The sequence below is a fragment of the Methanosarcina sp. DH1 genome (assembly GCF_020804205.1).
GTDB classification, from domain to species: domain Archaea; phylum Halobacteriota; class Methanosarcinia; order Methanosarcinales; family Methanosarcinaceae; genus Methanosarcina; species Methanosarcina vacuolata.
The window spans coordinates 101,494-159,164 of the sequence record NZ_WJBJ01000018.1; the positions used below are offsets into that span (position 1 = coordinate 101,494).

Annotated in this window: 47 protein-coding genes and 1 pseudogene; 28 read left to right on the forward strand and 20 right to left on the reverse strand. The window is 40.6% G+C overall.

From position 1 onward, the window contains the following. Nucleotides 1–185, reverse strand: a pseudogene (locus FXW07_RS08735) (ISNCY family transposase); the annotation flags it as partial. A gap of 383 nt (nucleotides 186–568) precedes the next feature. On the opposite strand from FXW07_RS08735, the gene FXW07_RS08740 reads away from it, so the two are divergent. The 3 genes from FXW07_RS08740 (at nucleotide 569) to FXW07_RS08750 (ending at nucleotide 5,854) form a co-directional block, all read left to right on the forward strand. After that, nucleotides 569–910, forward strand: a complete 342-nt coding sequence (locus FXW07_RS08740) for a hypothetical protein (protein ID WP_048154929.1) — start codon at nucleotides 569–571, stop codon at nucleotides 908–910. Between the two features lie 372 nt (nucleotides 911–1,282). Continuing rightward, on the forward strand, nucleotides 1,283–3,985 hold the full coding sequence (locus FXW07_RS08745) for a phosphoenolpyruvate synthase (protein ID WP_229395103.1): 2,703 nt from the start codon (nucleotides 1,283–1,285) through the stop codon (nucleotides 3,983–3,985). A 1,557-nt stretch (nucleotides 3,986–5,542) separates the two neighbouring features. After that, nucleotides 5,543–5,854 carry a hypothetical protein gene (locus FXW07_RS08750; protein ID WP_229395104.1) on the forward strand — a complete coding sequence of 104 codons (312 nt, stop codon included), beginning with the start codon at nucleotides 5,543–5,545 and terminating at the stop codon, nucleotides 5,852–5,854. A 494-nt stretch (nucleotides 5,855–6,348) separates the two neighbouring features. Here the strand turns inward: FXW07_RS08750 and FXW07_RS08755 are convergent, their stop codons facing one another. Both FXW07_RS08755 and FXW07_RS08760 read right to left on the reverse strand, forming a co-directional pair. Next, nucleotides 6,349–6,894: a hypothetical protein gene (locus FXW07_RS08755; protein ID WP_229395105.1), complete on the reverse strand. Its 546-nt coding sequence runs from the start codon at nucleotides 6,892–6,894 to the stop codon at nucleotides 6,349–6,351. After that, on the reverse strand, nucleotides 6,873–7,196 hold the full coding sequence (locus tag FXW07_RS08760) for a hypothetical protein (protein WP_229395106.1): 324 nt from the start codon (nucleotides 7,194–7,196) through the stop codon (nucleotides 6,873–6,875). Before FXW07_RS08760 ends, FXW07_RS08755 begins: the two co-directional genes overlap by 22 nt. 849 nt (nucleotides 7,197–8,045) lie before the next feature. Here FXW07_RS08760 and FXW07_RS08765 point away from each other — a divergent pair. Next, nucleotides 8,046–9,884, forward strand: coding sequence for a cation:proton antiporter (locus FXW07_RS08765; RefSeq protein WP_229395107.1), 1,839 nt, complete (start codon nucleotides 8,046–8,048; stop codon nucleotides 9,882–9,884). Nucleotides 9,885–10,106: 222 nt separating this feature from the next. Here the strand turns inward: FXW07_RS08765 and cofC are convergent, their stop codons facing one another. The 7 genes from cofC to FXW07_RS08800 form a co-directional block, all read right to left on the reverse strand. Continuing rightward, the gene (cofC, locus tag FXW07_RS08770) at nucleotides 10,107–10,733 is read right to left on the reverse strand and encodes a 2-phospho-L-lactate guanylyltransferase (RefSeq protein WP_229395108.1); all 627 of its coding nucleotides are present in this window, start codon (nucleotides 10,731–10,733) and stop codon (nucleotides 10,107–10,109) included. Between the two features lie 438 nt (nucleotides 10,734–11,171). Further along, nucleotides 11,172–12,299, reverse strand: coding sequence for a 5-amino-6-(D-ribitylamino)uracil--L-tyrosine 4-hydroxyphenyl transferase CofH (cofH, locus tag FXW07_RS08775; RefSeq protein WP_229395109.1), 1,128 nt, complete (start codon nucleotides 12,297–12,299; stop codon nucleotides 11,172–11,174). A 90-nt stretch (nucleotides 12,300–12,389) separates the two neighbouring features. Then, entirely contained in the window at nucleotides 12,390–13,520 is a 1,131-nt protein-coding gene (gene cofH, locus FXW07_RS08780; protein WP_229395110.1) for a 7,8-didemethyl-8-hydroxy-5-deazariboflavin synthase subunit CofH, read from the reverse strand. A gap of 3 nt (nucleotides 13,521–13,523) precedes the next feature. After that, on the reverse strand, nucleotides 13,524–14,525 hold the full coding sequence (gene cofG / locus FXW07_RS08785) for a 7,8-didemethyl-8-hydroxy-5-deazariboflavin synthase CofG (RefSeq protein ID WP_229395111.1): 1,002 nt from the start codon (nucleotides 14,523–14,525) through the stop codon (nucleotides 13,524–13,526). A 58-nt stretch (nucleotides 14,526–14,583) separates the two neighbouring features. Beyond that, nucleotides 14,584–15,861, reverse strand: coding sequence for an NAD(P)/FAD-dependent oxidoreductase (locus FXW07_RS08790; RefSeq protein WP_229395112.1), 1,278 nt, complete (start codon nucleotides 15,859–15,861; stop codon nucleotides 14,584–14,586). After that, on the reverse strand, nucleotides 15,858–16,019 hold the full coding sequence (locus FXW07_RS08795) for a 4Fe-4S binding protein (protein WP_048120029.1): 162 nt from the start codon (nucleotides 16,017–16,019) through the stop codon (nucleotides 15,858–15,860). Before FXW07_RS08795 ends, FXW07_RS08790 begins: the two co-directional genes overlap by 4 nt. 743 nt (nucleotides 16,020–16,762) lie before the next feature. Continuing rightward, nucleotides 16,763–16,912: a hypothetical protein gene (locus tag FXW07_RS08800; protein WP_229395113.1), complete on the reverse strand. Its 150-nt coding sequence runs from the start codon at nucleotides 16,910–16,912 to the stop codon at nucleotides 16,763–16,765. Between the two features lie 164 nt (nucleotides 16,913–17,076). Between FXW07_RS08800 and fpoA the strand changes: the two genes are divergently transcribed. The 14 genes from fpoA to FXW07_RS08865 all read left to right on the forward strand — a co-directional run bounded on the left by fpoA (nucleotide 17,077) and on the right by FXW07_RS08865 (nucleotide 28,671). Then, complete coding sequence (gene fpoA / locus FXW07_RS08805; protein WP_048123805.1) at nucleotides 17,077–17,451, forward strand: F420H2 dehydrogenase subunit FpoA; 375 nt, start codon at nucleotides 17,077–17,079, stop codon at nucleotides 17,449–17,451. Beyond that, entirely contained in the window at nucleotides 17,439–17,993 is a 555-nt protein-coding gene (gene fpoB, locus FXW07_RS08810) for an NADH-quinone oxidoreductase subunit B (RefSeq protein ID WP_229395114.1), read from the forward strand. Before fpoA ends, fpoB begins: the two co-directional genes overlap by 13 nt. A 47-nt stretch (nucleotides 17,994–18,040) precedes the next feature. Continuing rightward, on the forward strand, nucleotides 18,041–18,517 hold the full coding sequence (gene fpoC / locus FXW07_RS08815; RefSeq protein WP_229395115.1) for a F420H2 dehydrogenase subunit FpoC: 477 nt from the start codon (nucleotides 18,041–18,043) through the stop codon (nucleotides 18,515–18,517). Nucleotides 18,518–18,526: 9 nt separating this feature from the next. After that, complete coding sequence (gene fpoD / locus FXW07_RS08820; protein WP_229395116.1) at nucleotides 18,527–19,651, forward strand: F420H2 dehydrogenase subunit FpoD; 1,125 nt, start codon at nucleotides 18,527–18,529, stop codon at nucleotides 19,649–19,651. 5 nt (nucleotides 19,652–19,656) lie between these two features. Continuing rightward, the gene (gene fpoH / locus FXW07_RS08825) at nucleotides 19,657–20,697 is read left to right on the forward strand and encodes a F420H2 dehydrogenase subunit FpoH (protein ID WP_048120038.1); all 1,041 of its coding nucleotides are present in this window, start codon (nucleotides 19,657–19,659) and stop codon (nucleotides 20,695–20,697) included. A gap of 4 nt (nucleotides 20,698–20,701) precedes the next feature. Continuing rightward, nucleotides 20,702–21,112, forward strand: a complete 411-nt coding sequence (gene fpoI / locus FXW07_RS08830) for a F420H2 dehydrogenase subunit FpoI (RefSeq protein WP_229395117.1) — start codon at nucleotides 20,702–20,704, stop codon at nucleotides 21,110–21,112. Beyond that, nucleotides 21,109–21,399, forward strand: a complete 291-nt coding sequence (locus FXW07_RS19290; RefSeq protein WP_011308318.1) for an NADH-quinone oxidoreductase subunit J — start codon at nucleotides 21,109–21,111, stop codon at nucleotides 21,397–21,399. Before fpoI ends, FXW07_RS19290 begins: the two co-directional genes overlap by 4 nt. After that, nucleotides 21,389–21,640 carry a F420H2 dehydrogenase subunit FpoJ gene (gene fpoJ / locus FXW07_RS19295; protein ID WP_346655639.1) on the forward strand — a complete coding sequence of 84 codons (252 nt, stop codon included), beginning with the start codon at nucleotides 21,389–21,391 and terminating at the stop codon, nucleotides 21,638–21,640. Before FXW07_RS19290 ends, fpoJ begins: the two co-directional genes overlap by 11 nt. A 37-nt stretch (nucleotides 21,641–21,677) precedes the next feature. Continuing rightward, nucleotides 21,678–21,980: a F420H2 dehydrogenase subunit FpoK gene (gene fpoK / locus FXW07_RS08840; protein WP_048120046.1), complete on the forward strand. Its 303-nt coding sequence runs from the start codon at nucleotides 21,678–21,680 to the stop codon at nucleotides 21,978–21,980. Beyond that, complete coding sequence (gene fpoL, locus FXW07_RS08845) at nucleotides 21,974–23,992, forward strand: F420H2 dehydrogenase subunit FpoL (RefSeq protein WP_229395118.1); 2,019 nt, start codon at nucleotides 21,974–21,976, stop codon at nucleotides 23,990–23,992. Before fpoK ends, fpoL begins: the two co-directional genes overlap by 7 nt. After that, nucleotides 23,992–25,479, forward strand: a complete 1,488-nt coding sequence (gene fpoM / locus FXW07_RS08850) for a NuoM family protein (protein ID WP_229395119.1) — start codon at nucleotides 23,992–23,994, stop codon at nucleotides 25,477–25,479. Before fpoL ends, fpoM begins: the two co-directional genes overlap by 1 nt. Nucleotides 25,480–25,482: 3 nt before the next feature. Further along, nucleotides 25,483–26,937: an NADH-quinone oxidoreductase subunit N gene (gene fpoN, locus FXW07_RS08855; RefSeq protein WP_229395120.1), complete on the forward strand. Its 1,455-nt coding sequence runs from the start codon at nucleotides 25,483–25,485 to the stop codon at nucleotides 26,935–26,937. A gap of 13 nt (nucleotides 26,938–26,950) precedes the next feature. Then, nucleotides 26,951–27,325, forward strand: coding sequence for a F420H2 dehydrogenase subunit FpoO (locus tag FXW07_RS08860; RefSeq protein WP_229395121.1), 375 nt, complete (start codon nucleotides 26,951–26,953; stop codon nucleotides 27,323–27,325). Between the two features lie 749 nt (nucleotides 27,326–28,074). Next, entirely contained in the window at nucleotides 28,075–28,671 is a 597-nt protein-coding gene (locus FXW07_RS08865) for a hypothetical protein (protein WP_048120056.1), read from the forward strand. A 505-nt stretch (nucleotides 28,672–29,176) separates the two neighbouring features. Here the strand turns inward: FXW07_RS08865 and FXW07_RS08870 are convergent. Continuing rightward, nucleotides 29,177–29,383, reverse strand: a complete 207-nt coding sequence (locus FXW07_RS08870; RefSeq protein WP_229395122.1) for a nucleotidyltransferase domain-containing protein — start codon at nucleotides 29,381–29,383, stop codon at nucleotides 29,177–29,179. 57 nt (nucleotides 29,384–29,440) lie between these two features. Between FXW07_RS08870 and fpoO the strand changes: the two genes are divergently transcribed. Next, on the forward strand, nucleotides 29,441–29,818 hold the full coding sequence (gene fpoO, locus FXW07_RS08875; protein WP_229395123.1) for a F420H2 dehydrogenase subunit FpoO: 378 nt from the start codon (nucleotides 29,441–29,443) through the stop codon (nucleotides 29,816–29,818). Nucleotides 29,819–30,206: 388 nt separating this feature from the next. Next, a complete protein-coding gene (locus FXW07_RS08880) occupies nucleotides 30,207–32,918 on the forward strand; it encodes a glycoside hydrolase family 16 protein (RefSeq protein WP_229395124.1) in 2,712 nt (903 codons plus the stop codon). A gap of 790 nt (nucleotides 32,919–33,708) precedes the next feature. Here FXW07_RS08880 and FXW07_RS08885 read toward each other — a convergent pair. The 5 genes from FXW07_RS08885 to FXW07_RS08905 all read right to left on the reverse strand — a co-directional run bounded on the left by FXW07_RS08885 (nucleotide 33,709) and on the right by FXW07_RS08905 (nucleotide 42,240). Then, nucleotides 33,709–34,806 carry a glycosyltransferase family 2 protein gene (locus FXW07_RS08885; RefSeq protein ID WP_229395125.1) on the reverse strand — a complete coding sequence of 366 codons (1,098 nt, stop codon included), beginning with the start codon at nucleotides 34,804–34,806 and terminating at the stop codon, nucleotides 33,709–33,711. Nucleotides 34,807–36,247: 1,441 nt separating this feature from the next. Then, the gene (locus tag FXW07_RS08890) at nucleotides 36,248–36,922 is read right to left on the reverse strand and encodes a glycoside hydrolase family 16 protein (RefSeq protein WP_229395126.1); all 675 of its coding nucleotides are present in this window, start codon (nucleotides 36,920–36,922) and stop codon (nucleotides 36,248–36,250) included. Nucleotides 36,923–37,676: 754 nt separating this feature from the next. Beyond that, nucleotides 37,677–38,276 (reverse strand): pyridoxal 5'-phosphate synthase glutaminase subunit PdxT, encoded by a 600-nt coding sequence (gene pdxT / locus FXW07_RS08895; protein WP_229395127.1) that lies wholly within the window; start codon nucleotides 38,274–38,276, stop codon nucleotides 37,677–37,679. 456 nt (nucleotides 38,277–38,732) lie between these two features. Then, a complete protein-coding gene (pdxS, locus tag FXW07_RS08900; protein WP_229395128.1) occupies nucleotides 38,733–39,629 on the reverse strand; it encodes a pyridoxal 5'-phosphate synthase lyase subunit PdxS in 897 nt (298 codons plus the stop codon). Between the two features lie 2,182 nt (nucleotides 39,630–41,811). Then, a complete protein-coding gene (locus tag FXW07_RS08905; RefSeq protein ID WP_048120071.1) occupies nucleotides 41,812–42,240 on the reverse strand; it encodes a PKD domain-containing protein in 429 nt (142 codons plus the stop codon). Nucleotides 42,241–42,991: 751 nt separating this feature from the next. On the opposite strand from FXW07_RS08905, the gene FXW07_RS08910 reads away from it, so the two are divergent. Both FXW07_RS08910 and FXW07_RS08915 read left to right on the forward strand, forming a co-directional pair. Beyond that, nucleotides 42,992–43,621 (forward strand): DJ-1/PfpI family protein, encoded by a 630-nt coding sequence (locus FXW07_RS08910; RefSeq protein ID WP_229395129.1) that lies wholly within the window; start codon nucleotides 42,992–42,994, stop codon nucleotides 43,619–43,621. A gap of 15 nt (nucleotides 43,622–43,636) precedes the next feature. Next, nucleotides 43,637–44,086, forward strand: a complete 450-nt coding sequence (locus tag FXW07_RS08915) for a GNAT family N-acetyltransferase (RefSeq protein ID WP_048155004.1) — start codon at nucleotides 43,637–43,639, stop codon at nucleotides 44,084–44,086. 348 nt (nucleotides 44,087–44,434) lie between these two features. On the opposite strand, the gene FXW07_RS08920 is transcribed toward FXW07_RS08915, so the two are convergent. Beyond that, nucleotides 44,435–45,253 (reverse strand): nitroreductase family protein, encoded by an 819-nt coding sequence (locus FXW07_RS08920; RefSeq protein WP_229395130.1) that lies wholly within the window; start codon nucleotides 45,251–45,253, stop codon nucleotides 44,435–44,437. 431 nt (nucleotides 45,254–45,684) lie between these two features. Between FXW07_RS08920 and FXW07_RS08925 the strand changes: the two genes are divergently transcribed. Both FXW07_RS08925 and FXW07_RS08930 read left to right on the forward strand, forming a co-directional pair. Further along, on the forward strand, nucleotides 45,685–45,990 hold the full coding sequence (locus tag FXW07_RS08925; RefSeq protein ID WP_229395131.1) for an IS1 family transposase: 306 nt from the start codon (nucleotides 45,685–45,687) through the stop codon (nucleotides 45,988–45,990). Between the two features lie 301 nt (nucleotides 45,991–46,291). Then, nucleotides 46,292–48,061 carry an alkaline phosphatase gene (locus FXW07_RS08930; protein ID WP_229395132.1) on the forward strand — a complete coding sequence of 590 codons (1,770 nt, stop codon included), beginning with the start codon at nucleotides 46,292–46,294 and terminating at the stop codon, nucleotides 48,059–48,061. Nucleotides 48,062–48,084: 23 nt separating this feature from the next. Here FXW07_RS08930 and FXW07_RS08935 read toward each other — a convergent pair whose 3' ends face one another. After that, nucleotides 48,085–48,384, reverse strand: a complete 300-nt coding sequence (locus FXW07_RS08935) for a hypothetical protein (protein WP_229395133.1) — start codon at nucleotides 48,382–48,384, stop codon at nucleotides 48,085–48,087. A gap of 501 nt (nucleotides 48,385–48,885) precedes the next feature. Here FXW07_RS08935 and FXW07_RS08940 point away from each other — a divergent pair. From FXW07_RS08940 to FXW07_RS08950, 3 genes are all read left to right on the forward strand, one after another. Beyond that, the gene (locus FXW07_RS08940) at nucleotides 48,886–49,266 is read left to right on the forward strand and encodes a MarR family transcriptional regulator (RefSeq protein ID WP_052727923.1); all 381 of its coding nucleotides are present in this window, start codon (nucleotides 48,886–48,888) and stop codon (nucleotides 49,264–49,266) included. Nucleotides 49,267–49,338: 72 nt separating this feature from the next. Then, nucleotides 49,339–51,078, forward strand: coding sequence for an ABC transporter ATP-binding protein (locus tag FXW07_RS08945; RefSeq protein WP_229395134.1), 1,740 nt, complete (start codon nucleotides 49,339–49,341; stop codon nucleotides 51,076–51,078). Further along, complete coding sequence (locus FXW07_RS08950; protein ID WP_229395135.1) at nucleotides 51,065–52,912, forward strand: ABC transporter ATP-binding protein; 1,848 nt, start codon at nucleotides 51,065–51,067, stop codon at nucleotides 52,910–52,912. The genes FXW07_RS08945 and FXW07_RS08950 overlap by 14 nt, the downstream gene beginning before the upstream one ends. Nucleotides 52,913–53,037: 125 nt before the next feature. Here the strand turns inward: FXW07_RS08950 and FXW07_RS08955 are convergent, their stop codons facing one another. Continuing rightward, the gene (locus FXW07_RS08955; RefSeq protein WP_229395136.1) at nucleotides 53,038–53,547 is read right to left on the reverse strand and encodes a flavin reductase; all 510 of its coding nucleotides are present in this window, start codon (nucleotides 53,545–53,547) and stop codon (nucleotides 53,038–53,040) included. A gap of 300 nt (nucleotides 53,548–53,847) precedes the next feature. Then, entirely contained in the window at nucleotides 53,848–56,226 is a 2,379-nt protein-coding gene (locus FXW07_RS08960; protein ID WP_229395137.1) for a PocR ligand-binding domain-containing protein, read from the reverse strand. 810 nt (nucleotides 56,227–57,036) lie between these two features. Between FXW07_RS08960 and FXW07_RS08965 the strand changes: the two genes are divergently transcribed. Further along, the gene (locus FXW07_RS08965; RefSeq protein WP_048155026.1) at nucleotides 57,037–57,249 is read left to right on the forward strand and encodes a hypothetical protein; all 213 of its coding nucleotides are present in this window, start codon (nucleotides 57,037–57,039) and stop codon (nucleotides 57,247–57,249) included. Nucleotides 57,250–57,671 lie beyond the last annotated feature (422 nt).

A 57,671-nucleotide genomic window follows, 5' to 3' on the forward strand; every position in this document is an offset into this window, starting at 1 on the left:
GAAGAAACACTGTACTTAAAGTGCCAACTTTTGTGGGTGTAAAAAGTACGTTCGACGTGCTTTGCAATATCGTCAATGCAAAGAAAGTACAGGAATTGGCAAATTGAAGTACTTTCTCTGCTCAAATAATTATCGAAGGAGTCCTCGAAGAGGACTCCTTTGTATAACATACTGTTTTTTGACATGAGAAAGACATAGAAGGTATTGTTTTAAGTTGCCACTACCAAACAGAGATAAGTGCTATCAGAGTTAGTGGAAAAAAGAATAAGTTTTTAAGTCAAAATTCTAATTTGAGAGCCTCTCTTTTCGAAAAGTAAATGCTATATGAAATATGTAGCGTACTTTATAGTAAAACTCTCGGTCTTCTATTTAGCTGAATTTTCAATATTTTAGGAGGAGGTTTCACCTCAAAGGATCTAACTGTTTATATTATGTAAAATGTTAGATCTGGATTTGCAGTAAACTTCCAAACCCCCAGAATTGGATTACTGGTATTGAAAATTCAGGACTTACAGATACAACCCCTTGAGATTGAGAGTTAAAGTTCGAGAATATCTGAGGTACTATAATGAAAAAAATGAGTTTTTTAGTGATCGGCTTGCTACTTATGTCAATAGTAGCCATGTCAGGATGTGCTGATAACAAGACATCTGACAATACTGCCCCTGCAGAAGAGAATGCAGACAATATGTCAGCTAATACTACCATGCCTCCAGGAGAAGACGCAGGCCAGATGCCAGCTGACAACGCTACCATGCCCCCTGAAGGTGCTCCAGGTAACATGTCCGGCAATGGATCCATGCCTCAAGGTGCTCCAGGTAACATGTCCGGTAACGGTTCCATGCCTCAAGGCGCCCCAGGTAACATGTCAATGCCTCCTCAGGCAGGAAATGCAAGCAATATGTCATAATTTAAACCAGTTGGAACATAGCTTTCAAACTGGTCAAACAAGGCTGAGGGTAATTGGTTAGATAACAACTTTACTACCTTTGCCTTAACCTTTTTTATTACTTTTAAACTCATACCTTCAATTCATCCTGCTCGACTTCAACTCAGCAAGGATATTTTCCTACAACCGCATTGATGTAATCTGTTTCTTGCGGTATATTGATTTGATCTCTTTTGCGGTGTCAACGTTACATCTTTTGACGCAAAATGGAGTAGTGGGAGAATACTCATTTTGCAGGATTGAGCAATAACTCAAGGATAAGACCCGCATAGTCCTATATTATAAAAGCGTATAATATAAAAATCAAGATTTCATTTTTCGAGGTGTATTAGCATGAACGTTTATGTAATGCACTTTAATGAAGTCGACAGGACAAATTTGCCTGAAGTCGGGGGGAAAGGTGCTAATCTGGGAGAAATGGTCAAAACAGGATTTCCTGTTCCGCCGGGTTTTTGCATTACAACGTCGGCTTACTGTGATTTTATTGCAGCAAGCAATGAGATGGACAAATTTTTTGATTTGCTTGACCAGTTGAAACTGGATCAACCGGACGAAATTGGCAGGCTGGGAAAACTGATAAGGGACCATTTACTAACCATCCCCATATCCCAAACAATTAAATTCTCTATCCTTGATGCATGGAAAATAGTGGGTGAAGAAAAGGCTTATGCCGTTCGGTCCAGCGCCACAACCGAAGATTTGCCGACTGCCTCTTTTGCCGGCCAGCAGGAGACCTATTTGAACGTAAAAGGGATGAATCAACTCCTTCAGGCTGTGAGGAAATGTTGGAGTTCTCTATTTACCGACAGGGCAATTATCTACCGAATTAAAAATGGATTTGGCCACCGTTCGGTCTATTTATCCATAGTGGTGCAGCAAATGATATTTCCGGAGGTTTCCGGGCTTATGTTTACCGTGGACCCTGTCACCGGGCACAGGAATACTATTTCCATTGATGCCAGCTTCGGGTTGGGTGAAGCTCTTGTCTCAGGAATTGTTTCAGCCGACTCTTATCAGGTCCGTGAGAACCAGATTGTCAAAAAGCAAATCGCGGAAAAGAAGAAAGCTGTTTATCCGGTCACAGAAGGAGGAACAGTAACCAGAGAACTTGCTCCTGAATTCCAGAACAAGCAGGCTCTATCTGATGATAAAATTCTGGAACTGGCCCAACTTGGGCAAAGGATAGAAAAACACTACTGCTCAGAGCAGGACATCGAGTGGTGTCTGGCAGGGAATAAGTTCTATATCTTACAGAGCCGTCCTATCACTACTCTTTATCCGATTCCTAAAGTACATGACAATAAACTTCACGTATTTTTATCTATTGCTCACCTGCAAATGATGACAGATGCCATGAAACCTATGGGGATTTCTGTTTTTTGGGAGATATTTCCCTTTGGAAAAAACTCCGTACCCTTTCCCAATTCAGTGATCGTGGAAGCGGGTGGAAGGCTCTTTTATGACGTTACCCCTCTTTTGTACAGTAAGGCTCTTCGGCGGTATTTTATCTGGAGAATTGCTATTGTAGACGAACTGATGAGAGATGCCCTGACAAAAATAGTATCAAGCGAGATATTTCAACAAGAAGCAAAAGCAAACAAAGATACAACGAGGCAGGTTTTTAAATTATTCAAACCGATTCTTCCGCTCTATTTAAAGGGTATCCCGATTATTGTTAACAATTTATTTTTCCTCGATCCCTCCGGCATCATTGAGCGAGCCACAGCTCCACCGGAAGAGATAATCAATAAGCATAGGCACAGCATTATGCAGGCCTCAGGGATAGAGCGAATTAAAAGAGTTCAGGAAAGTATGGGCAAGTTGCTACAGGAACTGATTGGCAGCATGATGTACGTACCGTTACCATTCATTGTCCTGCCCATTGCCAGCCGGTTGACCAGACTATGGCTGGATGAAAACCTTGATGTTGATACGCTGAATAAATCCCTGCCTGGTAACGTGACAGGTGAGATGGGGTTAATGATTGGGGATCTGGCCGATACCGCAAGAAAATATCCTGAAGTGGTAGATTATCTGGAAAAATCGGAGGACAGCACTTTCTATCAGGACACTTACTATCAGGACACTTTCTATCAGGGACTCAGTAAAGTAAAGGGCGGAGATATATTCGGGACCGAACTGGAAAGGTTCATGGAACTGTATGGCATGCGCTGCCCGGGTGAAATCGATATTTCAAACGTTCGATGGTGGGAAGCCCCTACCCTTCTTGTTCCGTCCATTATAAACCATATTAAAAGCAATGCTCCGGGTGAGCACCGAAACCGGTTCAGACAGGGCAGAAAAGAAGCGCAGGAAGTCGTACAAAAACTTATGGAAAGTATTAGCAACACCCCTGCCGGAAGCCTCAAAGCAAGACTAATGTCCAGGCTTCTTTCCATTTACCGAAACTCCACAGGCTTGCGTGAATTTCCCAAGTATGTTATTGTTCGATTTTTTGATATCTATCGCCAGGCTATCCTGGCAGAAGCCCTAGCTTTACATCGGAGAGGAATTTTGGAAAAAGAAGAAGATGTATTTTATTTATATCTCGATGAACTTGTTGCATTGCTAGAAAATCATTTTAGTGAGGACCTGACGCGGCTTATAGACTCCCGTAAAAAAGCCTGCGAGCAGTACCAGAAAATGACCCCTCCCAGGGTTATGACCAGCGAAGGAGAAGTTATTACAGGTGTGAGGATCGATATTGAGGCTCCGAAAGGGGCTTTAATCGGGACTCCTGTTTCCTCCGGGGTTGCGGAAGGGTACGTAAAGGTTATCCTCAGACCCGAAGCCGCAAAGCTGAAAAAGGGGGATATTTTAGTAGCGCCTTTTACCGATCCTGGCTGGACTCCACTGTTTTATTCTGTTGAAGCCCTGGTGGTCGAGGTTGGGGGTATGATGACACATGGTTCAGTAATTGCGCGAGAGTATGGTATTCCTGCGGTTGTCGGTATCGAAAATGCAACCAAACTCTTAAAAGACGGCCAGTACGTCCGCGTTAACGGTACCAGGGGTTTTGTACAGATCCTTAAGTGAAATAAATCTTAATCAGGCGCTTCAAAAAGGGCAGGATAAAGGGAACTCAATTCACTGGCCAAGTGAACCAACCCCAGAAAACACTAAAAAAGACATTGAAAAGCGATGATGTGTACTGTCCCAAATAGAAATAGATGTGTAAACTAAGATAAAGCTAACAAACAAGCTGTTATTCGAATTCATTTAATTGGCCGAAAATGAATACGACAGATTAAATAATAAACTTTTCGTAACAGATCAGTATAAAAAAGATATTACATTGTGAAAAACAATGATTTAAAAAAGATGCTAAATAAACAGAATATAAGAGTCAATAGCCAAAAAAAGAGTTCTTAGATTTGGCCAACTAATGAATTCATTTCAATAGCTATTGACTCTGAAACTGTATAATCAGAGAATAAATCATCTGATATAATAAGTTAATGTGTTGAACTTATAATAATATTACTATGAGTTAACTAAGCATTTTTTCGCAAATAATACCAAGTCCACTATTTGGGATGTCCATAATAGGACATCCCATACTGATATTAGATTAATTGCTCATATGGGCTTACAGCACATAAAAGATCCCAGGATTCCCATCAGGCAAGGCCTGCGGGAACCACTAGTCACCGCTTAGACCAAAACAGTCCGCACTAAGGACTCGTAACGAAATAACCTAAGTAACACATTATTACTTGGAAGCAAAACCGATGGTACTGCTTATGAAAATGGAAAAGTACAGTGTAAAAATTGGCTTAGGTTATTTCGCGGTGAGTACTAAGAGCCTATCCGAAAAGTGGTTACCTGCTATAACTTTTACAATAGGAAATATGCAAAACCGGAACGGATGCCCGGATATTTAGACCTATTGCAACTTTTCGATATGCATTACTGACTTTTCGGATAGGCTCTAAGTGCGGAGAGTCCGGAGCAAGCTCCGGATATACAGCAGCGATTTTAGAACTAGTGTCAAGAAAATTTAGTTATTGGTCATTTAAAGCTCAGAATCATTGTGCGTTGACAAGAAGCTACTAAAGATTATGCTCAATAATTAAGTTGCCATGACACTAGAAAGATCCAGATATGTAAAATATTGAAAGAGGGAAGGCAAGCCTCCCCTCTCGGGTCGGCTTGCATTCCTCTTTTACCTATTTTTTTACATATCCGGATCAAATCAAGTTAAGATATTTTCAACATGCAAACGCCTGCAGCAAATACCAGATAAATTAAAAAACGACTTCATTAAAAAATCAATACAAAAACGGCAAAAGTATATTATATAAAAACTGAAGCAGTTCATAAAAAAATTGTAACATCTGATAAAAATCATATATCCTATACAAGGTCAGCCCGATTTTACAAAAAACCAGTGCGATATTATGCAATTTAAAACAAAATTTTCCTTCGGTACCAAAAACGATACCAATATAAAATTTCTTCACACCTACTGTATATCGCGAGTCTGGCTTCATACTATATAAACTTTTCTATTATTAAAAAATCAATTCAATACAAAAATAATCGGAGTAACAAAGAAAATTATTCACACAACAAAGTAATACTGTAATACACATGAAACAGAAAGCAATTAACAACAAAAGAATAAGAGAAAGCGCCCCTTATCGAAAAAGCATAAGCCTAACAGAAGCAGACATAGAAAAAGCATCAGAATTAGAAAAAACATTCAATTCAAGATATCCTCAAGAATCACCATTCAACTTCTCTCAAACAATATCTAAAGCCATCGAGCTTGCATACTTGCAGATTTTGGAACCAATAGAAGTAAAGTCAGAACCAATACAGCAATCACTTACTGGAAAACCAGCTGATAAGGCAGCATTGAAAGCAAGAAAGCTAGTAAAACTACAACAAAATAAGATATAACCAAGTTAATATATTTAACAAGAAACCACATGCAATCTCCACGTCAAACACACAAAATAATTTTACACATAATAAGCTGTTATTCTACTGTCAGTATACTGTCAGTATACTATTTGAAGCTTAAATACACTCCTAATCGCCCGCTATCGGCATTATTGTACTTCATTCAATAAACACCACAAAAACAGGCGCAATTTCTGAAAAACAAACCGTAATAACACTGTAACTGCAAAGAAATGTATATGTACAATAACTTACATGGAATATTAACAAAAAACGAAATTTACAAAGAAGGTGGACCAGACCTTCTTTGTATGTTAAATAAGTTAATCAAGGTATTAACATGAAATTAGCGTACATAAATAAAAACTTTGGGATTAGATTAGACTCGAATTAATGCCTTACGACATACCAACACTCCTTTCTATTGGGCCGACCCTCTATCTATGTAAGTTAATAATATATTAACAACACAACACTTTTTTTATTTTTTATTAAGGACATACTACCCCTACAGGCGGATCATCTTGATGATAGCAAGTTTCTATAACAACCTGAGTAGTACGCACTCGATAACGATTATGCACGATAATCAATTTTGACTTAGGATTGAACTCATCAAGCTCAATCTTATGAAGGCCTTCCTGAATCTGCTGTATTCTTTCCTCAGACCAAATAGCTATTCTATACATCTGTTCGCCGCAAATGCATTTCTTATCCTTCTTCTCTTTCCAAGTATCACGGCTCACTTTGTTCTTTGATGCAGTCCCAAAGTAATGAATAGCTTGCTTGCCTGGCTCATGATAATGGTGAGTGAGAATATAAGCAAAGATTTTGAACACACCATCTTTGTCCTCAGTTCCACGTCCTTTGCTCCAACTGATATTCTTATACGTCCATCCAGTCTCTTTGTAAAAGTCGCTTGATTTCTGTTTTAATTTGAAATAGCCAACAATATGAAAATGAGGTGAAAAAACAAGATAATCTTCACAAGAAGGTAAACCAAGTATATTTTCTCTTACTCCATCCCAGGAACCCATTTTTTTCCAGCTGCTTTAATAGCTTGCTGAATAGGCCATTGGTATTCTTTCTTAATACGGAAAACATGTAAACTCACCCCACCGCCTGAAATGCCTATCTGTTTAGCATATTTAATCGCCCTGGAATACATTTTATTGACATCAAAATCCTGGTACTCATTAACAGGAACTGAAAGCTCGAAATGATTTATATATCCTAGATTTTTACCAAATGCCCTCCAAGCTGCATGACATCCAAGAAGGTAATCTGCCGCCCTGCTAGCCGCCTGAGAAGCTGCAGACCTGAAACACTCCTGACACATGAAGTTCTTGCAGTGATAATAATGCCCTACTGTCCTATGACACGATGGGCAATAATCGGCGGATGTTACAGTATTACAGTACTCCTTTGTTTTCTTCCCGAAACCAGGAAGAGATTGAAGAGTAAAAAAGAGTAATCCACTAACGAAACACGTGATTGAGTTTAGGGCAGGACAATTCTATTTTTTAAGGCAGGAAGTTCTTCATCTAATTTTATACCAGAAGGTGTTTTCACCTTAGAAGGTAGAAAGCTTGTCGATTGATAAAACATAAACTTCTATAAGGTTAGCTCTTTCAAGGTTAGCTCTCAAGGTTAACTCCTGCAAAGTGTTTTCATCAGATGGGTGGAACAGGTAATGACTGTTTTAGAGTAGAGGGAATCTCAGACTCTTCTGTTTTCAGAATTACTAACGAGCTGGACGAAAATTACTAAAGAACTGGCCGAAAATTACAAAAGAGCTGAACGAAAATCAGTATTGAGACTGGCAATTTCAATACTCATTGATATATATGAAGACTGGATTACTGGAAAAATGTATATACTAATGGAGCCAGTAATGGATCAATAATCAAAAAAAATACTAAGGGGTACAGAGCAAATTATACGGAAAAAATAAGCACATTGCTGAAAAATATCTTCTACTGCTCAGGATTTAACTTTAGTGTTACTCTCAGGAGTTATCATATTTTTTTTGGACCTGAACTCTGGCTGATCACAGGTACGAGATCTTAGGTACGATATCTTAAGATGTATGCCTTGAACTTTTCATAATTCAACAATTCAATTCACATTAAATATTTTAATTAAATATTTTAATCAAAAAGTTCATTTATTAGTAGGGAAGCCCTAAATGATCGAACCTATATTTTTGATGGAAATAATTGTTGCCTTGCTTGTTCTATCCATGCTGGCACAGGTCCTTACCCACTATTTTCAGATACCTTTTATAATCTTTCTTTTTATTGAAGGAATAATAGTAGGACCTGAAGTTCTAAACCTCTTAAACCCGGCTCTTTACTCCGATGTGCTAAGTGCTATCGTTTCGATCTGCGTTTCTGTGATAGTCTTTGACGGAGGATTCCAGATCGACTGGAAGCACATGAGAGGAGTTAAAAAAAGTGTTATTAAATTAAGTACATTAGGAGTTTTTATCACTTTTATCGGGATAACCATACTGACACATCTTCTTATAAATATCCCTATCCCAATTGCTGCCCTTTTTGGAGCTCTGGTTACTGCAACTGGTCCCAGTGTTGTCGGTCCAATAATAAGGAACATAGGGATTTGCCATAGGGTTGCCAAAATCCTGGAATTTGAGAGTGTCTTAAACGATGCTGTAAGTGTAATTCTAACTGCACTGGTTTTTGAAGGAATTACAGCTGAGATTTCCGGAACTGGTGCAGTAATTTTTATGCTGCAAAGAGTTGGGATGGGGTTAATTATAGGGGGCTTATGTGGGTTTATTCTACGCTGGTTTTTTACCAGAGGCATATCCATTGGCAAACAGCCTGCAAGGTTGTTCACTCTCACTTTTATCTTTGCTTGCTATGTATTGTCAGAAACAATAGGCAATGAGTCTGGGATTCTTGCAGTGGCCGTCTTTGGGATTATTATGGGATCTACCGAATTTCCCCAGAAGAAGATGATAGAAGAATTCAATAATAATCTAGCGGTTTTAATGATCTCTCTGATTTTCATCTTGCTTGCAGCAATGCTCAAGTTCTGGTACATCATGGAGATCGGGCTAAAAGGGATTGCTCTGGTCTTGCTTATAGCATTATTTGTCCGTCCTGTAGCTGTATTTATCTCGATGCGGAGTTCAAAAATAAGTACTAAAGAAAAAATGTTCATATCTTTTGTGGGGCCAAGGGGAGTGGTTCCTACTTCGATAGCAACTTATTTTGCAATTAAACTGGATGAAATGGGGATTGCAGGAGGCCAAACTATTGTAGGACTGGTCTTCCTGACCGTTATTATTACTGTTTTCCTGACAGGTAGTATGTCAAAAAAAGTAGCTCAGATACTGGAGATAATTCCTATGGAAATTTTGATTATTGGAGGAGGAAAAATAGGCCGTATCCTTGCCGAAAAGTTTGATAACAGAGGAGAAAATGTGTCAGTTATAGACATCTCGGAAGAGGAATGTAACAAATGCAGGGAATTAGGAATCAGGACTGTTCAGGGTAATGCAGCAGACATAGCTATTCTGAAAAAAGCCGGGATTGAAAATGCCAAATATGTAGTTGTAACTACAAAAAAGGATGATGCAAATCTTCTTTTTTGTCAGATTGCAAAGGCAAAGTTTGGGTTTAAGGGAGAACAATTAATTGTTAGGGTAAATTACGTAGAAAATCTCCAGGCATTCTGGGATCTCGGAATTCGAGCGATGAGCACTACAATGACAACTGCTGCGGTTATGGAAAATATGATTGGCGGTAATGACCTATTTTCGATGTGTGAAATCGGAAATAGGGGCAATATTATGGAAGTTAGAGTTACCAATCCAAAAGTCGTGGGAAAAACTATAAAGGAAATAAATTTTCCAGAAAAAAGCCTCATGGTTATGATACAACGGGGAAGCGAATCAATTATCGCATATAGCAGCTTGAAACTTGAATATAACGATATTGCAACGATTATTGCTGATAAGAGTTCAGGTAAGTATGTTTCTGATATTCTGTTTAAATAAGTTTAAGCAAGGTTTCAAAATATGGCATTGGTAATCGGTTAAGGAATTTTCTTGCCTGAAAACATCGATTTTACATTAGAAGCCGGCCTTAAATTTTGGCCTATTTACATAAAATCGATACCCGATTCCAGCTCGTAATTTATTAAAATATTTGGTAAATATTGAGGAAATTGGCGCAATTTGTCATGATTACTCACTTTACCAGAGATGCATGGAAAGTTTTTAAAGAGTAATCAATCCTACCCTTCCTCTGCTAACTTCAAGTTTGAACTTTCGGTTAATGTAATCTTTTGCGGGTCCTTTTCCATGTATGAGGAGTTCTACCAGATCTTCAGGTTCATCAATATCCGTACCTGCAAAGAATGAATCATATATTTCAAAATTCTGTCCGGAATCGGCTGCAATTGAACAATGAGTCAGAAAACTCGAACCATAGTACCTTACCCTGTAGTTAGAGGGGTTCTTAATAAAAAGGGTATTAGTACCTCCACCTTTTCCAGGAACGATGCAAACATCCTTTTTAGTCGAAACAATCTCTATTATGTGCTTAGAAGAAAGAAGCGGAAGATCAGCCATAACAATAATAACCGGCTCCTCAGCCTGTTCAAGGTACCCATTAAGGGCTTCATTCAGGTCATTTTTGTCCAGAAGCACGTTGGCTTTCGTCATATTCTCAAGCCCATATATAGAAGGACTGAGAATATCGATTGTTCCGACTCCCGCTTCCTTAAGGGTGTCTATCACCTGATTCAGCATCAGTTCCACAAACTCTTCTCTCTCTTCCCGAGTCAGGACAGGGGACAATCTGGATTTTGCACTGGATTTTTTATAAGGGATTACAGCTTTCATCTTGACTCCTGAAAATCTAAGTTCAGAAATAAATATAAATGAATATTAACTCAATTCACTGAAATTTATATGAAGAAGCGTAAAACCCCCGCGTCCCGGAAAGATAAACTCATTTTTCTTATGGTTCCGGCTTGCAGCAATTTCAACCGCTCTGACTTATATTAAATCATAACCACACTGAGAAAGGCGCACAGGAAGAAGTAACTTCACAAAATTCACCCTCTCAGGCAAAACTTAATTTTTCTATATTCTAAATTTACATTCTACACTCTACATTCTAAATTAGTCCGCTTGAGCGAACGAAGTGAGCGAAACGGACAGCTCCCGAGATGGGACTCGGGAGCTGCAACCTTGCCTGAATGACCTCATGCCGTCCTCCCGAGACGGGACTCGGGTGACGGAACTCGGGAGTTTAATCTATACTACTTACCCTTGTTTTCACAAAATAGGAAGGGGATTGACTTTATTAGAAAAATCTCGTTCTATTTTCCGGTATAGGGTATCCCTCTGCACAGGGGTTCTTCCTGCTCCTTTTATCATCCATTCGAACTCGGCAGGAGATACATATTCTCCATTACTGCCTCCCGAGGCTGTGGAGATCTGGTCTTCCATAAGCGTGCCTCCGAGGTCGTTTGCTCCGCACTGCAAGGCTACTTGAGCGAGTTTCTTTCCTAACTTTACCCACGTGGCCTGAATATTGTTAACGTAAGTATGTAAAATTACGCGGGAAATAGCTATGAGCTGAAGGTCTTCAAGCCCTGTGGTCGAGAATTTCCCGGATGCTATCATCTTTTCCCCTACAGGATTATTGTAAGGCAAAAACGCCATTGGTATAAGTTCCGTAAACCCGCCGGTCTCTTTCTGGATTTCACGGATGATAAAGACATGGTCCAGGCGTTCTTCAAGGGTTTCAACATGTCCGTACATGATAGTGGAATTAGTGGAAATCCCTGCTTTATGTGCTGCAGTTATGGTATCAATCCACTGCTGGGTATTGATTTTTCCAGGGCAGATAATCTTTCTTACCCTGTCGGAAAGGATCTCGGCCGAAGTCCCTGTAAGGGAGTCAAGCCCACTTTTTTTAAGTCTTCGCAGGGCTTCTTCAACCGACATGCCTGAGATTCCTGCTGCGTAATTTACTTCCATAGGGGACAGGGCATGAATACACAGGTCAGGGAATTCGGCTTTTACTGATTCTATAATCTCAAGATAGAACTCTACATCAGCTTCCGGGATATATCCACCCTGGATACATACCTCCACAGCTCCTGCTTTTCTCGCTTCTCCTGCTTTTTCCAGGATTTCTTCAACACTCAGGATATACCCTTTCTCTGTCCTGTAGGCACAGAACCCGCAGTTTCCCACACATTTATTTGTGATATAGATATTCCTGTTCACTACATAACTAACAGTATCGCCTACCGTACTGGCACGCAGATTATTGGCGAGCTCAAACAGCTCAAAAGGGTTTCCTTCAAGCAGAAGGAAGGCATCCTCTTTAGTACATTTTCCCTGGTATGCCCTTTCAATTACATCTTCTGGAGTTGTCGGTTTTTTCGTGTACATCCGATCATCCTTTTTAAAATTCCATCATTTCCCTGAGTGTTATTCAACTATCTACTGCTTTTATCCGTACAATTTGAAGAGGATACCAGCTTATTCTGAGGCTCTACACCCTGTAATTCTGTTAGAGTTCCCGGAAGTCAATTCATGTACCCCTTTATAAAGGGTTGTCCTCTCTTTTGGAACTCTTCCGGCTCCGTAGATCATCCATTCCAGTTCTTCAACAGAAATACATTCTCCATTAGGAGCTCCTGCCAATCTGGAAATACTCTCTTCCATGAGTGTACCTCCCAGGTCATTTGCACCGCAGTGAAGAGCAAACTGGGAAAGCTTCTTCCCCAGTTTTACCCAGCTTGCCTGAATATTATCTACATGCCCGTGAAGAAGGATACGTGAAACAGCATAGATTTTCAGGTCATCGAGGCCAGGAGTAGCATACCTGCCCTCTCGGATCATTTTTTCTCCAATCGGATTATTATAAGGCATAAATGGCAGAGGCACAAACTCGGTAATTCCGCCAGTCTCTTTCTGAATATCCCTGATAGTCAGGATATGCTCAATTCTTTCTTCAGGAGTTTCGACATGCCCGTACATCATGGTTGCAGTGGTAGGGATTCCTGTAGCATGTGCCTGTGTGACCACTTCAATCCACTCCGCAGTCTTAAGTTTTGAAGGGCAAATAATTTTCCTGACACGGTCAGAGAGAATTTCGGCTGCAGTTCCGGGCATTGTATCAAGCCCGCTTCGTTTCAGCTTTGAAAGGGCTTCACTTACCTTTATGCCACTGACACGAGAAGCATGGTAAACCTCCATCGGGGAAAAAGCGTGAATATGCATTTCCGGAAATTCGGCTTTTATAGCTTCTGCAATTTCCTGGTAAAAGTCAAGGCCCACATCCGGAAGAAGACCTCCCTGGATACAAACTTCGGTAGCTTTTTCCTTCTCAGCTTTTCTAACCTTTTCCATAATTTCTTCTATGCTGAGGACCTTACCATCGTTTGTCCTGAATGCACAGAACCCGCAGGTGCCTACACAGCGGCTTGTGAAGTTTATGTTTCGGTTTACTACGTAAGTAACCGTATCTCCTGCCGTAAGAGAGCGAAGTTCGTCCGCAAACCTGAAGAGTTCGAAAGGAGGTACCTCCAGAAGCAGGAGACCATCTTCTTTTGTGCTCTTCCCCTGGTATGCTCGTTCTATGAGATCTTCGGGAATCCTGTTGTTCATTTTTCAATTCCTCCGCATGCCCTCTGTCCAGGGCTTTTTCCTGTAACCGTCAGCATCAGAGAGTTGTTCTATAAGCCCGCCTATCCTGTCCGAATACCATTCATTTCTTACATACTGAGGGTAAATTGGCAGGCGTTCCCTGAGCAAAATAGGACTTAGTTTCCTTTGCAAGTCCGTCACATCCGGCCATTCAGCTTCAGGATTAATCCAGTCAATTGTCAGTGGAGATATGCCTCCCAGGTCAGTTACTCCTTTTGCGATAAGGGCCTTTGGGTCTATAAGGTTTGGGGCGACCTGCACTGCTATGTCAGAAGGAAGGACCTGTCTGGCCAGGCATATAGTGTCAATCATTTCTTCTATTGAAGGAGCAGGAAAGTTTTCCATAGTTGTTCCGGGTTTTGGGGCAAAGTTCTGGATAATAACTTCCTGGATGTGCCCGTATTCCCTATGGAGAGACGCAATAGCTTCAAGGGACTCAATTCTATCTTCCCTTTTTTCCCCAATTCCTATAAGAAGGCCGGTAGTATAGGGGATCTGGAGTTTTCCTGCTTCTCGAATGGTATTAAGCCTGAGTTCGGGAAGTTTGCCCGGGCAGTCCTTATGGGCATCCAGGGTTGCCGTGCTCTCAAGCATAAGCCCCATGCTCGCGTTCAAAGGCTTTAAAGCCTTCAGCTCCGAGCGCGTCATAATTCCTGCATTCGTATGAGGAAGGATTCCAATATCGATTGCAGCCTCACAGAGAATAAGAAGGTATTCAAGCGTGGAAGAATAACCGAGTTCTTTAAGCCATTTCCTGTACTCCGAAACCTCCTCTGCATATTCCCCAAAGGTGAAAAGGGCTTCGGTACACCCTGCATTTGCCCCGTTTTCAAGTACAGGAAGAATTTCTCCGGGTCTCATGAGCCTGGCGCCTGGTTGTCCGGGCTCCCGCCGAAAACCGCAGTAACCACAGCGGTTCCTGCAAATATTGGTCACAGGAACGAAAACGTTTTTCGAGTAGGTCACAAAATTGGGATTTTTTGGTGGAATGATAAAACACCTGATGAGTTTGTTTTCTGAAATTTTAGTCCAGGATTTTCTTCATGGCAGCGACTACACCAAGAGCTACACCTTCAACTTCAATGCCGCCTTTTCCTTTGGCTCCATCCCCTACAACGTAAAGTCCGGGAATAGGAGTCTCGTTACCAGGGTCCGTGCCTGAGGCAGCCCTGTTTACCGGCCAGTTGTCGTGGTATGACTGGATAAGCAGGACTTCGTATTTTTTATTGGGAAAGATTTCTTTAAGGTCCTGAAGCCCCAGTTCAATTTCAGCTTCGAGATTTTTCACGTTCTCAGGGGCTACGTGTTGATGGGACATTGTAAGATGCTTGCCAGGTGGAGCGAGTCTAGGATCGACCTGCGTAACTTCATTTATCCCATTTACTCTTTTTGCATATGGGGTTAGAAGGACACCCGAATGCCCTACAAGAGGCTCGTCTGCAGCAAGACAGATCTTTATCCCGGCAGAAGGCTTCAGGGTTTCAAGTCTTCTGAGGTATTCTGAAGCTTTTTCGCCTGACAGGGCCTCCGCACAGAGACATGCAGTTGCAGCATGCCCTAAATTGCTGATGACCAGGTCTGCTTTATGAGCCTCCTCGCCAACAAGAACACCCACGGCTTTTCCGTTTTCCACAAGGATTTTTGAAACCTCGGTCTCGGTATGAATCTTTCCGTCATGTGCAGCAATTACACTTTCCAGAGCATCGATTACTCCTTTGCATCCTCCAATAGGAACTCCTGGGCCGCCGAATCTGTACATGTTTTCAATTATTTCGAAAACTTCTTCTACAGAAACTTCGTCACTTCTTAGGCTCAATGCCCAGCCACAGAAAGCGTCGGCAAATTTCTCAAGCCAGTCATCTTTAAACTGTGACCTGAGCCATGCCTGCAAAGTGCTTCCTGTTGGGCGGTTCTTTCGCGTACTTACTATAAGAAGAGCGATCTTCAGGCGGTCTTTATGCGAGAGAAGTGTGGAAAAATCGTTAAACAAAATGTCTTTGAAGCCTTTCTCATAATCCTTGCTGCCTTTTTTCAGGGGCACGCGTACAGTTGTATTATCTGCCCTAACAATTTTTACATCGGCTCCGACTTCGTTGAGGAACTTGGCAAGAGGGCCTGCAGGTCCATGGGGCAGGACATGGAAAGCTCCGCTTGAAACCTGGAATCCTTTGTAACTGAGGTTTGTAAACCTTCCTCCTGTGATGGGAAGCCTTTCAAAAACATCTACCTGGTACCCTGCCTTTGAGAGCCTTGCCGCACTTAAGAGCCCGCCGAGTCCTGCGCCAATCACAATCGCTTTCATGCCAACACCTCTATAGCCTTAACAGGGCAGTAGAGAGCGCATATTCCGCAGTCTATGCAGGCGTCAGTAGCTTGTGCCTTTCCTTTTACCTCTATTGCTCCTTGTTTACAAAAAGAAGCACACTGGCCGCATCCTACACAATTATCATTAATCTTCATGCGATTCCACCAGTTTTTCTATCATGAAAAGACTTATTATAATGTATTGGTACAGTGTGTTCTCAGGGTCATGCTAAAAAGTATAGTATTCTCTTTCCATGAATACGGAGACCCTATGTGTACCCGGTAGTATGTAATTTATTTATTTTCTGTCAACTATTCTTATACTGCTTCACTAATGATTCTGCTATTGATTTTATCATATCTCGTAAAATATAAGGTGGGCCATTCCATATTTAGTGGGGTTCCATTCCATATTTAGTGGGGATCCATACCAGATTCTGCAGCAAGATGGCTCAATTTTTATTAATTCTTTATTATTTTTATTTTATGTGATGCATGAAAAACCTTTTATTCTGGGAATTTCTCATGATTTATATATTATTATATATGAATGTTTTATTCAATCTAAAATAATTAAAGTCTATATATACTTATTGTGCTTATATGAAGCTTACTTATATATATTATAAATAATATTATTTATGTTTGGGGAACTGGAGGGGAATAACATATACAGAACTTATAGAATTCCGCAAACGGAATAAGACTTTATTCCAATTTTTAAAACATATCCATATTCTATAAACAGATTTTAATTATTTGAACTTAATATTTATATAATATTAATTATCTAGCAAATAGCGATAAGTAACTCCTCATTCGTTTGCAGCAATTAGTATGAGGTTCTGTAATTTTAAGCAATTATAATTATTAATTATATTAATCTCATTCAATTGGACCTATGCTGCCTGAAACAGGAATTCCCCTGAACTTCTGGCAATTATCATACGATTCCGGGCAAAGAAATCTAAATTTTCAAAGCCCGGAAGCAAATGCCTGTAAAAAGGGATCTTTTTATCGAAATTAAAGATCTCTGTGGACTCAGGCATCTATAAAAGGACCTGTGTCTGGACCGAAAACAGTTTCCCTAAAATCCGGTTGACTGGACGCAGTTTTGTTGTCTAAAAACCCAAAATTCGTGTCATTTAATGCTGCACTTTAATTCAGGTTGCTGCACTTAATTCAGGTTGCTGCACTTTAACAGGTGATATTAATGTCTGAAATAATTGATAGCTACATACCAGTTGCAATATTCCTTGTCGTGGCACTTGTTATGCCTCCAATGACAATGTTTATGGTAAAGCAACTGAGCCCGAGGAGCAAGGCAGCCGGCAAATACACGACATATGAGTCGGGTTCGGTTCCCACAGGAACTGCAAGGATCCAGTTCAATGTTGAGTATTATCTTTATGCAATTGCATTTGTGCTCTTTGATATAGAGGTGCTTTTTCTTTACCCATGGGTTACGGTCTATAAGGGGCATGGGATCACCTCTCTTGCAGTGGTTGAGATGTTTGCCTTTATTTTTATACTGCTCTTCGGATACATTTATCTCTGGAAAAAGGGGGCCCTTACATGGGTGAAGTGAAGGAGAAAAAAACGAGTAAACCCTATGAGACCTCGGAAGAAGAAATTCCTGGAGTTCTTACAACAACAGGCAATGCGATCAGTGAATTTCTCAAGAAAACTAAGGTCCAGGACTTTATTAACTGGGGTAGGAAAAATTCGCTATGGTTTATGACCCAGCCAATGGGCTGTTGCGGAGTCGAGATGATTGCAATGGGCTGTGCCCACTATGATACGGACCGCTTTGGGATTATTCCGAGAAACTCTCCAAGGCAGGCTGATGTTATGCTCATAAGCGGCTACGTGACAAAGAAATACCTGCCTGCTTTAAAAAGACTCTGGGAACAGATGCCTTCTCCTAAATGGGTCATCGCTTTTGGAGACTGTTCAATTAGTGGCGGCCCATTCTATGAGTCGTATAGTACTGTCCAGAATATTGATGAGATATTTCCAATCGATGTCTTTGTCCCAGGATGTCCTCCAAGGCCAGAAGCAATGCTTCAGGGATTTGTGGAACTACAGGAAAAAATCAAAGCCAAAAAAGACCTGGGCTCGGAGTATTAAGGTTACTAAGGTTCTTCTGAAATTTCAGAGTTATTTGAGGGAAAATTATGGATGTCACAGAAATTCTCAAGTTATTAACAGGCACATTTCCTGAGGCAATCTCCGAAGCAGCAGCCGAGTCCGAAATCCGTGCCAGGGCGTATGTGGACAGGGAGAAGGTGAAAGAGGTTTGCCAGTACCTTAAGGATTCCCTTCAATTTGACCACCTCTGCTCAGTCTGCGGGGTGGACTACATAAAAAGGAATGAGTTTGAGGTAGTCTATCATATAGCATCATATAATCATCCTGTGGTTCTGACGCTTAAGGCCAGGCTTCCGAGGGAAAGTCCGGAAATCGAATCCGTTGTATCGGTGTACTGGAATGCAAACTGGTATGAAAGAGAAACTTACGAGCTTTTCGGGATTCTATTCAAAAACCACCCTAACCTGAAGCCACTTGTACTTCCCGAAGATATGCTTGGAGAATGGCCCCTCAGGAAAGATTACGAGGGCTTTCCGAATAAGACGGCCAGAAACCTGGTGTGAGGGTGAAAAATGGAAGAACGGCTTGAACCAGATGAGATGATCGTACACCTGGGCCCTCAGCATCCCATGCAGCCCGGCCCCTTCAGGCTAAACCTGAGGTTAAAAGGGGAAACAGTCGTGGATGCTGACATAGAACTGGGTTTCATTCATAAAGGTATTGAAAAGATTCTGGAGAATAAGACTTACCTCCAGGGAATAACAATCGTGGACAGGATCTGCTATCTTGTGGCTCTTGTAAACGAAGAATGTTTTGTAGGCTGTACCGAGAAATTACTTGGCATCGAACCGCCTGAAAGGTCTCAATATATCAGGGTAATTCTTGACGAGCTTACACGAATTCAGAGCCATCTGCTGGGTATGGGCGAGTTTGGAGAATTCATTGGTTTTGTTTCCATGTTCATGTACACGGTCAGGGAAAGAGAAGAAGTCCTGGGCCTGATTGATATGATAACGGGAGCCAGAATTACTCACAGCTATCTCAAGTTCGGAGGAGTACGCGACGACCTTCCGGAAGGGTTCAAAGAAAAAGCAATTCCTGTCCTCAACAACCTTAAAAAATCAGTTGACGATTTTGAGGAAATGTTCCACACTGACAGGATTTACAGGGAAAGGACTGTCGGAGTTGGTGTCCTTACTGCTGATGTCGCAAAGAACCTTGGGGTCTCAGGCCCTCCTTTGCGTGCAACCGGTGTGCCTTTTGACATCCGGAAAAACGAACCTTATCTGGTCTACAAAGACCTTGACTTCAAAGTCTGCACTGAAACCGCAGGAGACTGTTTTGCAAGAATACAGGTCAGGCTAAACGAGATCAGGGAAAGTATCTATATCCTGGAACAGTGCTTCGACCAGATCCCCAGCGGCCCTCTCTTCCCCGAAGGCTCACTGTACGGCAGGAGAACCCCTGTAATGAGAGTTCCTGCCGGTGAGGTATTCTACAGGGTGGAAGACCCAAGAGGGGAAATGGGAATGTACATGATTTCCGACGGTTCGGACAAGCCATACAGAGTAAAGATCAGAGGCCCCTACTATCCTACCCTGCAAGCTCTGCCTCCCCTTATAATAGGCACGACTGTTGCAGATGTGGCAGCAATATCAGGCAGCATGGACGGGTGTACCAGTGAAGCGGACAGGTGATTCTGATGACAGTAGTAATTCCTGAATATATAACCCCTTTAATTCCCTGGATCAGAGGAATATTTGGCCTTGTTCTGATTGGAATTATTTTCGTCGGAGCAATGGGAGCTGTCTGGCTTGAACGGAAGCTTTCTGCTGACATCCAGACAAGGATGGGGCCCTGCCGCGTAGGAAAATATGGGCTCTTGCAGCTTGTAGCCGATGCAATCAAACTTTTTACGAAAGAAGACTTGAAACCGCTGAATGCTGACAGTTTACTTTTTAATAATGCTAATATTTTCATGCTTGGTTCGGTTTTTCTTATGCTTGTCGCCCTTCCTGTGGGCGCGGTCTTTATTAATGGGGTCGAATACACGCTTGCGGTCACCCAGATGGACATCAGCGTGCTTTACATCGAAGCGGTGTCCGCATTATCCATTTTCGGAATTTTCATGGTGGCTTACGGCTCGAATAACAAATACTCCCTGCTTGGGGCTTTTCGAAACTTTGCACGAATGGTAGGATATGAAGTACCTCTTGGAATAACTGTCATAAGTGTGGCTGCTATGACAGGTTCGCTTAATATCGTAGACATTTCGACTGCACAGGGTCTGCGCTGGAATATTTTCCTGCAGCCCCTGGGATGTTTTGTATTCTTTGTATCACTTATGGCTGATATGGGAAGACTTCCCTTTGACCAGAACGAATCCGAAGAAGAACTGATAGCAGGGTGGATTACGGAATACTGTGGAATGCGTTTCGGGCTGGGTTTCTTTGCCGAATACATCCACATGATCCTTGGTTCTTTCCTTGTAGCCCTTCTCTTCCTCGGCGGCTGGAACGTACCAGGCTTTATTGCAAACAACTCTTTCTTCGGCATTATTGCTCCAACAGGCTTCCTCATTGTAAAAGTTGTCTTTGTACTTATGGTAATTATAGGGCTCAGATGGGCTGTCCCGAGGTTCAGGATTGACCAGGTTGTTGACCTGAGCTGGAAAAAATTGCTTCCTCTTGCCCTTTTAAACCTTGTCTGGGCTGTAGGGCTCGGACTCTACCTGGGGGCGTGAAATCATGGTACTTAAAAACATTAAATACGCAATTAGAAACATCAAAAAGCCTCCCGTAACCAGGATGTACCCGGAAAAACAAAGCGAGCTTTCCGACCGGTTCAGGGGGCTTCAGATACTCGATAAAAGTAAATGCATAGGCTGTGGCATCTGTGCCAATACATGCCCCAATGCCGCAATCAATATCGTAAAAGCTCCGATTGCACCAGGCAGCACAAAACAACGCTGGTTCCCCCAAATTGATATCGGGCACTGCCTTTTCTGCGGGCTATGTATCGACCAGTGCCCGAAAGAAGCGCTTTCAAGCGGCAAGGAATACGCTAAAGGTCTCGTTAAATGGAAGCACAAAGACCTGCTCATGACCCCTGAAAAACTTGCAAGGGAAGTCGATATTGAGGAAGGTGACGAGAAATGATCGAACTCGAAACAATAGGAGAAGCCCTGAAAATGGCTGTCTTCTGGGTTCTTGCCATCTCTACAGTATTCTTTGCAGTCTTCGTGGTAACTGCAAAAGATATTGTCCGGGCCGGGCTTGCCCTGATCATGTGCATGTTTGGAATTGCAGCTCTCTACATCCTTTTGAATGCCCAGTTCCTGGGAATCATTCAGGTACTTGTTTACATCGGAGCAATCGGAGTCCTCATCCTCTTTGCGGTTATGCTGACAAAGCACGAGATCGGAGGTGAACCCGGTGAGGACTAACCGGCCTTTAGCTTTTCTCGTAGTTTTGCTCTTTACAGCTATTGTGGTAATCGGGGCATTTGGGACTTCCTGGAATACGGTTTCCGAACTCCCCCAAAACCAGGCTGACCAGAGTAATATAGAGGGCATTGGAATGCTGATCTTTACTCATTATGTAGCGCCTTTTGAAGTCCTTTCAATCGTCCTGCTCGCCTCCCTCATAGGAGCGATTTACCTGGCAAAAGGGGAGGGCAACCGATGACTCTAAACTTTTACCTGGCAAAAGGGGAGAGAAACCAATGATTCCTTTAATCTTTTACCTCGGGCTTGCAGCCCTGCTGTTTTCAATAGGACTCTATGGCGTAATGACACATAAAAACGGTATCAGGATGATTATGTGCATTGAGCTCATGCTCAACTCTGCAAACCTGAACCTGGTAGCTTTCTCCAGCTACACGGATACCCTGAACGGGCAGGTTTTCGCCATATTCTCAATTGCCCTTGCAGCTGCCGAAGCAGCGGTCGGGTTTGCAATCCTCATGGCAATCTATAGAATGCACGATAAGATCAACCTTAACGAGCTCAAGATCCTGAGGTGGTAAAAACGGCTCTGGAAGAATTCGCATTTTTAATTCCTCTGCTTCCGACACTGGCTTTTATAATCACCTTCTTCTTCGGCAGGAAAATGCCAGCAGGTGGTGCCATTGTCCCTATACTGGCAATTGCCGCCTCCTTCGTAATCTCTTTAATGATTACTCTCAGGCTGCTGGCAAACCCAGATGAGGTTATAAGCCAGTCTTATCCCTGGTTTGCAATGCTCAATATAGGAGTGTTGATTGATCCCCTGGCCGCAGTGATGCTGTCAATGGTCTCTTTTGTGAGCCTGCTGATCCATATCTATGCAGTTAGCTATATGTCAGGTGACCCGGGAGAGGCCAGGTATTTTGCAGAAACCGCACTCTTTACCGCAGCAATGCTTTCCCTGGTGCTTTCGGACAACATCCTTCAGCTCTTTGTTTCCTGGGAACTTGTAGGGCTGTGTTCCTATCTCTTAATTGGCTTCTGGTTCGAAAGGCCCTCGGCTGCAGCGGCTGCCAAGAAAGCTTTCCTGACAACCAGGATAGGAGATGTGATGTTCCTTACCGGGATAATTGTACTGACCTCCGACCTCCTGAAACTTGCAGGCGGATTCCAGGAAGGGACATACCTGCTCCGTTTTGACGAAATCTTCAGTTATATCCCGCAGCTTTCTGCCTTTCATTCAAACATTTTCGGTTTTGAAGTAAGCCACCTTACCATCATCACCCTGCTCCTCTTTGGAGGGGCCGTAGGAAAGTCCGGCCAGTTCCCTCTGCATGTGTGGCTTCCTGACGCAATGGAAGGCCCGACAACCGTTTCCGCCCTTATCCATGCCGCAACAATGGTTACTGCCGGTGTCTACCTGGTCGCAAGAACCTTCCCTATGTTTATTGCAGCCCCTGATACCTTCATGGTAGTTGCTTACCTTGGAGGTTTTACCGCGCTCTTTGCAGGCACAATGGGAATCGTAATGAACGACCTCAAGCGCGTGCTTGCGTACTCGACCATAAGCCAGCTCGGTTACATGATGCTTGGCCTTGGCCTCGGTTCGGTAATCGGGCTTGAAGCAGTAGGCATTTCTTTATTCCACCTGATCAACCATGCTTTCTTTAAGGCTCTTCTTTTCCTCTGTGCAGGCAGTGTAATCCACGCAGTAGGCACCCAGGATATGAGGGAACTCGGAGGCGTAAGAAAGGTAATGCCAGTTACGGCTGCCACGATGTCAATTGCAGCCCTGGCTCTGGCAGGCTTCGGAATACCCGGAACCTCAATAGGGACAAGCGGTTTCTTCTCAAAGGATGCGATTATTGAGGCTGCCTATCTCTTTGGGGAACACAGCAACAACTGGATCCCCTATGCATTCTCAATTGCGGCTGCACTTCTCACTTCGATTTACATATTCAGGCTGATCTTCATGACCTTTACAGGGAAGCCGAGAAGTGACTACCACGGGCACGAATCCCCCGCTATTATGACAATTCCCCTCTCCATTCTGGCAATTTTTTCCCTAGTGTTCGGAGGGCTGACAAAAACAGGGTTCATGGATTTCCTTGAAGAAACATTTGCAAACAGCTTCGTGAATCTTGACATCGGAAGCCTTGCAGCCTTAGGTCGAAATGAGCTTGTAGGGGCGGCAGGAAATGAATCTCTCTTTATCCAGTGGCTTCCCATGATAGTCGCTGTTGCAGGCCTTGCAGTTGCTTTTGTGATCTATTATCTGAGGATAATTAAACTCGGGCCGCTTGCTTCCATGAAGAACCCGGTTTACAGGCTGCTCTACAAGCGCTATTACCAGCATGAAATCTATACTGAATTCTTCTCACTCGGAATCGTATACGGAGTCATTGCTTTCCTTTCTCAGGTGCTTGATGTGATCATTGACAGTATCGTGGAAGGAATTGGAATTCTTACAGTCGGTGTAAGTGAGGAGCTCAGGAGATTCCAGACCGGAGTTGTCCAGACTTATGCAATTGCAGTAATTGTGGGTGTCAGCCTGCTAATAATACTTGTTAAGTTAATAATGGAGGTACTCTGATGCTGCCGGTCGCATCACTGTTGATTCTGGTGCCGCTGATTTTCGCAGCAGTTACCTTTTTCACAAAAACGAAAGACCAGGCTGCAGGACTGGCTTTTTTAGGTTCCATTGCAACTCTTGGCCTTACCCTGTATGCCTACCTGAACTTTGACAGCAGTACGGCTGCCATGCAGTTCTTTGAATCGATAGACTGGATCCCCTTGCTGGGAGTTAAATATTCAGTTGGAATTGACGGCATCTCCATGCCCCTTATCCTCCTGAATGCAATAGTTATCCCGTTCCTGATCCTTTATAGCTGGAAGGAAGACAGGGAATCTCCTAACCGGTTTTATGGTTTGATCCTTACCATGCAGGCTGCAGTTATAGGAGTCTTTGTATCCCTTGATTTCATGGTCTTCTATATCTTCTGGGAACTTACCCTGATCCCTCTCTTCTTCATGGTAAACATCTGGGGAGGAGAAAAGAGGGCCCATGCGTCTTATAAATTCTTTATCTACACGCATGTTGCCTCTCTGGTAATGCTTCTTGGGATCTTCGGGCTCTTCTATGCTTCCTGGCAGCAGACCGGGGTCCCCACCTTTGATATAAGGACACTTGTTGCACAGTTCCAGTTCTTAGGGTCCGGCCTGTTAAGGAATGCAATCTTTCTCTCCATCATTTTCGGGTTCCTGGCAAAGCTGCCGATTTTCCCCTTCCATTCCTGGCTTCCGGATGCTTATACCGAAGCCCCGACCGCAGGCAGTGTACTCTTTATTCTGCTCAAAATAGGAGGATACGGGCTTTTCAGGATCTCACTTCCCATGCTTCCGAATACTGGCAACCCTGAGCTTATGATTACCATGCTGGGTTTCCTTGGAGCTTTCAGCATTCTTTATGGAGCTCTTGTAGCTCTGAGGCAGAAAGACCTCAAGCGCATGATCGCTTATTCCAGTTTAAGCCACATGGGATATGTTTTACTGGGTTCGGCAGGTCTTGTTACCCTTTCGGTTTCAGGAGCTATGTTCCAGCAGTTTTCCCACGGGCTTATAATGAGTATCATGTTCATGTCTGCAGGAGCGATCCAGGCAAGCACGGGGACAAGGATAATCAATAACCTTGGCGGGCTTGCAAAGAAGATGCCGATGCTGGCTGTACTTATGATGCTAGGGTTTATGGCATCCCTCGGCCTGCCAGGGTTGACCGGTTTTATTGCCGAATTCCTGGTGCTGGCCTTCAGCTACGTAAACCTGCCTGGATTTGTCTTGCTTGCCCTTCTGGCAATAGTGATTACTGCAGGTTACCACCTCTGGGCAATGCAGAGGGCAATGTTCGGAGTTTATAACGAGAAGCTTGGAGATGTCAGGGACATTAACTCTCTTCAGGTCTTTTCGATGGGAGTAATTGCCCTTCTTGTGATTTATTTCGGCCTGAACCCAAATCCGGTGCTTAATATGATGATTACGAATTCGGAAGCAATAGTAAGCCTTGCGTCTGCCCTGGGGGTGTAAAAAATGGAAAATTTGATGCTTCTTGCACCTGAAATTACAGTCGCTGCAGCCGGCCTGATTATACTGTTTATAGGGGTCTTCATGTCCCCCAGGACCAAGAATATGCTGGGTTACCTGGCAACCCTTGGAGTCCTTACGGCTCTGGTCCTGACGGTACAGAGTTTCGGGACCGAAGCTACGATGTTCTATGGCACTGTCAGCATTGATGCCCTTTCCCAGTTCTTCAAACTGGTATTCCTGGCAGTTGCACTGATTGTTTCAATTGCTTCAATTGCTTCAATCAAGTATAATGAAAACAGTGACCATACCGAAGAGTTTTATTCCCTGGTGCTTTTTGCAACCCTCGGGATGATGGTTGTTGCCTCCTCAAACGACTTTATCCTGCTCTTCTGTGCCTTTGAGCTGGCAAGCTTTGCTACCTATGCCCTTGCAGGTTTTGAGAAACAGAACCCAGTGTCTCTCGAAGGAGCCATGAAGTACTTTATGATGGGTGCGGTTTCTTCAGCGCTTATGCTTTTTGGGATATCTTTTGTGTATGGGGCAACGGGCACTACCAGCATTCCAATGATTGCTGAAAATGCCTCCTTCCTGGCAGAAAACCCTATCGGGCTTGTTGCAGTCGTGCTGCTCATTGCAGGTTTCGGCTTCAAGATGGCTCTTGTGCCTTTTCATATGTGGGCTCCGGATACCTATCAGGGTTCTCCTTCAGTTGTCTCCTCCCTTCTTGCAGCCGGGTCGAAGAAAATGGGTTTTGTGGCAGCTTTCAGGGTTTTCATCCTGGCGCTTGCTGCACTTCAGCCTGACTGGCAGTTAGCTTTCACAATTCTGGCAGTCGTAACCATGACCTTCGGAAACGTGGTTGCAGTCTCTCAGACCAGCGTGAAACGTATGCTTGCTTACTCTTCTCTGGCCCAGGCAGGGTATATTGCAATGGCTTTTGTAGTAATGACTCCAATGGCTCTTACAGGTGGAATCTTCTATACCCTTGCCCACGCTTTTATGAAAGGAGGAGCATTTATCGCAGCCGGTGCAGTTGTCTGGATGATAACTACTCAAAGGACAGGGGACCTTCAGGTTCCAGACCACCTGGACAACTTCAGGGGCCTTGGGAAGAGAATGCCGCTAGTAGCTCTTTGCATGACGGTTTTCGTCTTTGCCCTTGCAGGGATCCCACTTACTTCCGGCTTCATGGCCAAGTTCGTGCTTTTCTCTTCAGCCATTCAGGCAGGCATGACCTGGCTTGCGGTAGTTGCAATCCTGAACAGTGCCCTTTCATTGTTCTATTATGCACGGCTTGTAAGGTACATGTACTTCCTTCCCCCTGAAGGCAAAAAGATCGGCCTGCCTTTCCCATATGCAGCAGCTCTCCTGCTTGCAACAGCCGGCGTGTTTGCAATGGGCCTCTGGCCTGAACCCTTCTTGCAGTGGGCAATGGAAGCAGCAAAGGTACTGATCTAAGGAGATATGAGAAATGACAGATTGTGATCTTTGCGGAAAAGCAATCCCGGCCGTAATTCCTGTCCGGGTTTTCCGTTCCCGCCTCAAATTCGCCTATCCTGAAGGTGTCTGGAAAGGACTATGTGAGACCTGCCTGGATTCCTCCCAGGAGACCTATTTAAGCATCGACAAAAACGAAATCTCCTGCAGGAGAAACAAATGCGTTTTGTGCGGTAAAAAAGGCAGGGTTTACCCTGTGGAAATCCAGATTCCTGATTTTTCAAMAGGAGTTATAAAAAGAAAGGTAAATGTCTGCACWAAATGCCTGGATTCTMTCAATGAGATTTATATAAGGTTTAAAGGAGAGCAGATTGAGGGTTCGGCTTGTGAACACGGGCATGAACACTGAATTTGAGTAAAGCTACGTTTTGTGTCTTTATATTACTTTATTGGTTCATTTCTTTCGTTATAATAAACGGAAAAAGACGGAGAATGGACAAGAATTACTAAGTAAGTTTAACTTTTCTTTTTTGGCTGGAACCGATTGCTTTTCCATCACCTTTGTCTGCTTATAATTTGCAATTTGAGTTTATCAGTCGTTTATCTGACTTTTCGCAGATGTCCATTCAATTTTCACTATTTTTTTCGATATCGTTTTTTCTGAAAATTACCCTGCTTATTCAAGCTTCATTGAAAGATTCTAACCTATATTTCCGGAAGTTTTAGTTGAGATAATAATTGTAAATTATTAAGTAAAAGAACAAAAACGATAGTCGGAAAAATGTTCTTTTTTTCAAGACATCTGCGGAAGGTCGGGTTTATCTATATTCTCAGGTTCACAGTGTTGCATAACTAAAATCATTATAATATCTCTTAGTTTTAATTTTTATTGTACAATACTGAAAGCTCTTTTTAAAAATGTGCTTTCGGCTGTAATTTTATAGGACTTACGCACTTGAGGACAAAATCAATCAAGGAAAATACTGTGGATTGAAATCATTTTTTAGACGGTTAACAGTCTGATGCTATTGATTTTTCAGTTCAACTGCGTAAGTCTTAATAATATTACTTTTGGGATGATCTTAATGAATATAACTCTAATCAAATACAAATTGAACGCCAGATACCATAATATGATAAAAAAACTATAGAAGATATATGAAAAAAGTAGTTATTTTAGGAATTCTACAAATGATCCTTCTCGGTGCGTTCCTGCTCTCGTCTGGATGTTCATCATCGACAGAAAGTACGACTACCTCCTCTTCTACGTCTCAGTCAATTTCCATGATCACAGACAAGACGCAATATGTCCACGGCGAAATGGTCAAGCTAAAAGTAACAAACAACCTAGATGATCCTATTTGGTATATAGGCTACCCTCAGCGCGATCTAGTCTTCTGGGAGATTGAAAAGTCTCAAAGCAATGGTTGGCAAAGTGTGGACTTTCGTCTGCCAGTGATTGAAGAAGGAAAAGAGGTTTGTCAAGTAATACTTTATGAACGACCTATTGGTGACGTAACGGAGCTTAAACCCCACTCTGACCTTCTTTACGAGTGGAACCAGCAAATATGCTCACTCAAGACAGTGACTGAACCATTCGAACCTGAGATAATTAAGCGAGGTAAATACAGATTTGTATTCCACTACAGTTTGTTCACAGTGAAATCAGAAAACGTCGAGAATGAACCTTGGAAAAGACCGATTGACCTAGGTGAAACGAAGACAATTTATTCTAATGAATTTGTTTTGAAGTAAATGGAATAACATTTCCAGGATTATGGAGAGCCTATACGAGAGTAGAATAACTGCAACTTATTATAATACAGAGATCTGACAAAGGGCCCACACACCCTATTTTGCAGAGTTGAGAATCCATACATATATATTATTTTTAATAAATTATTGTCACTATCTAATCAGCATGAAAGTATTTTCAACTACTTTCAGATTTCTGAAAGGATGTTCAGGTCTAACCGTGAAGAAGTTGAAGGCATCCTTAAAGCTGGAGATCAGGTAAAAGTCGTTTTTACGGACAAAGTAAAGTATGAAAATGAGATCTCTTAAGGAATGGCAAGTTTTGAAGGAGCAATTTAATAACAGTGATTGAAAAGGGAAGAAAAAGGGATACAACGAAATAATAAGTGTGATTTAAAACTTATTTTTTAATGCACAAGTGCATTTTAGTCTAAAATGCGAGTTTGAGTCACCAGCATATAATTTATTTTTTCATTGACTTTTATATATAACTCAACTACCTTTTTTACTGCAAGTTGAAAACTATCCTTTCTCCTTTTGTAAGTTTACTGGAAAGATAAACACCTATATCAATATCGCTTAGCGGTCCTTCCGTTCCCTCTGCTGTCGAACCAAAGAGATAGGCAAGTTCTACATATTCCTCTTTATTAAAAAATTCAGGAAGCAAGATACACAGAATTTTTTTCCCTATCTCGTGAATTTTAAGACCCATTGTATTTTCTCTATGTCCTGTTCTTTCAAATACGTTATGTTGTAAGAATGGATATACATGATAGGTTGTGCTCTTTGCAGGCTCACAATTCCAACAGTTATTCCTGTCCGGGTTTTCCGTTCCCGCCTCAAATTCGCCTATCCTGAGGGTGTCTGGAAAGGGCTCTGTGAGACCTGTCTCGATTCCTCCCAGGAGACCTATTTAAGCATCGACAAAAACGAAATCTCCTGCAGGAGAAACAAATGCGTTTTGTGCGGTAAAAAAGGCAGGGTTTACCCTGTGGAAATCCAGATTCCTGATTTTTCAAAAGGAGTTATAAAAAGAAAGGTAAATGTCTGCACTAAATGCCTGGATTCTCTCAATGAGACTTATATCAGGTTTAAAGGAGAGCAGATTGAGGGTTCGGCTTGTGAACACGGGCATGGGCATTTGTAAGTTCATAAATATTGAGTTTTGAGTAAAGCTGCAGTTTGCGGCTTTATTTCTTTTCTTATTAGCATGAAAGTTCTTTCAAGTACTTTCATTTCTTTGTGCCTGTGATTAGAAGAATTTCATGTGTGTTTTTGTTATTAAGCAAATATTCATTCGGAATATATTTGGCTCATGTTTTTTATATAGATATTATCCCAAATAGTATACTATATTTTGATATATCCAGTAGTCAATTGATATTTTAGCCGGTTTTATTTTTATTAACAGTCTTGTTAAGTTATTTCAGTGTAAATCGAATTGCTCATTTACCTGAAAGTAAAAAAATAATTAGAATTGAATCTTTAAACCCGAAATGAAATTTCTGTAAGTGAGTCAGATGAAAAATAGTTGCATGCTACTAATAGTATCTTTACTACTGCTTACATCAGCAGGTGTTGCTTCTGCTGCACTACCATATTACATTGACCCACAGCAGAATTTGTGGCTTAATATCAGCATGGACGGTAGTACACAATATTTCAATGTATATAATGCACCTGGATATTCTCCAAATGGGGATGCAGTCATGTGGGCGTATGATAATTTCAGCTCAAGCAACTTAGACACATCAAAGTGGACCAGTTATAAAAAAGGGAGTAGTAAATCAACAGTAGCTATAAAGAATGGACAGCTTATATTGTCAGGTTCAGGCGTGACCTCCTCTGCAAATGTTGTGCTGAATAAACCGTTTACTAACGGAATTGAACTGGCAGTTAATGAAACGATTTCGAAGGGTACCGGTGATGTAGGTACATATACTGATGCTTCTTTTGGTTCTGGCCCACTCGCAGGTGTAACTAATGAAGTCGATTTAGATTTGTGTCATATAGTTCTCTATTCGCTCCACAGATTGATCTCTATCTTAAGACTTGACAATCTGGTTGATATTGGCTGTAATTCAGGAACAGGTTGGTGGCACACCGTTTTCTCCACCGTTGATGGATCATTCCAAAGTCAGGGAATATCAAGATCAATAATTTGGACAAATTCAAGCACTTCGGATGCTATTATGCCTAATCCTGGCATCACGCTAAGTGAGTACACCGGAGAAAATCTTCCACATACAGTTGCATATAGTTACGATACTTACGGCAATGCAAATATGAGTATGCTCAATGTAAACCAAAATCGTCTCCCATTATCTATACCTGACCCATATGGTTGTAACCAGTTTAATCACATTGCCGTATATTACAATCCATCTGGAGTATTTGGCCACAACTGGTGGATGCTTGTCACAACAATATGTACATATTCAGGTAGTAAGTATGAAAATGCATGTTTATATTATTCTGATGATGGCCTGCTCTGGTATGTACCACCAGGAGTAACAAATCCAATAGGAAAGCAGATTGTATCTAAATATGACTCAAACGTTTATGGGTCTGATCCTGATGTTGTATACAATCCTGCGACTGGAAAACTCATGTGCTACTATGTAATTGGAGACGCTACCGGTAATGTAAATGTAGAAGATTTGAAAGTTAGGACATATGATGGTAATACTGTTTCGCCTGAAATGAAAGTTATCGCTCATGGAGTAGCAACAACTGTTTTGTACGATAACACCGCAGGAACGTTTTACATATGGACTGTTGATAATGATTCCAATCCAAATGTAATATACAGGTATACTTCAACTGACGGTATAAATTTCAGTAACAAGCAAGTAGTTGGTCAATCAAGCGATTGCGAACCCTATCATGTAAAAGTAATTAATCGTCCTGGAGACTCAAAGCTCTATGCGCTTTTTACATTCAAAGGCAACGACGATCTATATATTGCAACTGCAAACAAATACACGGATAATTTTACAATTCAAAATTCACCTCTTCTACAGGTTGATGACTCTTCATCTATCACACATAAAAATATTGAATTCTCTTGCAGTGCAGGTACATTTAATGATGACGGAAACATTCTGAAACTATGGATAACTGCTAAAGATATCAATGGGGTTTGGAATGCTTTTTACACACAAGCAACTCAGGCAAATGGTATCTGGAAAGTTGGAAATTTCACAACTCTACATGCTCCCGTCATGACAGTCAAAAATGAACAGTGTCTCAATACCCCAAAACAGTGGATGCTCTCACAGGGCGACTACGTAAACAACAAAGGAGTCATAAGGAAAATCAACGAAATTTGGGGATACAAAATAGGTCACACACCAAAAGTAAAAGTAACGAATATGGGAACATATATGCAAATTGAAGTTGTGCCAACTGATTACCAGAAAGTGACTGATTACCAGGTGATGATCCCTGCTAGTTTTCTTAACTTATCATCTCAGATTGACTCTCTGGATATTGAACCTGTGCCACCTGACTCCAAGAACACGACTAGTTCTCAAGTAATGGCTTCTGCGAGTCTTCTTAACTCATCATCCCATAATGATTCTCCGGATATTGAACGTGTCCAGGCAGGAACGGACACGTCCTCTTCAAAAGGAGTAATTAATTGGAAAGGGCAAAACTGGTATTTGACAGGTGGCAAAGCAAACCCTGGCAATAATTACTGGAATACTTCGGGTGCATGGATAGATAACCAGGACAGAATGCACTTAACAGTTGTAAATAATAACAGTAAATGGGAATGCACAATGTTAAACAGCCAGTATACATACTGTTATGGTACTTTTACGTGGACTGTAGCTTCACCTGTTTACACATTTGATAAAAACAGTGTAGTAGGACTTTGTACTTATTTAGATGACAATAATGCATTAAATCTGGGAATTTCAAGATGGGGTGACCATAATGGAAATCAACTATGGTACTTTATAGAACCTTCTATAATTAAAGGAAATAGTAAGGCGTATGGGGTTCCACCGGGCATCGAAGGCACAAACACGACTTATAGAATTGAGTGGAAACCAAATTATATAAGATTCACATCCACAAAGGCAGACGGAACAGTTATAGCAGACTATACTAATACAAATATTTCTACAATTCCAAAAGAGCCCGAAAATGTCATAATGAATTTGTGGTTAGTGGATCCTCCATCCGATGGAAAAAACATTGAACTTATACTAAGTAATTTCACAGTTGTAGATGAGTGAGTTATAAAGAGGCTTTGAAAAATAAGACAGTAAGTCTCTTTCCTCTATAATTTGCTGTGAGAACAGGAAGGTAGCAGGTAGTGAATGAACCTGTGGACTCTTATATATATTTAGGGAATAATTACAGGACTCAGAGGTATTTTGTTTGTGTCTAGCTGAGTGAGTTATAGTTGTCGTATTACAGACTTCAGAGATACTTTGTTTGCGTCTAGCTGAGTAAGTTATAGTTGTCGTATATCAGATGCCTATTTGATAGTATACAGGCACACTGTATACATTAAATTGTGTATTACCATGAGATAAAACATTGCATGTTGCCATTATTTGATATTTAGCCACAGGTACTGCAGATCAACATTATGGAGTTATACAAAAATGCGGCTGATGCCAAAGATGAGCATTAGTAAACCTACTAGGAATGTTGTAGTTTTCTGGACTCTGCCGCTATCTATTAACAGCGAGGCGTATTTGTTGAATTCTGGATATGCTTTTTCACGAACCCATTTGGAGATTGTCCAGTTTAATACTAACAACCCTTTTCGATTCTTCTGCAAAACTCTTGTTTTGTAGATATCTTTTGATAATTTTATAGTAACATCCGCCGAAACCAGTAATGAGACGAACGTCTGCAGGTACCGCGTCAACAACATATGCCAGTTATTAAATTGATAATACACACGATATGTAAAAATAATATGCAAATAGTGCGTTAATAATGCATGCCAGATATCAATTTGATCAGATATGCGATACATGACAATCATATGCAGGTAGTGAGTCAATGACATTATTACCAATCCTGATTCGGTTTAAAGAGGAAGAGGTAGTATGCATAGACCAGCTGAGCAATAGTAAACCATGCATAAAAAATCTGAGGAATAAATGTTATTCTTACAAGATAGTCCCAATTACTGGGATTCTGCACATATCGTAGTGTGTAAACACTGTCCACGTACATTAAAATCATTACCAGTAAGAATATCCAATTGGGATGATAAACACCCGTCACTATGTCATAAAAAGCATAGTGTAGCAAAAGAATCTGGAAAGCCAACATAATCCAGAAAAATCCAGCATTCAGGATGTCTTTTCTGGTGCTTTTATTCCATCCGTGCTCCCACAATGTGTCAAGTCCCCCACGAAGCCAGCGAACCCGTTGTTTCCATAACTCATTTAGTTTTAATGGGACATCTGTCCAGGCAAGCATCCCAAAACCTGAAGCTGTGTGGTAACCAAGTTCTTTTAGAGTCATCGTTAACTCGTAGTCTTCGGTGATATTATGCACATCGTACACAGTGCAGTCAACTTTTCCGGTATCGATGCGCCTTTGCATAACTTCTTTTATTGCTTTCACTTTATATGCCGTGCACATCCCGTGTGCGACTTTAATTCTCCTATCCTGACTAACCCGGCTTCTGTCGAACTCTGCATATTCGACATACTGCCAGTGATATACTAGCTTTTCAAAAAATCCATTAGTTTCCTGTTTGACTACACCGGCGCGAGAGCATACTGCCCCAAGCAGGGGATCCAGTTGAAATTCGATTAATGCCTGCTCAACAAGATCTGGAGCTATGACTGTATCACCATCGACTGATAACACGTAATCATATGAATTCAGATCAACATTTTCATAGGCAGCATTAAGTGCTCCAGATTTTTTAAATTTATTTCCTACAGTTTCTATCAAACTTACGCGGTTATCAGTCGCAGCTATACTTCTTACTATGCTCACTGTATTATCCGTACTGTTATCACTTATTACAAGAACATCGACCTTGACTGTTTGAGTAAGAATGGATTCAATGGTAGAGCGGATTATATCTTCTTCATTATGAGCTGGCACAAACGCGATGACGTTTTTCCTTGAGGGCAGAACGGTTGTCATTTTTCAATTTCTCCTGATATATACTGCAATAATTTATTGGTTCTGTTCTCTAATACTATACTTTTTAAAGTAATACCCATAAATTGTAATTATCTATATACATACAGTCCAATTTTTACTATCTAACTACTTACCGAGTAGTAATATACATAGATTTTTAGTATATAGAAGTATTTGTAATAAAAAATCATATATTTCATAAAAAATAATAAAACTTGCTATTAAATAGAGTGCTATTTTATTAATATGAAAATATACAAGTTGATCCCAAAAATCAAAGATTTTTTTAAAATATAGAACTTTGGAGAATCAATCAAGCTTCTAATCAGAAAAGTAATTATAAAACTCTCTCTTTTTGAGAACAAAGTTAGTTTGGGATGATCTCATTAGATATTTACTAAAAATTAAATCTATAGCATTCTCAGTAACTCACTTTCCGCAGAAAAATTTTATATTTAATAATTTTTACAGATATCGATTTTCAATCAAACATGGATTTATTAAACTTTTATACAGAAGGTAAAAGCAACTCTTTTGGAGTCGGTTAAGATACGATTCTTCAAAAATATGTTATTTTTGTTGCTGTTTTTGTAATCTTATTTTGACAGCGGCCACTAATTAATACTGAATATTTCTCTTATTTTTACCCAAGTTGGCTTAACAAGTCCTATAAATTTCTAAAAATTTGTTATATATTCTACATAATTCCATTAATTTTTGCTACAATCAAGTTATTGATCTGATAAAAATTCGCAAAAATATATATTTTTATCAAGGCCGGTTTACTTTTCCCCATTTTGGTCGGATTACTTTTCCCCATTTTGGCCGGATTACTTTTCTCCATATTTTGATATAAATTTTACCCAATTTTTGTATCCTCAAATTGTATGGATGAAAGTAAATTTCATGTATTTGCTAAAAATTTAAAAATTTGACTAAGTCTAGAAAACAACCTCATGCGATGTATTAAACTGTATAACTGTATTCTAAAATTGTTGCATATTTTTCGAGTTAGCAAATTTTCAATTTAATTTGAAGAGGACACCTTATTTTTTATTTAACTGTAAATGTTAGGTTGTAAACCTAAAAATATAAATTTGGATGAGTAGATGGTTGCAGTAGTCATTTCGAGGTTAATAGATTCCTCAACCGAATCTAAATGATAAGTAACTATATAGTATATTTAGAAATCAATATATCATCCTTTATTCACCAAATGTGATTAAAAGATTAAACTATTGGTATCTGTTTTAAAAATGCTATCCGAAGAAAATATTTATTTTCAAAAAAATACTGCGTAACCTGGGCAGTAAGTATAAACAGAAAAATTTGCTCAGTAAGTAGAAACAGAAAAATTTGCTAATTTCGTTTTCGAAATTGGAAGAGTCGTGCCCTGAGAACGTGTCTAAAAACTAAAAAAGGAAAGAGTCTTTTGCCTCAGTTAAGATGGCACATAACTAAAGTYAGATAAAACCATCTCTGCATTCTGTCCATTTATTGGCGCTAAATGAYTCATAAGCCACATCTGCATCGCAACTCCACCTTCTACATGCGGAATGCTTGTCTGRTCYGTACAGTTCCAGTCAGATATGACAGYTCCGTTAGAAAGCTTTGCAGTAAAGTGGACATAYGTYGGCTCCCAATCAAAACTGTATGTTACGTCTGYAGCGTTCTGGTAAGGAGAGTCATAAGTTATYGCACTCTGGTATGCATTTGGCTGGRCACTATAACTAAGTCTGTCACTGYATATCCAGCCCCACTGAGTAGCTTCAATATCTATCTCATTGGTATCGTTATGGCGGAAAAACATAGCAGCTACAATATTCGGATCGAGATTCAGTATTGGTGATGAAACCGTCCACKTGTATACACCATAGSTATAGTCGGTGGATGTTGTGTCAACTTCTGTTGAATACCAGGTATCTCCGACTTTCTGGATTGTAAGGTGTAGTTTCTGGTTTTCATCAATCCAAACATTATTGCTGGAACTGCTCCAGTAGTTACCACCRGGATTACCAGTTCCACTTCTTACCCACCACTCTTCACCACACCAGTTTAGATAAGTTTCTGCATCAGCAACATTTGTAATCATAAGCAAGCCTAACATACTTGACATTATGATTTGGGTATATTTATTCCCCATATTTATTAATTGGAGTAATTAGATAAAAATTAGTATTACTTTGATAAAATAGAAACTGTTAAGTAGTGTTATATGTACAAACACTTTCCTGAGGAAAACTTCATATTTAAGAATTTAGGCTCTTCGTCATTTCAGATGGGTAGTTTGAAATCTAACTTTACTTATTTTAGATCGATTATCGTAATAAAATACTTAGTGTTTCGATACCCTCTTGCATTTCTTTTTATTAACCTTAACTCTCCCTCGCTTAGGGAATAAACCAATTAAAGGATTATGTCTTTTGATGTTGTTTTTTAAAAAATTTTTGCATTTTTCCCTTCTCTATTGCTTTTATCTTACTTCCGCAGATGCCCGTTCAATTTTCACAATTTTTCCTGTTATCGTTTTTTCTGAAAACCGTCCTGTCTACTCAAACATGTGTTTTTGAAACATCCCACAATTTTCTCCCTTTTGCCTTCATTGAAAACTTCCAGCACCTATTTCCCGAAGCTTCAGTTGAGATAATAACTGCAGATTTCCAAATAATTTTCCAAAAACGATAGCAGAAAAATATGTTATCAGTTTGAAGACACCTGCGAAAGGTCAGATGGAAAATAAAATAGTAATAATAAAAAAACAATCATCAATAATTGAAAATGAAAGGAAAATAAATAAAATTAGCAGAAGGTAAATTAAATCGAAAGAAATCCCAAAAAAGCCAGAAGTAAAGCCGAAAGCCCTTCTGAATTTAACAATTAAACACTTTATCCAGGAAGTACTGATGAATCCGTAAATCCTCGGTTAATTCCGGATGGAAAGCGAGAGCCAGCACATTTCCCTGCTCTGCAGCAATAATCAGGTCATCGAGCCTGGAAAGCACGCGAACCCCAGGCCCACAGCTCACGATTCCTGGAGCCCTTATAAACACGCCGGTAAAAGGAGAATCAAGTATCTCGACCTCAAGTTCGGCTTCAAAAGAATCCCTCTGCCTTCCGAAAGCGTTTCTGTTGACCTTTGTATCCATAATTCCGAGCAATTCCTGGCTGGTTTTCTCAACCTGCTCGTCGCCTCCCTTTGCAAGTACAATCAAACCTGCACAGGTCCCAAGGATCGGAACTCCTCTTGAAGCCGCATCCTTTATCTCCTCTGCAATCCCCTCGCGGGCAAGCAACCTGCAAAGTGTAGTACTCTCTCCGCCAGGAATCACAATTCCGCCGCACTCCGGGATAACACCCTTATGCTTTACCGCAACTACCTCTGCATCTATCCCTCTTTCCTTGAGGGCTTTCTTCAAAGCATCAATATGCTCAGAAACCGCTCCTTGAATAGCGATTACACCTATCTTCATGAAAAACACCATTTTCCAGAATTAATTCATTACCTGTTAATCCGAAAATAAAAAATTTTAATTGATTTATTCTTACAGCCCGTAAGAAAGAATCCATTTTTAAAAATTGAATTTCAACCGTTGCACCGGTTTATCACACCGTTTCAAGGGATTTTCGATCAAGCCTCTTTAAAAAGCTTGAGAGCAAGCAGTTTTTCCAAAAGGCTTGCAGGCAATCACATATTAAAAAGACCTGTGATTGCGCCCTCTGCTGACCCAAAACAAAATTCAGGTAAATCAGCCGTCCTCAGAGAGTTGGAAATATAGCCTTTCTTGCCCATAGTTCAACCCTCCTAGCTAAGTTCAGTATCTTCATTATAATTCAGCCCTCTTGAGCGAACGAAGTGAGCGAAAAGGGCACCGTCCTCCCGAGACGGGACTCGGGTGGCGGAACTCGGGTGGCGGAACTCGGGCGGGTTACCAACCGCGTTCCTGAAGGGCTTCCTTTTCAGGGATAGTGTCTGCGCTGATGCCTTTCATGCCTGCGCCCACGCCTTTTGAGATTTCTGCGAGTTTTGCAGGGTTGTCAAAGTTGTTTACGGCTTCAACAACGGCTTTTGCCATTTTCTCAGGGTTTTCGGCTTTGAAAATGCCTGAACCTACAAAGACCCCGTCTGCACCAAGGCGCATCATGAGAGCGGCATCCGCAGGGGTTGCAACTCCGCCGGCTGCAAAGTTTACCACAGGCAGGCGCTGCATTTTTGAGGTTTCGACTACAAGTTCTATCGGAGCTTCGATTTCCCTTGCAACCATAATGAGTTCTTCCTTGGTTTTGCCAGCAAGTGCACGGATTTCGCCCTGAATCTGCTTCATGTGCTTAACTGCCTGGCTKACATCTCCGGTTCCAGCCTCTCCTTTAGTTCGGATCATGGCTGCTCCTTCRTTAATTCTCCTGAGGGCTTCTCCGAGKTTTCTGGCACCGCAKACAAAAGGCACKGTGAACTGCGTTTTGTCTATGTGGAAGTAGGGGTCAGCRGGGGTCAGGACTTCAGACTCGTCCACCATGTCAACACCGAGAGCTTCTAAAATTTCGGCTTCGACAAAGTGCCCGATCCTGGCTTTTGCCATTACAGGAATTGTAACCGTATCAATAATCTGCTGGACAATCTCAGGGTCGGCCATCCTGGCAACCCCACCCGCTTTTCTGATATCTGCTGGAACAGCCTGGAGGGCCATAACAGCAACTGCTCCGGCTTCTTCTGCGATCCTGGCCTGTTCCGGGTTTGTAACATCCATGATTACACCCCCTTTCTGCATTCTTGCAAAGCCCCTTTTGATAAGTTCGGTCCCATGTCGTAATTTTTCAAAGTCCATGAATGTCATCCTCTCTGTCTTGATATGATTATAAGATTCTATGCCGTGGGAAACCCTTTACACGATGAAATAACTCTTGGGTCTTTTCCACTGATTGCAACCAATAGGTTGCGGTTTTCAGTTAGTTATTTCTCCAGTGAATTGTGAATACGCTCAATAGTCAAAGGCATTATTTAAGTTATTCCTTATTAATAAATACAAAGTAAATCATATATAATAACTTAATATTTTTTCCATTAACTAAAAGTATTTCTTACACCTGTAATGTTTATTCTGCTCTTTTAAATAATGCATTACAGAGCCTTAATGCTATTTATTATTCTACCTCTAATATGCTTGCCTGAGGTTAATTAGCACTATTTCTGTTTTCATATAATATATATGATCTCCTTCAGGTTCTTAAATATATAGTTTTCTAAGAATACAATAGTTCCGATTTATCCAGGTTCCGAATGCCAATTACAAAATACATTCAGTATTCTCTACCTAAAATTAATTATGCAGGATCAATGAATTCGAATGCGTGCAAAAAAATGACTCTTTGACCTCTACACTGGAAATTACAGCACATGAAATGAGATCCGTAGCCAATGAAGACATTGGCAAATCTGTAAAGTAGGGAATAAGATCACTAAGTGGAATGCCAATTAAGTCGTTTCTGCGTCGGTTAAAAGAGTACATTCAGTAAAGAGATAAGCAACTACGCAGACAGTTAAGTGGAACATAGTAGCCAAAAAATATCATAAAATAGAGAATTATTGGATAGCAGAAGTTAATGAAGTTTTTAGAAACAAATGGTATTTTGATTTCTGTTGTACGAGAAATAGTTTAAAAATAAATATTTTTGATGGAAGACTCGTAATATGTAATATTTCAGTTATCAATGAAGAAAAAGTAATTGGCTATTTCAGCCATTAGGAACTATACCTGATCGCAACTACTGAGTTTAGCGATGGTTTGAAAAACCAAAATTAGGACAACTACCCAATGTAATTACGAGGTCGATAGTCAAAGAAGGGTAAAGTGGAGTACTTTCTGTTCTTTGTGCCTGTTATTCGAAGAATACCATGTGCATTTAAAGACCCAGTGGTTTGCATTTCTCCACACTCGTTGACGTAATTAATTTTGTTCCTCAAGTGCGTAAGTCCTAAGCCATTATCAAGGCTAACTTGATAATGAATTCATCTTTACGAAGATTATCAAAGAAAATATCTGTTCGATCATTGAATACACTACCGCATTTGAGGCAGGTCTATTTGCAAACTCTTTTGTTCTTGATTTGATACTTGCCATTGCCTATGATATTTCATTTCCCAGTGATATGATGAAATTTGCAATTTTAATCAGGACAGAAAACATCAGTGAATTTTGGTTTTGTTCCTTGTTTTTCCATTAAAGCACAATTATATTTTTATTATATAAAATCTCTCAAATAAAAACAGCACAGAAAAATTACTTATTTATCTCTTTTTATGTTATTTGTATGATAATTGACGGTTTTTCTAATCTAATATTCTTTAATAGATTATAATAAAATCTTTTGAAAAATAAATATGTAAACTATATAAATAAAGTAATACACGTTATGAAACAGATTTTTGAAGATATTTAAGGTCCTACGTAGTCTTCGGTTAATAGATTTTAAAAAGACTGGGGGTAAACTATAAGCTAGTGTCTTGAAAATTTAGTTATTGGTCACATGTTATATCTGAATCGCTATCTATTAATGAAAAACTATCAAAGATTATGCTCAATAATTAAATTGCCATGACGCCAGGAATTAGGAGTTTTTTGAGTGTATATTTGTTTGGAGCAATTATTAAATAGACTACATGAATATCTGATTTCTTTTGACAAAGAGGTAAATGCAAAAATAGTACGAAATCGGGTAAATGCAAAAATAGTACAAAATAGATAGTAATATTAATTTAACATTGGCTGATTACGATTTCAACCAAGACTTTAATAAAAATGTTATTACTGAGCCCATTCCAAAACATATTAATTTAAATATAACTATATTTTTAAAGTTGTTTTCGTGAGTTATTTTTCATGACCTGATATTTTGTAAATAACTAAAAATACAGGATCCGATAAGTAATTTTGAGTTTTGGTATCAGCCCAATATAAAAGCACTTTTTATAAAAGCTGGAAATGGTAAGTAAGTTCCAACTTTTCCAATTTAGGAAATAACAATATTTTTATGAACCCACAGTTTTCCATTATAACCCGTACACTTTATAGTCATACAACTTATGTAAAAACCAGTCTTTGAATACTTGTGCACTGGATATTTTAGTGATGAAGTAATTTTTGTTCCTGATTTTGAGGTTCCATCCCCAAAGTCCCATCTGATATATGTCTCTGTACCTTTTGATAGGTCCTTAAATCGCACTATTCGAGGATCAGTATTCGAAGCGGCTACCGCAGTATAATCAATACGATTATTTCCACCTGTTAGACGTTCTGTTGCTGGTGGAGTTCCTGCACCTAGAGGAGTCTTGGTTACAACACATTTTGCACAGACTCCTTGAGACAATAAAGCTAGTATCATTAATACGGTAAAAACAGATACTGTTATTTTCCATATAGACTTTCTATTATTTTTCATATTTTCCTCCTGTTTTTTTTTATATTTATCTGGTAGTCCACGTAGCAAAAAATTACAGGAGAAATTACCTTATAAGCATACTTATTTTCAAAAAATTTAATAAAAAACGCGATGACAATTTAAAGCTTGATAAAGCTTTATCTTCTTACCTAAAAGATGATAACACTGTAAATTCATTGATAATTGTTCTAATTTTTTGCAAGCTTAAAAATAATGACTAGGAGAAGATTATATAATCCTAGATCTTAAGACAGTTCTTTATTTCCAGTAATAACCGCTGAAACCTCTACAATTTACTAGAAACCATCTATTTCAGGTATATGGTTATGACCAACCATACAGTACCTATAGCCAGCCTTCTCAACAGACCTCCCAGTCGCCTCATCAGTCCTCCTGGCCTGTTCTGTATACACATCTTCCAGTATACTCAAACGGGGTTTTAAAAGAGGATTGATAAACCCAAGAGAATTTTACTATATCCTGAAATAATTTCGCAGATCCATAACTGTATGAAAGTTCAATAGATGATACAAAAGCATGTCAGATATAAGCTAAACGTTGGGTAATTCTAACTCGCTTTAGTAAAGGAAAATGACTATGTAATATGAAAAAATTTAAAAAATGAAATGAAATAGTGTGTTTCCTGGATACGTGACATTACTACAATAAAAAAATTAAAACTAAAACGAATTTTGGAACTGAGTCCATAATAAGAGAAAATTATTTACAAAACATCCCCAACCTTTCTAACATGAATTTCGGATTTTTGATTTTCCCAGGGCTGGAAGAACTGGACCTTGTCGGCCCCTGGGAAATAATATCACTCTGGAGCAAATTTGCCCGGGGACCTGAGAACTGTTTCATGGTTGCCGAAAAACCCGGGCCCGTGATATGTAGCAAAGGAATGTCCATAAATCCTCATGTCACCTTTGCAGATTGCCCTCCACTTGATTTTCTCCTTGTACCGGGAGGGGAAGGTACACAGAGAGAAGTTGATAACCCATCCCTTATCCAATTCGTTGCCGAGCAGGCTGAACACTGCAAAGCTGTGCTGTCGGTCTGTACTGGCACATTCATACTTCACAGTGCCGGCCTGCTCTCAAACAGGCGAGCCACTACACACTGGGCTTCACTCCAGAAACTGCGAGACATGGGTGACGTGGAGGTAGTGGAGGATCGAATCGTAAGGGATGAGAATATCTGGACCTCGGCAGGCATTTCTGCTGGAATTGATATGGCGCTTGCATTTGTTGAATACATGACAGATGAAAAAACGGCGGGTAAAATTCAGCTCGGTGCCGAGTACTACCCTTCCGGCAGGTCTTATGGTATGATGCACAAAATTCCGCAGGCTCCTGAATATTTAAGGAAAAGGGACTAAGGAAAAGGACTGGCTATGAGTGAAATTATTCGCTATATTCAAAAACATGAATTGAGAGAACTGCTGGACCTCTATAAATACCTGAACAAGGATGACCCAGATCTTGTAGAGGATGCCGAGCTCAAAAAGCTATGGCAAGAAATATTGGAAGACCCGAGTCAGCACTACCTTGTGGTTGAAGTAGATGGAAAACTGGTATCCACCTGTGTAATGATTATTATTAAGAACCTGACAAGGAGCGCAAGTCCTTATGCCATTATCGAGAGTGTTGTGACGCATCCAGATTATAGAAAAAGAGGGATTGGAACAAGACTTTTAAAAAGGGCACAGGAGATAGCTAGAGAAAAAGGCTGTTATAAAATTATGCTCCTTACAGGAAGAAAAGAAGCTATACCGTTTTACGAAAATGCTGGATTTGAGTGTAAATCTAAGACCGGATTTATTATCAGGTTTGACGGACGCTGATAAAACAGGTGCTTAATAAAGACTCGTGAAATATTCTTGATGCCTTCAATGATCAGCTTTAAAACTGGTAGTAGTCAATCGGCAGCAGTTATTGTATGTATGATAATTTTTCATATGTGTAAATTAATAAAGTGAGGGTAAATAGGCTCTTTTGATTCAAGAGACTCCTTTAATTCCGGTACCTCTGGACTCAGTTCCATGTCATTATATGGGAAAAGTTAGTCGAGCCAGGCTTTGGTCTGGGCCATGATCCCAACAAAATAGTAGTGTTGCCGTTCATTCACGAGTTTCCCAGGAGAACGGCAATTTTTATCATAGTATTTGTCGCTTCCTCAAAATATTTCAACCTTACTTCCACATAACCTCAAGAGGCTTCCTGCGGGGGAGTCCATAAACCCTGTACTCAGGATTGCCAAACATCATTGCGTAGGCACATTTCCTTCCTTCGGGAAAGCCCAGTTCCTTCTGAAGAGGTTCATAGGACATGGCAGCAGCCGCAACAAAGCCAGCCCAGCATGTCCCGATTCCGAATGCCGGTGCAGCGATATCGAAATGTGTGAGGGCGATGATAGCATCAGTAGGCGCAATAGGGTTGTCTTCCGGGATGTGGGCGAAAAGCAGGTGTGGAGCACCACGGCAGATGACATCGATTCCCTGTTCCCATGCTGAAATAAGCATCGGCACAAACCCGCTCATAGGATGGTCGGTGTTAAGCAGGTTTTCCATCCATTCGATTGTGAGTCCGGCGATCTTCTTTACTTCTTCAGGATCATGGATTACCAGCCACTGCACCGGCTGACCGTTACCTCCGGACGCGGCGTAGCGGGCAATATCGAGGACTTCAAGGATTTTCTCCTTTGGTACGGGTTCCCGGGTAAAGTGCCGGATAGACCTGCGTTTTTTGAGGTAGAAAGCCACATCCTCAGGAGAAATATTGCCTGCATCTGAAGGAAGAAGAACTTTTTCATCAGGTAGGAAATTCAGGGTGAGTGCCTGAGATGGGCAGAAAACCTCACAGTGTCCGCAGTAGAGACAGTGTAAAACGTTTGCTTCCTGCACCTGGGGGAGATTAGACTCATCATCCAGACCGATAATACCTGAAGAGCACATCTTTACACAAAGGCCGCATCCTGTGCAGCGATCCTGATCGACAATAATATGAGTCATTGTATCAAATCCTATTAAAAGTAGATATATCGACCAGCCGGCATTTATTACTTTTCTTTTTTTATCGGCCTGTGAAGTTTCATTTATTCGATAACTGGATGGGCAAAGAATAAGAGACTGGGTACTTTTCTATTTACATTATGCCATTAAGTTTTACAGCAGATTTTCATCTGCCCATCTATCAAATATCTTCAATTTCTCTTCCGTATGGAAGTAGTGTTCCCCGTGGTTCCGGACTTTAATTGTTTAGTGATACCTCGCTGCAAATGCTGAAATCTCGCCCCATTCAGACAGATTATCGTTAGAACCATAAAAATGGCAGTAGGTACTTTCCATTCAAAACACAAGTGAAATTCTTCGAATAACACGCGCACAGAAATGAAAGTACTTGAAAGAACTTTCATGCTAATCAAATAGGGTTTTCTTTCACGTTGAAAAATATTCAACGTATTATTTTTGAATATCCTGAAGAAATATTTGAAGTGCTTGGGGCTAATTCGGAAGATTACATTGGTACTTCATATGTAGACAGGATAAATCTTACGATTAGGACATCTCTTGTAAGATTTGTAAGGAGAACAATGAATTTCAGTAAAATGATGAAGATGCATACGAAAGCATTTGATTTATTCCAGGCATGGTATAACTTTATAAAACCTCATGATTCTCTAAAATTAAGAATAGATTCTAAAAATAGAAAATTGTCCCAAAGAACTCAGCAATGGCAGAAGGAATAACAGATCACATATGGGGTTTAAAGGAATTACTAACGTTTAGAGTTCCTGTTAAATAACTTAGGGACACGACCACAAATCAAAGTATAAATGAGTATATATTCTAAATATTTTAATAAATAGCAGGTACTGCAAAATAGTGTTACATAGAGACCTTTCACAAATATTGAGTATGAATCTGCATATGTTCTATATGTGAAAGATTCAAATACAGATGGCTTCTTTTTTAAAAATGGGATTTGTATTTTATATATTGTGTTAGACCCGAAACTTAAAAAATTATTCTAAAAGTTGAGGTAATTCTATGGAGCCCAAGGAAACAGATACTTTATTTATTATTTCAATACTCGGACTTTTGCTGCTGGGAAACGTTGGTTCTGCAGCAGCTGTACAATTTGATTCGAATTCTAGCGTTAATTTCACGAACTCTACTAACTGCGAATTTCCTATTACGCCGGAAGCTAATATAAAGAACGTGATTGTCCTGATTCCTGATGGTTGTTCTCAAAGTGTGGAGACTTTAGCTCGCTGGTATAGCGGAAAGCCTCTTGAGCTTGACAATATGGTGACTGGGACAGTCTCTACTTATAGCACTGACTCAGTCATTACTGACTCATCCTCAGCTGCAACCGCATTTGCTGCAGGATATAAAACTACTAACGGTTTTGTAAGCGTCGGGCCGAGCAATAGCTCTGTGTTAAGTACACTGGAAATTCCACCCGAAGAACTGCAGTACAGACCACTTGCAACAGTGCTTGAAGGTTCAAAGCTCGAAGGCAAGGCTACAGGACTTGTAGCAACCTCTCGTATTACCCATGCCACACCTGCGGCTTTTGCTGCTCACGTAGATAACAGAGATAATGAAACCGAAATCATGAAACAGATGGTTTATGAGAATATTGATGTGGTCTTTGGTGGCGGTTCCAGTTATCTCACACCTGTAGCTGAAGGGGGAAAAAGGGCTGACGGAGAAAATCTGACAAAAGTACTTCTTGAAAGAGGCTACCAGTATGTTGACAGCAGAGATCAAATGATGAACCTGACCACTGGAAAGGTCTGGGGTCTTTTTGCCAGTAGCCACATGATGCCGGATATCGATCGTTCTTCACTTGCACCTGAACAGCCTTCTCTCTCAGAAATGACCAATAAGTCCATCGAACTGTTATCTCATGATAAAAATGGCTTCTTCCTGATGGTAGAAGGCAGCCAGGTTGACTGGGCAGACCACGCCAATGACCCTAACTATGCTGTAACCGATTTTCTGGCTTTTGACAACGCTGTTAAGGTTGCAGTTGACTTTGCTAAAAAGGACGGGCATACTCTAGTCCTGGTTTTCCCGGATCATAATACAGGCGGCATGACTATTGGCAGCGGATCTGATCCCAATTATACATCCACAACCGTAGAAGATGTTATTTCACCTCTCAAAGGTATGAAGCTCAGTTCCACAGGTCTTGAGACAAAAATAGGGACTGATCTTTCATCCGAAAATATCAAAAAACAGCTAAAAACCTGGTGGGGAATTGATGCTACTTATGAGGATATAGCTGAAATTCTTAAGCTCTACAACGATGGAAAAGGTCTCTCACTTGACTATGCCATCAGCGAGGTAATAAGCCGTAATCACACAATAATTGGCTGGACTACTCACGGGCATTCTGGAGACGATGTTCCTCTATGGGCTTATGGTCCTGACCATCCGACAGGACATATGGATAATACCGAAATTGCAGGATATATAGCTAAAGACCTCGGATTTGACCTTAACAAGACCAATTCGAATCTCTTTATTGAAGTGGGTGAAGTTTTCTCCAAAGATAACGGAGATGGGAAACTGGATAAAGATGAATATTTGCTGAACATGACAGATTCCTCAAATCCTGTGCTGGAAATTGGAGATGCCGAACTGCCAGTGGACACGAATATTCTTATCAAGAATGGCGTAGCTCATGAGCTAGAAGGAATAGTCGTCTATGCTCCAGCAACTGGTAAAGTCTATATTCCCTGTGGAGCACTTTCACTTGTAAATGGAACAAAAATTAATGGAGCTCAAAAAGCAGCCGAAGCTGCCTGAAAATGTGAGTTAATTGACAGGGATTATTTCCCTTTTCTTGTTTTTTGCTCTGCCCATAAATTGTGAAATGTGAAATATATCTTCACAAGGCCCACATTTGAGAAGTCCGGAACAGGTCTTAATTTAAAAACTGGCATACTTCCCAAGCAAATTGTGGAGAAGTTTCTTTTCTGGCTGTATTTTCTGGTTGTATTTTCTGGTTGTATTTTCTGGTTGTATTTTCTGGTTGTATTTTCTGGTTGTATTTTCTGGTTGTATTTTCTGGCTGTATTTCCTGGCTGTATTTTCTGGTTGTATTCCGTTATTGACTTCATTGACATCATGTTTGTTTCATGGCGGTTATAAGCAGTTCTGACAGCTTCAACCTATTCATTAAAGTATTATGAACCGTGTTCCGAAAACTTAAACTTCCAGGCTCTTCGCTATTTCCCATGTATAAGACCATTTTCAATTCAAGACCAAATTATTTTTATGAGGACATTATGAGGATAGCCACACAAAACAGCGAAGAGCCAAAAATCAGATCAGACAATTTAACAAGATGCGAAGAACTGGTATTTTTATATCGAAGCTTAAACCGCATTCAACAACGTAATGATTTTTTAAAAATTTTATTTAGTGCCAGACATTATTGTTGACACTGTAAGATAACGTTGCGATACTGATATTTAGGTACCTAAATATATTAGGTGCTTAAATAACAGTGTGGACGTAGTCAAATGCGGAATAAGAATGTGATACAGCTGTATAATACGTTGAACCGCCTAAGCAAGCAAATGCACCGTTTTTCTCATAAGGCGGACCACAAACACGGTCTATTCCACATGCAGTCAAAATTGCTGCAGCTAATCGCGAAAAATGAAGGAATTATCCAGCGGGACCTTGCGAAAAAAATGGATATGCGCCCTTCGTCTATGACGGAAGCACTCGGAAGGCTGGAGCAACTTAACCTTATTTTGCGTAAACGAGATGAAAAGGATCAGAGGTCAATGCACATCTACCTGACAGATAAAGGCAGGGAAATTGTTGAAGATACTGTCAGGTCCGAAGAAGAATTCATGAAAAAATTTACAGATATCGTGTTCAGAGAAATCTCGGAAGAAGAAATCGAAAAGATGCTTGCAATTACCTCAAAACTGTGTAAAAGTCTTGATACGCTGGACTTGAAAGAACCGAAAGATTGTAGCGAGGAATGTTGCCAATAATCACTGCAGTTGTAGAAAATGGGGATAACGTTATCATTTTGAATAATTACAAAACAGCAAAAGGATACATTTATGTTTCAACTTATTAAAAAAAATCTTAAGGGCGTAGCTCTGATTTGTTCTTTACTTGCTCCTCTTTTTATGTTGATAGAAGTCTTCATGGACCTTCAACAACCAAGGCTTATGTCAAATATTGTGGATATAGGAGTTCAAAACAGAGACCTGGGATATATATTATCGACAGGCTTCGAAATGGTGCTTTGTGCGCTTACGGGATTAATTGGCGGTGCAGGCTGCGGTGTGCTCGCCTCATTTGCATCTGTAATGTTAGCTGGCAGTTTGAGAGAAGAGCTTTTTCATAAAATACAATCGCTTTCCTATACGGAAATTGACCATTTCAAAACATCGTCGCTTATTACAAGGCTGACCAACGATGTAATGCAAATTCAGAACATGTTTCTCATGTTGCTGCGTGGCATGGTGCGTTCACCATTGTTGTGCATTGGCGGCATATTTATGTCCTTTTTACTGAGTCCCCGTCTTGCCGTTGTTTTCTGCATCATTTTGCCTATTCTCATCACTTGTGTCGTATTTGTGATGATGAAATCGGTGCCGCTTTACACGCAGATGCAGCTCTGGCTTGACAAAGTTAATACCGTCATGCGTGAAAATCTGCTGGGTGTACGTGTTATAAAAGCCTTTAATTTAGAAGACAAACAGAATGCACTTTTCGGTAAAGTAAATACGGAATTTACAGAAAAAAGCATACGAGCACAGAACCTGACCTTTACACTGATGCCGATAGCTACTCTGGTTATGAATCTGAGCATTGTTGCCATCCTGTGGTTCGGAGGCAATATGGTCGTTTCCGGAAATATTGAAACAGGCAAGATAATGGCGTTTGTCAATTACCTTGTGCAGATAACAAACTCTCTTATAATGCTTGTCAATATGATTATAAACATTTCACGCGCACAGGCATCATCAGGTCGTATAAAAGAGGTTTTGGATTGCGAAACGAGTATTAAGGAGTGCAATTCTCCCATATTGCCAGAGAATTATGACATTGAGTTCAAGAACGTCAGTTTCAGATACGGCGAAAGTGGAGAATATGTTCTGAAAAACTTGTCGTTCCTGTTTAAGGAAGGGCAGACAATAGGCATTATCGGAGCTACCGGCTCGGGAAAGAGCTCAGTTGTAAGCCTGATTCCGCGGCTTTATGAGGTAAGCTGTGGACAGGTCCTGATAGGAGGGTGTGATGTTAAGGACATACCAGTACAGCACCTGCGTAGCAGTATCGGGATCGTGCTGCAGGAAAACGTCCTTTTTCAGGGGACGGTTAAAGAAAATATGAATTTTGGCAATGAAGAAGCAGGCGAAGAAGAAATATGGGATAGCCTTCAAGCTGCTCAGGCAGAAGATTTTATTCAGGCTCTGCCAGACAAATTACAAAGTCAAGTTGAACAAAGAGGAAAAAACTTATCAGGTGGGCAGAAACAGCGCCTTTCCATAGCAAGAACTCTTCTGAAAAAGCCAAAAATTTTGATTTTTGATGATTCCACAAGTGCAGTTGACCTCTCGACCGAGGCACGCCTGCAATTTGAAATTGCAAAAAAGATGAAAGAAAACACGATAATCGTCATTGCGCAGCGTATATCCGGTGTTATGGACGCGGACACAATATTGATGCTTGACCATGGCAGTGTTATTGCAAAAGGTACCCATAAAGAATTACTGCAAAGCAACGAAGTATATCGCAATATAGCCGTTTCACAGCTTGGCAAGGAGGTGCTCCTGAATGCCGCAGAATAACGTGATGCCTCGTGATATACCTCATAATATTACAGGCCGCCAGGCAGGAGGACCAGGCGCTTTTCTTCACAGGGAAAAAACAGAAATCAAGGACGTTAAGGGAACACTCATACGCATTATTATATACCTTGGCAAATGGCGGCGCACATTGCTCATCGTTTTTTTCTGTGCCCTTGTTACAACGCTGATTACAATTATCGGCATTCAACTAAATGGGTACACGGTTGACGAGTTCATATCTAAAAAAAATATTGCCGGACTTGCTCGCATCTGTATTGTCATGATTCTCATTTACCTTGTTTCGGTTTTTTCTACTTACATGCAGAATTCTCTGATGATCCGTGTTGCTCAGAAAACTTCGGCCAATATCCGGAGCGATCTTTTCAGCAGCCTGCAAAAGTTGCCCCTCAGGTATTTTGATACTCATTCAAGCGGGGACCTCATGAGCCGCCTGACAAACGATGTTGACAATATCAACCTTACACTTTCACAGAGTGTCGTGCAGCTTTTTTCAGGTGTCGTCAGCGTTGTCGGTATGCTGGTAGCAATGCTGCTGCTCAGCCCGTTGCTTACACTGATCGGGCTGCTGACAATGCCTCTGATGTTCTTTACATCAAAAGCCCTTGCCGTAAAGTCACAGAAGTTTTTTAAAGAGCAGCAATCTGAGCTTGGACGGCTCAACGGATACATAGAGGAAATGGTTTCCGGCCAAAAAGTTATTAAGGTATTTTCCCGAGAAAAGGAAGTGGAGGGTCACTTCAAAGAGATCAACGAAAAGCTTGTCTCCAGTTCTATGAAAGCACAGGCGATAAGCAGCGTTATGGGACCGGTGAATAACACTATTAATAATCTGACTTATTTGGTTATCACGGTCTGCGGCGGCATTTTAATAATAAAGGGGGTTGCGGGAATCACTGTCGGCGTAATATTTTCTTTCCTGCTCTATATGCGCAATTTTACCCAGCCGATCAACAACATTCTCAACCTTTTCAGCACTATCCAGTCAGCCCTTGCAGGTGCAGAGCGAGTGTTTGAGGTAATGGACGAAGAAAAAGAAAAGGACGCGGATAATGCCAGAGACATTCAAAACATTGAAGGCAACGTGGAAATAGAATCCGTTAATTTTTCATACATACCGGGTAAGCCTGTACTTAAAGAAGCAACAATTTCTGCGGAAAAAGGTCAGACGATTGCCATTGTGGGACCGACGGGTGCAGGCAAAACAACCATTATCAATCTTCTCACCAGGTTTTATGGCATTGATGACGGAGCAATCTATATTGATGGACAGAATATAAATGCCATTACTAGAAAGAGTCTGCGGCAGTCTATTTCAATGGTACTCCAGGATACTTTCCTTTTCTCAGACACCATACGCGAGAATATCCGCTACGGCAAGCTGACAGCAACGGACGAAGAAGTTGAACAGGCAGCAAAGCTGGCACATGCCCATGACTTTATTATGCAGTTGCCACAGGGTTATGATACGATCCTTACCGACAATGGCGGCAACCTTTCACAGGGACAGCGGCAATTACTCAGCATTGCGAGAGCAATGATCGCACAATCTTCTGTGTTGATACTGGATGAAGCGACTTCTTCAATTGATACACGGACAGAGCTGATTATTCAGAGTGCTCTGCTCAAACTGATGCACGGAAAAACAAGTTTTGTCATCGCACACCGCCTTTCTACCATCAAAAACGCAGATAAAATTATCGTTTTAAACGGAGGGAGAGTCGTAGAAACAGGCACACATAACGAACTGCTTCTTTCGGGCGGTTTTTATGCCAACCTTTACAACAGCCAGTTCAAAAAAGGCATGGCAATATAAGTAGTCGGGTGGTTCAACAATGACAGGCATTTGCTCTGCCTTGTGGAATCAAAGTTGCGATGGTGCACCCCGCAGCAAGCTAGCGGGGTATTCGACTGAAATAAACGATTCAAAAAATACGCTATTTAGCGTGTAAGAATTTCGACAATTTCTCCGATATAAAGGTCGTGATAATCCTTATCCGCATACCATTGTTCATCAATTTGCTCCATCACAAAGCTTTCAGGGTTGATTGGCTGGCAGCACATTTTTTTGCAGACCAAAACCTTGGAAGCCTCATTATAATAAGGAATTCCTTCATAATGATTTATTGTCAAACCAGATTTTTTCACTTTGTCTTCATCTCTTCCTGATACCGTACCCATATAAGTCAACATTTTTCCATATTTTTCACGGTCAAAGAAAGAAATTGAGAAATTATCCGAACCATCAATAAATTCTTTTGTATAACGACTCTTGCGTACTACAATAAATGCAGCGTTTTTATTCCATATTACACCAAGCCCGCCCCATGAGGCAGTCATGCTGTTAACCTTTCCTTCTTTCTCTGCTGTAATTAGCATCCATTCTTTTCCTATCATCCGAAATGGACTAAAATCAAATGCATCTGCTTTCAATGGTTGGAATGTGTCCATATGTTGTCTCCTTTTAAGCTGCATTATTTACATTTGAATTGGTGATATCTTTTATATAGAGCTGATATATAGAGCTGATATATAGAGCTGATCCCAAAACGCAAAATTGCTTCTTTGAATATCGTATTCTGGATTACAAATAAGAGATTATGGTCCTGAAAAATAATTCTGAAACTCTTATTGATGTGGGAATAAAATTGGTTTTGGGATGAACTCTTTACAAAACAGCGTGGCATTTTTTGAAGATACCTGTTCCCCGCACTTAATTTTTCATCTATTTTATTGTGATTTTAGACCAGCTTAAGCCAGATTATCTTTTTCTGTTACTGTGAATCTCATAATGAATTCTGTGCCATTATTCCTTTTCAATTCAAATTCCCCATCTAATTGGTCTACAAGGGAAGTTATAAGCTGAAATCCCAGACTATCAAGCTCTTCAATTTCAAGATTTTCAGGAATGCCTATTCCGTCATCTAAAACAGTGAGAATGAAGTTAGTGCGCTTCCAGACTTCGTTTATGTTTTTTATACACTCTTTTTCCTCTCTACTAAGTTTAATTTGGATTTCTCCTTTCTCTCTGTCAGGGAATGCATGTTTTAGGGAATTTGAAACAAGTTCATTGACAATTATTCCTAATGGAACTGCAGTATCCATATCAAAAGAAACGTTTTCTTCCAGATTCATGTTTAAGGTGATATTGGAATTTCCAAGCATGTATGTTAATAAAAGATTCTCAGCAAGTTCCTGAATGTAAGGGGAAAAGTTTAGTGTTTCGAATCCGCCGCCTCTATACAGTTCCTCGTGTATCAAAGCCATAGATATTACTCTATCCTGGCTTTCTCTGAAGGCTTCCAGAACTTCTGAATCTTTAATATCCTCTCTATCTCTAAACTGTTCAGCCTGAAGGTCCAGCAGAGAGGAAATTACCTGAAGGTTATTCTTTATTCTATGATGGATTTCCTTTTTCCGAGCAGTCTCAATATTTGCAAGAGCTTCTTCAGCTTCCTTTCTTTTGGTGATGTCGATATCCATCTCAAGGATCATGGGAGAACCATCAACGTCTGTGAACGGAAGGTCATAAGCATCAAACATGCTTCCGTTCGGCATGGTGATCTCCCAATGATGGGGTTTACCGGTTTCAAGTACGTTATATGCTTTACAGAACTCACAGGGTTCGTTACGCCCAAAACAATACTCAAAACAATGTTTATCGCCTAATTCGCCAAACTTCTCACGGAAACAACGGTTTGCAAAGGCAATGCGATGGTCAGGTGTTAATAGAGCAACCATTATCGGCAATGCCTCCAGTACATCAAAGAACCGCTTCCGCTCAGTATCGACAGCTTCGGTAACCTTACGGCGTGATTCGCTCTCGCACAGCACCTCCTCAGCCTGTTTTAGCTTGGTGATGTCAGTCAGTACACCGTCCCAGATTGTTCGGCCATCGGGCAGCCTGCGCGGACGGGAGTGCAACCGTATCCAGTGAGCTTGGCCGTTGGGCAGCTGTGCAGATAATTCCATATCAATATCTGATAATTCGAGGGCACTGCGTGCTTCGGCTTCGACAAGCTGGTCTAAGTACGTACGAGGAACGTGCCTGTACAGTGTGTTGGGATCACGCAGCAAATCGGACATGCTGATGCCGAACAAACACTCGATACCTGTGCTGAAGTATAAGAAATTGGTACTGCCGTCGGGCTCAAGGACATACTGATATACAGCGCTTTCTGGCAGGTTGTTGCTCAGGAGATACAGACGCTTTTCACTCTCTTGCAATGCATCCAATACAGCATCACGCTCAGCCAGCGATTGATACAGCTTGATGTTGCTGTAGCCTAGCTGCGACACCATATTGGCAAATGTCGTAAGAAAAGACATGCATATATCCACAGCTATCGGGCTCAACCTCGGAACTTTCTCAAGCGCTGCTATGTACTCCTGCTCATTGAAGCCATATTTCCTGGCCTGGGCTCGGAATAATTCATAGTCTACAGGCTCATCCTCAAAAAAGAACTGCCCTGAAAAGGCATAGCCAACATGCCGGTCGCCTACAATAATGGAAGTCGCTATATCCCACATATTATTTTTGCATTTATTTAGCTTAAATTCTCTCGGGAGAACACCCGAGGATAGCTTTATGTAGCTTTCCATGCAGTGTTTGCAGGCTTCGGGGTGAACCCTGTGGAATCTCGTGCAGATGTCCTGCCACCCGGCACATGCCAGAACATTGCCTTTGAGGTCAACCAGGGCTATTGGAATGTTAGCAAGCTTATAGAAATCTTCCATCATGGACTGGATAGCCTGGACATCAATAATATTGGCAAGTTCCAGATGTGGCATCTCCAGAGATTCACTTTCCTGGAGTTTTCCCTCATGCCTTTTACTCTCACTTATATCAAATCCGTAAATGTTTACGCATTCTTGTTCAGGCAAGGGATGAAAAATAATAAAGTATACTCTTTCCCCCACTTTGATTTTTATTTTTTCACTAACTTCCTGGGAAATTACCCTGTGAACGAAAATTTTGATATGTGGAGGCAATTTTTCTCTGACTCTCACGCCCCACTCATGCAATAAAGGCTTTCCCGCTTCATTAGAGTAAAGCACTGTGCCATCCTTTGCCACACTGATCACAGGATTCGGGTTTATTGCCTGAGACTGCTCCATTTTAGCTGTCATTATTCCCCTGCTCTCCCTCTTTTATGCAACAAAATGCCTGATTTTAATGATAATTGAATAAATCAATATTTTAGTTTTTATATTAATATAATTTTAATTATTATGTAATGAAGCATCATTTGCATTCACTGTATTTGTCAACATTAGAGTATCTATTACAATCAGTTCACATCGATACATTATCTAAGTTGACCTTCTTTTTTTGACCTTCTTCTTTTTTGACCTTCTTCTTTTTTGACCTTCTTCTTTTTTGACCTTCTTTCTTTTTTGACTTTTTTTCTTTTGCATAGCTGAGATAAACTATAGACTTAACAAAATATTATAAATTTATAAAATATGCCATTGACATTGTTAAAGAATTTATTGCGGATAAAATAATAGTTAAATTTGGAAATATAAAGACAGAAAATCTCTTATAACTAAATAAAAGCCTTTAGATAAAGAACTTTTGTCAGAATTAGAAAGCTGTTATTTATATATTTCACGATTTATTAATTATCCTAGTGCATCGATTATACTGAATATGGAAGAAATTCACTGGAAAATATTGAGTCTCATGGGAGAGGAATATGAAAATATATCTCTCTAGTTGCGTTAACCTGCCGAATCCAGGCTAAAATATCCAGGTTCCAAATTTCGGCCTGTCATCTTTAACTATATAGCTATGGTGCATAATCTAAAGATTCTTTGTCTATATAGTGTATTAGGACAATCTCTATATATTTGATGTGCAAATATAGTGGTTGAGGAGAAGAGAAATCGAACCGAAATGAAGAGAAAACTAAAAACAATAAAAAGAGGTGATAAAAAATGGAAAGACTAAGGAATTTGATCCTCGAAAACGTAGCAATGTTCAATAATGCGTTTCCGAACAGATTCTGCCATAGTCCGGATGTCATCTCCGCAATCTCATACGACTATAAGTTCACTTACGGACAAGTTGAAAACGAGATCGAGAAGATGGTCCATGAAGGGGTTCTTGATGCAGAACTCTCGGACTGGTATGAGATAAAGCTCGTATAAAGAGCTTGCTGCCTTTCGAGCAGGAATTAAAGAAATAGAAATCACAAAACACTGCACGACGACAAAAAGGACTAACTGAGAAATAGTAAATCGGACTGAGTATCTAAGAACTTAACTGGATATTTGGCCGCTTAGTTAAGTATTTGCACACCAGATCAGGTGTCCAAATCGGATAAAGAAGTGACATACAGCGAAAACTTCCATACAGATATAAATTGATTCGAAGTTTCGCGGGTAGCTAGATTCTTTTTCCCAAAAACCTTTTTTAACCTTAGATAATTTTAAGAAATGGGCATTTTGAATAACTGCTTTTTTCTGATAACGCTTTTTAAGCTTTCAGGCGAAAATAAAGGAGCCACGGTTGGGTTGTGCCAAGTATCTTGAAGCAAACCAAGTTTGTTACTTTGTCGCCTATTTAACTA

Coding starts and splice junctions, on each gene's coding strand:
- FXW07_RS08800 (WP_229395113.1), bottom strand. CDS start 16,912: ATGCCTGAGTCCACAGAGATCTTTAATTTCGATAAAAAGATCCCTTTT.
- fpoK (WP_048120046.1), top strand. CDS start 21,678: ATGATTCCTTTAATCTTTTACCTCGGGCTTGCAGCCCTGCTGTTTTCA.
- FXW07_RS08950 (WP_229395135.1), top strand. CDS start 51,065: ATGCCGCAGAATAACGTGATGCCTCGTGATATACCTCATAATATTACA.
- FXW07_RS08745 (WP_229395103.1), top strand. CDS start 1,283: ATGAACGTTTATGTAATGCACTTTAATGAAGTCGACAGGACAAATTTG.
- FXW07_RS08965 (WP_048155026.1), top strand. CDS start 57,037: ATGGAAAGACTAAGGAATTTGATCCTCGAAAACGTAGCAATGTTCAAT.
- FXW07_RS08760 (WP_229395106.1), bottom strand. CDS start 7,196: ATGTGTCAGGAGTGTTTCAGGTCTGCAGCTTCTCAGGCGGCTAGCAGG.
- FXW07_RS08870 (WP_229395122.1), bottom strand. CDS start 29,383: ATGGGTCTTAAAATTCACGAGATAGGGAAAAAAATTCTGTGTATCTTG.
- FXW07_RS08945 (WP_229395134.1), top strand. CDS start 49,339: ATGTTTCAACTTATTAAAAAAAATCTTAAGGGCGTAGCTCTGATTTGT.
- fpoD (WP_229395116.1), top strand. CDS start 18,527: ATGGAAGAACGGCTTGAACCAGATGAGATGATCGTACACCTGGGCCCT.
- FXW07_RS08755 (WP_229395105.1), bottom strand. CDS start 6,894: ATGGGTTCCTGGGATGGAGTAAGAGAAAATATACTTGGTTTACCTTCT.
- pdxT (WP_229395127.1), bottom strand. CDS start 38,276: ATGAAGATAGGTGTAATCGCTATTCAAGGAGCGGTTTCTGAGCATATT.
- FXW07_RS08765 (WP_229395107.1), top strand. CDS start 8,046: ATGATCGAACCTATATTTTTGATGGAAATAATTGTTGCCTTGCTTGTT.
- FXW07_RS08935 (WP_229395133.1), bottom strand. CDS start 48,384: ATGATGTCAATGAAGTCAATAACGGAATACAACCAGAAAATACAGCCA.
- fpoA (WP_048123805.1), top strand. CDS start 17,077: ATGTCTGAAATAATTGATAGCTACATACCAGTTGCAATATTCCTTGTC.
- fpoO (WP_229395123.1), top strand. CDS start 29,441: ATGATAGGTTGTGCTCTTTGCAGGCTCACAATTCCAACAGTTATTCCT.
- FXW07_RS08905 (WP_048120071.1), bottom strand. CDS start 42,240: ATGAAAAATAATAGAAAGTCTATATGGAAAATAACAGTATCTGTTTTT.
- FXW07_RS08865 (WP_048120056.1), top strand. CDS start 28,075: ATGAAAAAAGTAGTTATTTTAGGAATTCTACAAATGATCCTTCTCGGT.
- FXW07_RS08915 (WP_048155004.1), top strand. CDS start 43,637: ATGAGTGAAATTATTCGCTATATTCAAAAACATGAATTGAGAGAACTG.
- FXW07_RS08930 (WP_229395132.1), top strand. CDS start 46,292: ATGGAGCCCAAGGAAACAGATACTTTATTTATTATTTCAATACTCGGA.
- fpoN (WP_229395120.1), top strand. CDS start 25,483: ATGGAAAATTTGATGCTTCTTGCACCTGAAATTACAGTCGCTGCAGCC.
- cofH (WP_229395110.1), bottom strand. CDS start 13,520: ATGAACAACAGGATTCCCGAAGATCTCATAGAACGAGCATACCAGGGG.
- FXW07_RS08885 (WP_229395125.1), bottom strand. CDS start 34,806: ATGACAACCGTTCTGCCCTCAAGGAAAAACGTCATCGCGTTTGTGCCA.
- FXW07_RS08955 (WP_229395136.1), bottom strand. CDS start 53,547: ATGGACACATTCCAACCATTGAAAGCAGATGCATTTGATTTTAGTCCA.
- FXW07_RS08920 (WP_229395130.1), bottom strand. CDS start 45,253: ATGACTCATATTATTGTCGATCAGGATCGCTGCACAGGATGCGGCCTT.
- FXW07_RS08880 (WP_229395124.1), top strand. CDS start 30,207: ATGCTACTAATAGTATCTTTACTACTGCTTACATCAGCAGGTGTTGCT.
- fpoI (WP_229395117.1), top strand. CDS start 20,702: ATGGTACTTAAAAACATTAAATACGCAATTAGAAACATCAAAAAGCCT.
- fpoM (WP_229395119.1), top strand. CDS start 23,992: ATGCTGCCGGTCGCATCACTGTTGATTCTGGTGCCGCTGATTTTCGCA.
- FXW07_RS19290 (WP_011308318.1), top strand. CDS start 21,109: ATGATCGAACTCGAAACAATAGGAGAAGCCCTGAAAATGGCTGTCTTC.
- FXW07_RS08740 (WP_048154929.1), top strand. CDS start 569: ATGAAAAAAATGAGTTTTTTAGTGATCGGCTTGCTACTTATGTCAATA.
- cofC (WP_229395108.1), bottom strand. CDS start 10,733: ATGAAAGCTGTAATCCCTTATAAAAAATCCAGTGCAAAATCCAGATTG.
- FXW07_RS08960 (WP_229395137.1), bottom strand. CDS start 56,226: ATGACAGCTAAAATGGAGCAGTCTCAGGCAATAAACCCGAATCCTGTG.
- FXW07_RS08790 (WP_229395112.1), bottom strand. CDS start 15,861: ATGAAAGCGATTGTGATTGGCGCAGGACTCGGCGGGCTCTTAAGTGCG.
- FXW07_RS08940 (WP_052727923.1), top strand. CDS start 48,886: ATGCAGTCAAAATTGCTGCAGCTAATCGCGAAAAATGAAGGAATTATC.
- fpoB (WP_229395114.1), top strand. CDS start 17,439: ATGGGTGAAGTGAAGGAGAAAAAAACGAGTAAACCCTATGAGACCTCG.
- fpoH (WP_048120038.1), top strand. CDS start 19,657: ATGACAGTAGTAATTCCTGAATATATAACCCCTTTAATTCCCTGGATC.
- fpoC (WP_229395115.1), top strand. CDS start 18,041: ATGGATGTCACAGAAATTCTCAAGTTATTAACAGGCACATTTCCTGAG.
- FXW07_RS08910 (WP_229395129.1), top strand. CDS start 42,992: ATGAATTTCGGATTTTTGATTTTCCCAGGGCTGGAAGAACTGGACCTT.
- cofH (WP_229395109.1), bottom strand. CDS start 12,299: ATGTACACGAAAAAACCGACAACTCCAGAAGATGTAATTGAAAGGGCA.
- FXW07_RS08750 (WP_229395104.1), top strand. CDS start 5,543: ATGAAACAGAAAGCAATTAACAACAAAAGAATAAGAGAAAGCGCCCCT.
- FXW07_RS08795 (WP_048120029.1), bottom strand. CDS start 16,019: ATGAAGATTAATGATAATTGTGTAGGATGCGGCCAGTGTGCTTCTTTT.